The sequence below is a fragment of the Ensifer sp. Root278 genome (assembly GCF_001429285.1).
Taxonomy (GTDB): Bacteria; Pseudomonadota; Alphaproteobacteria; order Rhizobiales; family Rhizobiaceae; genus Ensifer.
On record NZ_LMJJ01000020.1, the window covers coordinates 1 to 51,704 of the forward strand.

At 59.9% G+C, this 51,704-nt stretch carries 48 protein-coding genes and 9 pseudogenes; 22 read left to right on the forward strand and 35 right to left on the reverse strand.

Annotated elements, in window-relative coordinates:
- Positions 1-6: 6 nt before the first annotated feature.
- The 3 genes from ASE60_RS15925 to ASE60_RS34600 are packed head-to-tail and all read right to left on the reverse strand — an operon-like array spanning position 7 to position 1,311.
- On the reverse strand, positions 7-438 hold the full coding sequence (locus ASE60_RS15925) for a DUF2721 domain-containing protein (protein ID WP_057251543.1): 432 nt from the start codon (positions 436-438) through the stop codon (positions 7-9).
- Between the two features lie 55 nt (positions 439-493).
- A complete protein-coding gene (locus ASE60_RS15930; protein WP_057251544.1) occupies positions 494-1,153 on the reverse strand; it encodes a hypothetical protein in 660 nt (219 codons plus the stop codon).
- Entirely contained in the window at positions 1,150-1,311 is a 162-nt protein-coding gene (locus ASE60_RS34600) for a hypothetical protein (RefSeq protein WP_156414656.1), read from the reverse strand. The genes ASE60_RS15930 and ASE60_RS34600 overlap by 4 nt, the downstream gene beginning before the upstream one ends.
- Positions 1,312-1,896: 585 nt before the next feature.
- On the opposite strand from ASE60_RS34600, the gene ASE60_RS15935 reads away from it, so the two are divergent.
- Complete coding sequence (locus ASE60_RS15935; RefSeq protein WP_057251545.1) at positions 1,897-2,139, forward strand: hypothetical protein; 243 nt, start codon at positions 1,897-1,899, stop codon at positions 2,137-2,139.
- Between the two features lie 119 nt (positions 2,140-2,258).
- Here the strand turns inward: ASE60_RS15935 and ASE60_RS15940 are convergent, their stop codons facing one another.
- Positions 2,259-3,149, reverse strand: a complete 891-nt coding sequence (locus tag ASE60_RS15940) for a LysR family transcriptional regulator (protein ID WP_057251546.1) — start codon at positions 3,147-3,149, stop codon at positions 2,259-2,261.
- A 94-nt stretch (positions 3,150-3,243) separates the two neighbouring features.
- On the opposite strand from ASE60_RS15940, the gene ASE60_RS15945 reads away from it, so the two are divergent.
- Together ASE60_RS15945 and ASE60_RS33835 are read left to right on the forward strand one after the other, a co-directional pair.
- On the forward strand, positions 3,244-3,486 hold the full coding sequence (locus ASE60_RS15945; RefSeq protein ID WP_057251547.1) for a helix-turn-helix transcriptional regulator: 243 nt from the start codon (positions 3,244-3,246) through the stop codon (positions 3,484-3,486).
- A gap of 128 nt (positions 3,487-3,614) precedes the next feature.
- A pseudogene (locus ASE60_RS33835) lies at positions 3,615-3,842 on the forward strand (helix-turn-helix domain-containing protein); the annotation flags it as partial.
- A 384-nt stretch (positions 3,843-4,226) separates the two neighbouring features.
- Here ASE60_RS33835 and ASE60_RS15950 read toward each other — a convergent pair.
- The 4 genes from ASE60_RS15950 to ASE60_RS15965 all read right to left on the reverse strand — a co-directional run bounded on the left by ASE60_RS15950 (position 4,227) and on the right by ASE60_RS15965 (position 8,922).
- Positions 4,227-5,198, reverse strand: coding sequence for an ABC transporter permease (locus ASE60_RS15950; RefSeq protein ID WP_112996534.1), 972 nt, complete (start codon positions 5,196-5,198; stop codon positions 4,227-4,229).
- Positions 5,199-5,209: 11 nt separating this feature from the next.
- Entirely contained in the window at positions 5,210-6,190 is a 981-nt protein-coding gene (locus tag ASE60_RS15955; protein WP_057251549.1) for an ABC transporter permease, read from the reverse strand.
- The gene (locus ASE60_RS15960) at positions 6,187-7,728 is read right to left on the reverse strand and encodes a sugar ABC transporter ATP-binding protein (protein WP_057251550.1); all 1,542 of its coding nucleotides are present in this window, start codon (positions 7,726-7,728) and stop codon (positions 6,187-6,189) included. Before ASE60_RS15960 ends, ASE60_RS15955 begins: the two co-directional genes overlap by 4 nt.
- 69 nt (positions 7,729-7,797) lie before the next feature.
- A complete protein-coding gene (locus tag ASE60_RS15965) occupies positions 7,798-8,922 on the reverse strand; it encodes a sugar ABC transporter substrate-binding protein (protein WP_057251580.1) in 1,125 nt (374 codons plus the stop codon).
- Positions 8,923-9,272: 350 nt separating this feature from the next.
- Here ASE60_RS15965 and ASE60_RS15970 point away from each other — a divergent pair, with 350 nt between their 5' ends.
- Genes ASE60_RS15970 through ASE60_RS15980 form a run of 3 tightly spaced genes read left to right on the forward strand, consistent with a single transcriptional unit; the run spans position 9,273 to position 11,476 of the window.
- Positions 9,273-10,184: an SMP-30/gluconolactonase/LRE family protein gene (locus tag ASE60_RS15970; RefSeq protein WP_057251551.1), complete on the forward strand. Its 912-nt coding sequence runs from the start codon at positions 9,273-9,275 to the stop codon at positions 10,182-10,184.
- A 15-nt stretch (positions 10,185-10,199) separates the two neighbouring features.
- Positions 10,200-10,424, forward strand: coding sequence for a tautomerase family protein (locus tag ASE60_RS15975; RefSeq protein ID WP_057251552.1), 225 nt, complete (start codon positions 10,200-10,202; stop codon positions 10,422-10,424).
- Positions 10,421-11,476 (forward strand): LacI family DNA-binding transcriptional regulator, encoded by a 1,056-nt coding sequence (locus ASE60_RS15980; protein ID WP_244495636.1) that lies wholly within the window; start codon positions 10,421-10,423, stop codon positions 11,474-11,476. Before ASE60_RS15975 ends, ASE60_RS15980 begins: the two co-directional genes overlap by 4 nt.
- Before the next feature lie 304 nt (positions 11,477-11,780).
- On the opposite strand, the pseudogene ASE60_RS34605 reads toward ASE60_RS15980, so the two are convergent.
- The 3 genes and pseudogenes from ASE60_RS34605 to ASE60_RS35210 form a co-directional block, all read right to left on the reverse strand.
- A pseudogene (locus ASE60_RS34605) lies at positions 11,781-11,879 on the reverse strand (trypsin-like serine protease); the annotation flags it as partial.
- 90 nt (positions 11,880-11,969) lie between these two features.
- The gene (locus ASE60_RS15985) at positions 11,970-12,272 is read right to left on the reverse strand and encodes a DUF982 domain-containing protein (RefSeq protein ID WP_082615891.1); all 303 of its coding nucleotides are present in this window, start codon (positions 12,270-12,272) and stop codon (positions 11,970-11,972) included.
- 409 nt (positions 12,273-12,681) lie between these two features.
- A pseudogene (locus ASE60_RS35210) lies at positions 12,682-12,873 on the reverse strand (hypothetical protein); the annotation flags it as partial.
- 557 nt (positions 12,874-13,430) lie between these two features.
- Here ASE60_RS35210 and ASE60_RS15995 point away from each other — a divergent pair.
- The 3 genes from ASE60_RS15995 to ligD (ASE60_RS16005) are packed head-to-tail and all read left to right on the forward strand — an operon-like array spanning position 13,431 to position 16,303.
- Positions 13,431-14,324: a Ku protein gene (locus ASE60_RS15995; protein WP_057251554.1), complete on the forward strand. Its 894-nt coding sequence runs from the start codon at positions 13,431-13,433 to the stop codon at positions 14,322-14,324.
- Between the two features lie 15 nt (positions 14,325-14,339).
- The gene (locus ASE60_RS16000; protein WP_057251555.1) at positions 14,340-15,149 is read left to right on the forward strand and encodes a Ku protein; all 810 of its coding nucleotides are present in this window, start codon (positions 14,340-14,342) and stop codon (positions 15,147-15,149) included.
- On the forward strand, positions 15,146-16,303 hold the full coding sequence (gene ligD / locus ASE60_RS16005; RefSeq protein WP_082615893.1) for a non-homologous end-joining DNA ligase: 1,158 nt from the start codon (positions 15,146-15,148) through the stop codon (positions 16,301-16,303). The genes ASE60_RS16000 and ligD (ASE60_RS16005) overlap by 4 nt, the downstream gene beginning before the upstream one ends.
- On the opposite strand, the pseudogene ASE60_RS16010 reads toward ligD (ASE60_RS16005), so the two are convergent.
- The 5 genes and pseudogenes from ASE60_RS16010 to ASE60_RS16025 form a co-directional block, all read right to left on the reverse strand.
- Positions 16,274-16,892 (reverse strand): annotated as a pseudogene (locus ASE60_RS16010) (DUF4334 domain-containing protein). The gene ligD (ASE60_RS16005) and the pseudogene ASE60_RS16010 overlap by 30 nt on opposite strands.
- A pseudogene (locus ASE60_RS33850) lies at positions 16,804-17,322 on the reverse strand (hypothetical protein); the annotation flags it as partial. The pseudogenes ASE60_RS33850 and ASE60_RS16010, both read right to left, overlap by 89 nt.
- A 21-nt stretch (positions 17,323-17,343) precedes the next feature.
- Positions 17,344-19,977: a DNA ligase D gene (gene ligD, locus ASE60_RS16015; protein ID WP_057251556.1), complete on the reverse strand. Its 2,634-nt coding sequence runs from the start codon at positions 19,975-19,977 to the stop codon at positions 17,344-17,346.
- A 2-nt stretch (positions 19,978-19,979) separates the two neighbouring features.
- Positions 19,980-20,285, reverse strand: coding sequence for a hypothetical protein (locus tag ASE60_RS16020; RefSeq protein WP_057251557.1), 306 nt, complete (start codon positions 20,283-20,285; stop codon positions 19,980-19,982).
- Positions 20,286-20,323: 38 nt separating this feature from the next.
- The gene (locus tag ASE60_RS16025; RefSeq protein ID WP_057251558.1) at positions 20,324-20,557 is read right to left on the reverse strand and encodes a hypothetical protein; all 234 of its coding nucleotides are present in this window, start codon (positions 20,555-20,557) and stop codon (positions 20,324-20,326) included.
- Positions 20,558-21,093: 536 nt separating this feature from the next.
- On the opposite strand from ASE60_RS16025, the gene ASE60_RS33855 reads away from it, so the two are divergent.
- From ASE60_RS33855 to ASE60_RS16035, 3 genes are all read left to right on the forward strand, one after another.
- Entirely contained in the window at positions 21,094-21,288 is a 195-nt protein-coding gene (locus ASE60_RS33855; protein WP_082615894.1) for a hypothetical protein, read from the forward strand.
- Positions 21,272-21,496 (forward strand): hypothetical protein, encoded by a 225-nt coding sequence (locus ASE60_RS16030; protein WP_156414657.1) that lies wholly within the window; start codon positions 21,272-21,274, stop codon positions 21,494-21,496. Before ASE60_RS33855 ends, ASE60_RS16030 begins: the two co-directional genes overlap by 17 nt.
- Before the next feature lie 1,254 nt (positions 21,497-22,750).
- Positions 22,751-23,107: a hypothetical protein gene (locus ASE60_RS16035; protein ID WP_057251560.1), complete on the forward strand. Its 357-nt coding sequence runs from the start codon at positions 22,751-22,753 to the stop codon at positions 23,105-23,107.
- A 348-nt stretch (positions 23,108-23,455) separates the two neighbouring features.
- On the opposite strand, the gene ASE60_RS16040 is transcribed toward ASE60_RS16035, so the two are convergent.
- The 4 genes from ASE60_RS16040 to ASE60_RS16065 form a co-directional block, all read right to left on the reverse strand.
- A complete protein-coding gene (locus ASE60_RS16040) occupies positions 23,456-23,761 on the reverse strand; it encodes a DUF1236 domain-containing protein (RefSeq protein ID WP_057251561.1) in 306 nt (101 codons plus the stop codon).
- A 792-nt stretch (positions 23,762-24,553) separates the two neighbouring features.
- Complete coding sequence (locus ASE60_RS16050) at positions 24,554-24,901, reverse strand: hypothetical protein (RefSeq protein WP_057251563.1); 348 nt, start codon at positions 24,899-24,901, stop codon at positions 24,554-24,556.
- A 326-nt stretch (positions 24,902-25,227) separates the two neighbouring features.
- Complete coding sequence (locus ASE60_RS16060) at positions 25,228-25,914, reverse strand: hypothetical protein (protein ID WP_057251565.1); 687 nt, start codon at positions 25,912-25,914, stop codon at positions 25,228-25,230.
- Positions 25,915-26,070: 156 nt separating this feature from the next.
- Entirely contained in the window at positions 26,071-26,337 is a 267-nt protein-coding gene (locus ASE60_RS16065) for a hypothetical protein (RefSeq protein ID WP_057251566.1), read from the reverse strand.
- A gap of 395 nt (positions 26,338-26,732) precedes the next feature.
- Between ASE60_RS16065 and ASE60_RS16070 the strand changes: the two are divergent.
- A pseudogene (locus ASE60_RS16070) lies at positions 26,733-27,452 on the forward strand (transporter); the annotation flags it as partial.
- Between the two features lie 24 nt (positions 27,453-27,476).
- Here the strand turns inward: ASE60_RS16070 and ASE60_RS35695 are convergent.
- The 4 genes and pseudogenes from ASE60_RS35695 to ASE60_RS16090 form a co-directional block, all read right to left on the reverse strand.
- Positions 27,477-27,893: pseudogene (locus ASE60_RS35695) on the reverse strand (DDE-type integrase/transposase/recombinase); the annotation flags it as partial.
- A gap of 14 nt (positions 27,894-27,907) precedes the next feature.
- Complete coding sequence (locus ASE60_RS16080; protein WP_057251567.1) at positions 27,908-28,354, reverse strand: hypothetical protein; 447 nt, start codon at positions 28,352-28,354, stop codon at positions 27,908-27,910.
- A gap of 82 nt (positions 28,355-28,436) precedes the next feature.
- On the reverse strand, positions 28,437-29,696 hold the full coding sequence (locus tag ASE60_RS16085) for an MFS transporter (protein ID WP_057251568.1): 1,260 nt from the start codon (positions 29,694-29,696) through the stop codon (positions 28,437-28,439).
- A 16-nt stretch (positions 29,697-29,712) separates the two neighbouring features.
- Positions 29,713-31,122, reverse strand: a complete 1,410-nt coding sequence (locus tag ASE60_RS16090; RefSeq protein ID WP_057251569.1) for an amidase — start codon at positions 31,120-31,122, stop codon at positions 29,713-29,715.
- 170 nt (positions 31,123-31,292) lie between these two features.
- Here ASE60_RS16090 and gcvA point away from each other — a divergent pair, with 170 nt between their 5' ends.
- From gcvA to ASE60_RS16105, 3 genes are all read left to right on the forward strand, one after another.
- Positions 31,293-32,204, forward strand: a complete 912-nt coding sequence (gene gcvA / locus ASE60_RS16095) for a transcriptional regulator GcvA (RefSeq protein ID WP_057251570.1) — start codon at positions 31,293-31,295, stop codon at positions 32,202-32,204.
- Positions 32,205-32,513: 309 nt separating this feature from the next.
- A complete protein-coding gene (locus ASE60_RS16100; protein WP_057251571.1) occupies positions 32,514-32,813 on the forward strand; it encodes a DUF982 domain-containing protein in 300 nt (99 codons plus the stop codon).
- Between the two features lie 20 nt (positions 32,814-32,833).
- Complete coding sequence (locus ASE60_RS16105; protein ID WP_057251572.1) at positions 32,834-33,103, forward strand: hypothetical protein; 270 nt, start codon at positions 32,834-32,836, stop codon at positions 33,101-33,103.
- 354 nt (positions 33,104-33,457) lie between these two features.
- On the opposite strand, the pseudogene ASE60_RS35700 reads toward ASE60_RS16105, so the two are convergent.
- The 6 genes and pseudogenes from ASE60_RS35700 to ASE60_RS16130 all read right to left on the reverse strand — a co-directional run.
- Positions 33,458-33,793 (reverse strand): annotated as a pseudogene (locus ASE60_RS35700) (oxidoreductase); the annotation flags it as partial.
- Positions 33,794-33,812: 19 nt separating this feature from the next.
- Entirely contained in the window at positions 33,813-34,892 is a 1,080-nt protein-coding gene (locus ASE60_RS16110; RefSeq protein WP_057251573.1) for a glycine betaine/L-proline ABC transporter ATP-binding protein, read from the reverse strand.
- Positions 34,885-35,772 (reverse strand): proline/glycine betaine ABC transporter permease, encoded by an 888-nt coding sequence (locus ASE60_RS16115; protein ID WP_057251574.1) that lies wholly within the window; start codon positions 35,770-35,772, stop codon positions 34,885-34,887. The genes ASE60_RS16110 and ASE60_RS16115 overlap by 8 nt, the downstream gene beginning before the upstream one ends.
- A gap of 88 nt (positions 35,773-35,860) precedes the next feature.
- Positions 35,861-36,862 (reverse strand): annotated as a pseudogene (locus tag ASE60_RS16120) (ABC transporter substrate-binding protein).
- A gap of 117 nt (positions 36,863-36,979) precedes the next feature.
- Entirely contained in the window at positions 36,980-39,493 is a 2,514-nt protein-coding gene (locus ASE60_RS16125; protein WP_057251575.1) for a CoA transferase, read from the reverse strand.
- Positions 39,494-39,516: 23 nt separating this feature from the next.
- On the reverse strand, positions 39,517-41,205 hold the full coding sequence (locus ASE60_RS16130) for a GMC family oxidoreductase N-terminal domain-containing protein (RefSeq protein ID WP_057251582.1): 1,689 nt from the start codon (positions 41,203-41,205) through the stop codon (positions 39,517-39,519).
- 130 nt (positions 41,206-41,335) lie between these two features.
- Between ASE60_RS16130 and ASE60_RS16135 the strand changes: the two genes are divergently transcribed.
- Positions 41,336-42,292, forward strand: coding sequence for a LysR family transcriptional regulator (locus tag ASE60_RS16135; protein ID WP_244495637.1), 957 nt, complete (start codon positions 41,336-41,338; stop codon positions 42,290-42,292).
- Between the two features lie 791 nt (positions 42,293-43,083).
- Here ASE60_RS16135 and ASE60_RS16140 read toward each other — a convergent pair.
- A complete protein-coding gene (locus tag ASE60_RS16140; protein ID WP_244495638.1) occupies positions 43,084-43,335 on the reverse strand; it encodes a helix-turn-helix domain-containing protein in 252 nt (83 codons plus the stop codon).
- A gap of 147 nt (positions 43,336-43,482) precedes the next feature.
- Here ASE60_RS16140 and ASE60_RS16145 point away from each other — a divergent pair, with 147 nt between their 5' ends.
- The 3 genes from ASE60_RS16145 to ASE60_RS16150 all read left to right on the forward strand — a co-directional run bounded on the left by ASE60_RS16145 (position 43,483) and on the right by ASE60_RS16150 (position 45,833).
- Positions 43,483-44,196, forward strand: coding sequence for an NmrA family NAD(P)-binding protein (locus ASE60_RS16145; protein ID WP_244495639.1), 714 nt, complete (start codon positions 43,483-43,485; stop codon positions 44,194-44,196).
- Between the two features lie 61 nt (positions 44,197-44,257).
- The gene (locus ASE60_RS35705) at positions 44,258-44,434 is read left to right on the forward strand and encodes a hypothetical protein (RefSeq protein WP_244495640.1); all 177 of its coding nucleotides are present in this window, start codon (positions 44,258-44,260) and stop codon (positions 44,432-44,434) included.
- Between the two features lie 853 nt (positions 44,435-45,287).
- Complete coding sequence (locus tag ASE60_RS16150) at positions 45,288-45,833, forward strand: hypothetical protein (RefSeq protein WP_057251576.1); 546 nt, start codon at positions 45,288-45,290, stop codon at positions 45,831-45,833.
- A 201-nt stretch (positions 45,834-46,034) separates the two neighbouring features.
- Here the strand turns inward: ASE60_RS16150 and ASE60_RS16155 are convergent, their stop codons facing one another.
- From ASE60_RS16155 to ASE60_RS16165, 3 genes are read right to left on the reverse strand one after another with little or no spacing between them, the layout of a single operon-like run.
- A complete protein-coding gene (locus ASE60_RS16155) occupies positions 46,035-46,817 on the reverse strand; it encodes an SDR family oxidoreductase (RefSeq protein WP_057251577.1) in 783 nt (260 codons plus the stop codon).
- A 15-nt stretch (positions 46,818-46,832) separates the two neighbouring features.
- The gene (locus ASE60_RS16160; protein ID WP_244495641.1) at positions 46,833-48,029 is read right to left on the reverse strand and encodes an aminotransferase class V-fold PLP-dependent enzyme; all 1,197 of its coding nucleotides are present in this window, start codon (positions 48,027-48,029) and stop codon (positions 46,833-46,835) included.
- The gene (locus tag ASE60_RS16165; protein WP_057251578.1) at positions 48,023-48,502 is read right to left on the reverse strand and encodes a RidA family protein; all 480 of its coding nucleotides are present in this window, start codon (positions 48,500-48,502) and stop codon (positions 48,023-48,025) included. The genes ASE60_RS16160 and ASE60_RS16165 overlap by 7 nt, the downstream gene beginning before the upstream one ends.
- An 87-nt stretch (positions 48,503-48,589) precedes the next feature.
- On the opposite strand from ASE60_RS16165, the gene ASE60_RS16170 reads away from it, so the two are divergent.
- Together ASE60_RS16170 and ASE60_RS16175 are read left to right on the forward strand one after the other, a co-directional pair.
- Positions 48,590-49,546, forward strand: coding sequence for a LysR substrate-binding domain-containing protein (locus tag ASE60_RS16170; protein WP_156414658.1), 957 nt, complete (start codon positions 48,590-48,592; stop codon positions 49,544-49,546).
- Positions 49,547-50,107: 561 nt separating this feature from the next.
- Positions 50,108-51,202 carry a GSU2403 family nucleotidyltransferase fold protein gene (locus ASE60_RS16175; protein WP_057251579.1) on the forward strand — a complete coding sequence of 365 codons (1,095 nt, stop codon included), beginning with the start codon at positions 50,108-50,110 and terminating at the stop codon, positions 51,200-51,202.
- Positions 51,203-51,536: 334 nt separating this feature from the next.
- Here the strand turns inward: ASE60_RS16175 and ASE60_RS16180 are convergent.
- A partial coding sequence (locus ASE60_RS16180; RefSeq protein ID WP_156414659.1) for an aldehyde dehydrogenase family protein occupies positions 51,537-51,704 on the reverse strand: 168 nt, incomplete at its 5' end.

A 51,704-nucleotide genomic window follows, 5' to 3' on the forward strand; every position in this document is an offset into this window, starting at 1 on the left:
CGGCGATCATCGCAACTGACGATCGTCGTGTTCACCTTGCGACAGCCGGATGTCCTGTAGGAATCGGAAGAGCGACCCCGCCAGGAAGCAGAGTGCCGCAACGAATAGCACGGCGGCGCCCGGTTCGTGACGGTATCCMAAAAAGGCTACGACGAAGCCGAAGAGGAGCAGAAGCGTCACGCCGATTCCGGCTAGCAACGCCAGGTACAATGCGCTGTTCAAGAGGCGTTCACGCCGCCTCAGTTCCCCGATTCCCTTCTTCAGCGGGGCTCGGGCGACGTCACCCTCGTCGATCTCGCGGAGGTTTCTGATCCGCTCGGTTACGCCGGAAATCCGATTGACCAGGACCGCCACCATCGCCGCGACGCCATTCAGCATGAACGCCGGCGCGACCGCGTGATTGATCATCGTTGAAAGCTGATCSGCTTCGACTGACATACGGGCACCTTCGATCGGTACGGCACGAATGGACGACCGCGGCGCCGTGGAGGCGCTACGGAATGACATTGACTGCACGCGCAGCCACGAGCACGAGTGTCAGCAGTGAAATGGCACTTTCGAGCATCATCAGCCCCTTCGCACGCCGGGTGAGTGGCAGCACGTCGGTAGGACTGAAAGCGGTCGCCGTATTGAACGCCAACGACAGGTAATCGACGTAGAGCGGCCGCCAGTCTGGCGGCGCTAGTTCGGGAGCCGACGCCTGGGGAAATAGCCAGTCGGGTCTTCCCGCCATCCCACGCGCGATGCGCGACGGGCCACCCGCGTCGATCTGCCAGTAGAGTAGCGAGAAGGTGAGAACGTTGGTGACCCAAATGGTAAATGACGACGTCAAGAGCGACACTGAGCGCGTCTCGGGAGGGTGCACGGTGATGATCCCGACCATATCTCCGAGTTCCGCCGCCGTATTCCCCGCGTAGACGCTGGCAAGCAGCATGACGGCGACGTGCTCGATCCGTAGCCACACAGCGTTGCCGGTCGATAGCGTTACTTGGACCATTGGAACGATAGCTGCTACCAGAACCACGTACGATATCCATCGCGGCATGGCATAGACGTGATGCGGCAGCACCTCCAAGAAGGCGAATACCGCAAGGATCGCCACCACCGGAGGCCAGCGTGGTTCGTCACGGCCTGCTTGGATGACATCGCTCATCGCTGCGCCGTCTGCGGACCTTGGGACATGCTGTCGTCACCCATGATGAAGAGGATGTTGGGTTTCCGGGTCTCCTGCGCGTGCATTGTCGCGGTACTCGCCAGCAGGCTGCCGGCGACGGCAGCCGCCTCTGTGAAGATTTTTGCAGTTCGTCTCATTTCTGATGCCTCCCTCAAGGGCCTCCGCGTAGATGGCCACGTTGGTTGAAAGACGTGTCAAGGCAAAAAGAGAGACAATTCGGAGAGCTCCAAGTTGTGACCCAGCAAAATGGACAGAACATGGCGCTTGGTGGCGCGCATATTTGCCTCTCGACTTGCCGAACGAGGGCATCTCCACTCTTCCATATGTATTCTACACTGTACTAGCGGGCGCAGATATTGCCCTTTAGGGAATCAGCATGGAAGCAATTCTCCTAGCGCGGCTCCTCACGACGCATTAACTGCGGTACTGAGATTGGAGTGTGCACTTCAGGATGCTGCCCAGATTNGGGAATCAGCATGGAAGCAATTCTCCTAGCGCGGCTCCTCACGACGCATTAACTGCGGTACTGAGATTGGAGTGTGCACTTCAGGATGCTGCCCAGATTGCGAACAAAAAACCGAAGCCAACCACGAATCTATCGCCTTGAGCGGATACGAACCGGCGCCCCACGTCTGCAGCCGCCATACAGGGCTCCCGAGGTCCTCGCTGGGAACAGGCGCCATGAAAGCTCGTTATCTAGCTGAAGCCTAGAGGAGCCTACCATGTCCGATCCAGCAGACTTGCCTCTTCTTGCAGATGACCTCGAAGCCGGGCTCGCGGCCTACATGACCGATCCGGACCTTTCACCGCCGCCCGCCGGCCGGGCCGCCGCGATTGAGACTATCTTGCGCGACTGGCTTGTCGCTCATCGGTACATGGCCGACGTGCCGGAGCCCACTCCGGTTCGGTTGGATTCCAGGGGAGTGAACCGAGAAGAAGTGCAGTATCCGGGTTTTATCAAGTAGCATCCCTGACACATGTCCGGCTCCTGTCGGCCAAAGGTCGGGGATAGGGCGGAGACGCCGGCAAGCCGCTCCGTTCCTTCGAGGGTCTGGCCACTCGTTATAAGGGTGATTTCTTGCCCTCACCTTCCCGGCCGCGCCAGCGAACGGGCAATGTCGATGATGTCGTCGCGGGATGCGGTCGGGTCTTCTTTGTTCCAGGCAACACCAAGCCCGATCTTCAGATCGACGCCGCGCACGGGCTTAAGCTCGAAGTTGCGGTTCGGCAGATCCTTCGTCCATTCCGGCGCAAAGCCGCTGCCAAGACCGGCTGAGACCAGCGACACCAGCGAGAAGGTGTCGTCGCAGCTGTAGGCAATGTTGCCGGTCAGACCATGGGCCTCGAACATCTCGGAGAAATAGCGCTCCGAGTAGGAGAGATTCTGACGGGAAAAGGCAATGATCTTCTCGGAGCGCAGCTCCTCGATATCGATCTCGCTTCGAAGCGCCAGCGGGCTCGCCTTTTCGACCGCCAGCAGATAGCGCTCATGGGCGATCGAGAAGAAGCGCAAGGAACCGATGTTTTCGACCGGACGGATGAAACCGAGATTGATCTGGCCGGTTTCGATGGACCGGATGATGTCACTGGTCGAGCCGCTTCTCACATGCAAAGCGACATCGGGAAACTTCCGGCCGATTCGGGCGAGAAACGTCGGCAACACGCCTATGGTTGCCGGATAAACGGTTCCGATCTTGATCGTGCGGGCAGCCTTGCCGGCAACCGAGCGCGCCATCTCGGCCGACACACCGACATCGCCAATGATCCGGACCGCCCGATCGTAGAACACCTCCCCTGCCCGCGTCAGTTCGACCCGCCGCGTCGACCGCTCGAGCAGCCGAACACCGAGCTCCTTCTCCAGCGCCTGGATGTGGGAGCTCAAAGCCGGCTGCGCGATGCACATGCGCGCCGCCGCTCGGTTGAAATGCAGCTCTTCGGCGACTGCAACGAAATAGGAGAGTTGGCGTAGTTCCATATGAGCACACTGAAGCTGAGAGCATTATCTGAATTTAAGATAACTGAAAATCAGATATAAATGAAGTCCCCATCTCAAGGCAGGTGGGCAAATCGTGGCCAAAACTCTCGGTACGGCACGGCATAGAGCGCTAATCGCGCTGCTTATTGCGAGGCGTGAGGCCGCAGGACTCACGCAAACAGAACTTGCGGCAAAGTTAGGCGAGTATCAGTCCTTCGTGGCCCGCCTTGAAAGCGGTCAACGTCGCGTGGACGTCGTGGAGTTTCTACAGCTCGCAGGTCTCCTAGGCTTCGACCCCCACGAAGCTATGGATCAGCTCTCGCGTATCCAGGAATAGTCGTATTCACGGCGAGGTGACGGGCCTTCCGTTCGATACATTATGCGATTTTAGAAGCACATAAGGTACATTCTAATTTGAAGTGCAACATGCCAATGATTTCAATGGTTTCCCTCGGAGATTTTGGCATGTCCCGACGCTATTCGCAGCTGAATCTGGCCGATCGACGCCGCCTCTTCCACTTTGTCGAACGCAAGCTGCCGATCAAAGAAATGGCGCACGAACTCGGTCGTCATCGATCGACGATCTATCGTGAGATCCGACGCAACACCTTCCACGATCGCGAGCTGCCCGACTATAGCGGCTACTTCCCAACGGTTGCTGATGATATCCGCAAAGAGCGGCGGCAGCGTCTGACTTTGATCTCGGCGAGTGTTCGCCGTCCAAGCAAAACATATGAAGGGCCCGCTTCGCCCGCTCCGGCAGCGCCTCCATCCTTCTGCGGCCTTCACAGCTGCTCTTCCAACAGGTACCCGTCCTCGCGCGTGTCAATCGTTTGCGGCACGACCCACGAGGACAGGTCGCCGAGGGTAGATCCTTCCGTGACGTTTCTGCCGCGAGCGCCTGGTGGACGGCAGGTCCGTACGATCCGAAATAGAGCGAGGTGAGGACCGGCGAAAGGCTTTGACGGCCCATGTATCATCCAACTCGCGGGTTGGCCTTTCGAGCCCATTGCCGGATCGACTGCCTGGCGAGAAGCCAGATGGATGCGTGTGGCGCTTCCTCTGTTCTCCGCAAGTTTAACGGCTGGCTGGCGCACGACCATAGAGCAGGAGCATGAGTATGATCACCACGCCGTAGATGATCTGGCGACCGGCCTCGGGCATCTGCGTGACGGAAAGGATCGATTGCAGCAGCGTGATGAGGATGACGCCGGCGACCGTGCCGAGATAGGATCCCCGTCCGCCGAGGATCGAGGTGCCGCCGAGCACCACGGCCGCTATGGCAGGAAGAAGGTAGGCGTCGCCCATGGATTGCGCGGCCTTGGAGGCATAACCTGCAAGCAGAACCCCGCCAAAGGCCGAGAGCCCGCCCGAGGCGGCAAAGGCGGTCATGACGATGCGGCGGGTATTGATCCCGGAAAGATAGGCCGCACGCTCGCGATTGCCGATACCGTAGACCGCACGCCCGAAGCCCGTCCGGCGCAGAAGGAAGACCATCGCCGCGCCGATCAGCGCCCAGATGAAGACGACATTCGGGATGCCCGGGATCAAGGCGCCGGTGGCGAGATAGCGCATGGCTGCGGTCGCGGAATCCTGTGGCGAGAAGCCGCCTGTGTAGACCACCATGACCCCTTGCGCGACGGCATTCGTCGCGAGCGTCACGATCATCGAGGGTATGCGCAGGTATGCCACTCCAACGCCGTTGAAGAGCCCGATGCCGATGCCGCAAAGGATGCCGAATGGTATGGCAAGCGTGGTGCCAAGGGGGCCGTATGCTGCAGCGGCGCAGGCCATCATTGCGCCCGTTGCCACGGTCCACGGCACCGAAAGGTCGATCTGCCCGAGCAGGACGACAAGCATCATGCCGGTGGCAATGATGCCGAGGAAGGATGCCACCTTCAATTGCTGCAGCAGATACTCCGGTGACAGGAAGCTGCGCGAATAGAAGCTGCCAAGGACAAGCAGCAGTACGATGCAGCCAAATGCGGTGAGCACCGCCGGATCGAGACTGCGCATGAAACCCTGCTTCCGTTCCGTTGCCCGCGTCATTGCCGTCTCGCTCACAGAAACCACTCCAATCGATTGCGCACACGAAAGAGGGCGAGCGCGCCGAGGCTGATGGCCGCAAGCAGGATCAGCCCCTGAAACAGCGGTTGCCAGAGCGGATCGAGATCGAAAACGAACAGAAGGTCGCCGATCGTCCGGAACGCCAGCGCGCCGAAGACGGCGCCTATGGCGCTGCCCTTGCCGCCGAACAGCGACACGCCACCCAGCACCACGGCGGCGATCGAAAACAGCGTGTAGGCATTGCCGCTCGCAAAGGCCGCGTCGCCGGTATAGGTAAAAAAGGTGAGGAACAGCCCGCCGAGGGCGGCCACCAGGCCCGAAAGCGTATAGGCCAGCAGCTTGCCGCGGCGGATCGGCATGCCGGACATGTAGGCCGAAGTTTCGGAAGAGCCGGCGGCATAGGCCGCGCGGCCGTAGACCGAGCGGCTGAAGGGCACCCATATCAGGAGGACCACTGCCGCGAGCGCCACAAGGCTCGCAGGGACGACAGCGAAAATACGTCCCGTCAGGGCATCCGCGAGGTGCTCGTTGACCGACCCTCCCGGAAAGGGCCGCAGCAACAGCGCGATCCCGAAATAGACCGCCCCCGTTGCGATCGTCGCCACGATCGGCTGCAGACGCCCGTATATCACGATGGCGCCGTTGGTCGCCCCGCACAACGCCCCCACGGCCAGGACGACGAGGACGCCGAAGGCCGTCTCGAGCGGCGAGCCCACGACCAGCCACGAGGCCAGGCAGTTGGTGAGCAGGAAGATCATGCCGACGGAGAGGTCGATGCCTGCGGTGATCACGACCATGGTTTGCGCCATCGCGACGAAGGCGAGCAGCACCCCCTTGTTGGCCGCCGTCTGGATGACATTGGCCGTGAAACCAGCCGGATGGTTCGCGGTGTAGATGATGAACATGACCACGAAGATCGCCAGCGCCGTCAACGTGCCCCGGTGCTCCGCCAGTCGGTATTCCCAGTCCTTCATTGCGCCGGCTCCCGCTGGGTTGGTTCTGCAGACGGAATGTTGAGTGCGCTCGCTATCAGGGCGCGCTCCGTTATCTCTGCTCCTGCCAGTTCCCGTTTCACCGTTCCGTCATAAAGCACGAGCACCCGGTCGCAGCAGCCGATGAGCTCGGCATAGTCGGTCGAATAGAACAGGATGGCTGCGCCCTCGTCCGCAAGGCGCCGCAGCAAGAGGTAGATCTCCTGCTTGGTTCCCACGTCGATGCCGCGCGTGGGATCGTTCAGCAGAATGATGCGCGGCTGCCGCATCAGCCATTTCGCGATGACGACCTTCTGCTGGTTGCCGCCCGAAAGGGCGCCGACGGGCGCGTCAATATTACCTGCCTTGATGGCGAGTAGCGTCATCATCTGATTGATGGCGCTCTCCTCTTTCGCCCTGTCGATGATCCCGCCACGCGTCAGCCGATCGAGCGACGCAAGCGAGAGATTGTCGCGCACCGTCATCGGCTGCATCAGCCCCTCGGTCTTGCGGTCCTCGGGGATGAGCGCCATGCCGATGCCGTGCCGGCGCGCCTGCGCAGGGCTGCCGATGCTGATCGGGCTGCCGTCGACGAGAACCGTGCCGCGCAACCCGCGCAGGACCCCGAATAACGCCAGAAGGAGATCGCGCTGCCCTTGCCCGTCCAGCCCACCGAGACCGACGATCTCACCCGAGCGAAGCGAAAACGAGATGTCGTGAAGGCGATCCGCCCAGGACAGATTTCGTGTTTCAAGCACAGGCGCAATCTGTGCAAGCCGGCCGGGCTTGGGAGGATAGACGCTGTGATACTCGCGGCCGATCATCATCTCGATGACCTCCGCATCGCTCCTTGTGCCCGCCGCGTAGCTCGCAACCTTGCTGCCGTTGCGAAACACTGTGCAGTCGTCCGCAAGTTCCGCAATCTCGTTCATGCGATGCGAGATGTAGACGAGCGCCAGCCCTTCCGCACGCAATCGCTTCAGTACGGCAAAAACCTTCGACACGTCGGCCGCCGTCAGCGCCGATGTCGCCTCGTCGAGGATGAGGATGCGCGGCTTGCGGGCCAGTGCCTTGGCGATCTCGACGATCTGCTTGCGCGACAGCGGCAGGTCCTTGACCAGCGCCAGAGGATGGATGTCGGCGGCACCGGCGCGCGCCAGCGCCTCCTCTGCGATGCGCCGTTGGGCCTTGCGGTCGATCATGCCGAACCGCGTCGGCGGATTGGAAATGACGATATTGTCGGCAACGCTGAGTTCCGGGATCAGCGACAACTCCTGAAAGACGCAGGCGATCCCGGCGGCGTTGGCGGCAGCCGGCGAAGCGAATTTCACCGGCTGTGCATCGAGCGTCATCTGCCCTTCGTCCGCAGCCACGACGCCGGCCATGATCTTGATGAGTGTCGACTTTCCGGCGCCGTTCTCACCGAGAACGGCGTGGATGGCCCCAGCCCTGACCGACAGTCCGGCATTTTCAAGCGCGCGAACCCCACCATAGCGCTTCGATATCCCCTCCATGCGAAAGAGCGGGCCGCCATTTTCCATTGCTCTCTCCGGGAAACCGTTACGGACGACGGGCACTGCACGGCTGTGCAACGCCCGTTCCTGATCGACCTACTGGTTTTCCTTGCTCTGCTTCATGATTTCCTGGGCGGAGAAATTGATCCCGCAGGTAGGGAAGGAATTACCGACGAAGAAATTGTCGGATTCGGACTGGAAGTAGTCCTGGCCCTCCTTGAAATTCGGATCCTCGACAATGGCCAACGGCAACTTGACCGACTGCGGCACCACCTGTCCCTCGAGCGCGGCGATCGCCGTCTTGATGGCAACGGCCACCTGTGCGGGTCCGGTTCCGGCCGACGAGCATTTCAGGCCGTCTGCGGCATGTGCTGCACAGAACTTGCGAAACCCGTTTTCGGTTTCGCCGCCAAACGGCACGAACGGATGTTTGGCGTCGATCATCGCCTGGACAATGCCGGTATCGCCGCCCTGGCCGGTAATGCCGTCGAAGGGACCGCTGGTGGCGATCGCATCCGCCGTCACCTTCTGGGCCACCCCGTCATCCCATTTGCCCACGACCTCGATGACCTCGAAGTTCTTGCCCGACGCCTGGAGTCTCTCATGGATGCCGTTGTGCCGATCGGTGTCGACCGAAGTGCCGGCCACACCGCGCACCTCGAGTACCTTGCCGCCGTTCGGCAGGTGTTTGACGAGCCATTCGCCCCACAATTGGCCGAGCCCCTTCTGGTCGACGTTGACGTTGATCGCGTCCTGGGTGTCGAGGATATTGTCGAAGGCAACCAGCACCACGCCGGCTTCCTTCGCCCGCTTGATGACGGGCGCGAATGCCGTCGGGTTCTGGGCGTTGACGACGATGGCGTCATAGCCGGAATCGATGAAGTTGTTGATCGCCGAGATTTGGGCGGGCACGTCCTCACCCGTCGAAACGACCTTGAACTCCTTTAGCTTCGCCGCGACGTCGGGCTGGGCGGCATAGGCCTTTGCCGTCTGCACCATCTGGATACGCCAGGTATTGGCGATGTAGCCGTTGGCAAGCGCGATGCGGTACGGGCCTTCCTTTTTCGGAAACTTGAAGAATTTTGTGTCCGCCGACCATGGCGCGAAACATTCCGGCTCCGCCGCGGGCCCTGAAACCACTTCCGGCTCCGCGTAGGCGGCCGATCCCAACATAAAAAAGGCAGTGGCAGCAACGATGCCGCCAGCGAGTGACTTCACCATCGACATTTCCTCCCATTGGCGCGCCACTGATTTTGTTCTCCGTTTCGAGAGGGAACTCCTTCCCCCGGAACGGCACGAACTTCTCTGGCACCGGCACGCTGGATGCCTGCTTTCACCATTGACGAGGCGCTCTGGTCTCCTCCCGAAAACACCGCTGTCTCTTAATTAGGTAGCGCTACCACAAAAAATTGTAAAGTAACATTTGCGGATTACCGAGAACCGAACTCCTCAATTTTCAAGTGAAATTCGGCGACGTCGACAGCGATGCAGGAAGGCTATTCCCTTCCGTGATGATAGCGCTATCATGCGATCAGCAGTCAGAGTGCGATCGTTGCCGCATGAGGGTACCCATGGCCGAGGATTTCGAGATCGTAGACCAGCGCTTTGCCAGCCTGGTCAACCACAGCGCCCGAGTGGAACAGCTCTATACGGGGTGTCGCTGGGCCGAAGGGCCGGCCTATTTCGCCGCCGGGCGCTATCTGGTCTGGTCGGATATTCCCAATGACCGGATGCTGCGTTATGACGAAACCGACGGGCATGTGAGCATCTTTCGCCAGCCGTCGAACTTCGCGAACGGCAATACCACCGACCGGCATGGCCGTCTGGTGACCTGTGAGCACGGTGGCCGCCGTGTCAGCCGCACCGAACATGACGGGAGCATCACCACCGTCGCCGATCGCTGGAACGGCAAGCGGCTCAACTCACCGAACGACGTCGTCGTGCGATCAGACGGGTCGATCTGGTTCACCGATCCCGCCTACGGCATCGAGTCCGATTACGAGGGCCACAAGGCCGAAAGCGAAATCGGCGCCTGCCACGTCTATCGTGTCGACCCGGCGACGGGCGCAGTTGCGGCCGTCATTACTGACATGGTGCGGCCGAATGGCCTCGCCTTTTCGCTTGATGAAAAAAAGCTCTACGTCGTCGACACCGGCCGGACGCATGGGCCCGACCTTCCTGCGCATATGCGTGTCTTCGATCTGAACGAGGCGGGCGCGATATCGGGCGGGCGGGTCTTTGCCGATTGCACCGTTGGCCTCTTTGACGGGTTCCGCCTGGACGACGAAGGGCGGATCTGGACAAGCGCCCGCGACGGCATCCATTGCTACCACCCGGACGGCACCTTGCTCGGCAAGGTGAGAGTGCCGGAAAACACCGCCAATTGCGTGTTCGGCGGGCCTAAGCGAAATATCCTCTACATCTGCGCGACCAGCTCGCTTTATGCCGTTCGGCTGATGGTCAACGGCGCAAAACTCGACTGAGACAGGAGGCCAGCCATGCCGTTCGTGCGGATCACCATCGTGCGCGAGACCCTCGCCGACGATCCTGCGGCCAAGAAGGCGGCAATCCGCAGCCAGGTCACTGCGGCGATTGCCGAGGCAACCGGATTGTCCGAGCGCGAAATCTCCGTCGTCTTCGATGAGGTGGACGCAAGGAACTGGTATGTCGGCCGCACCGATGTCGGGACCCTGCGCTCACGCAGCCAGAAGGAGTCGACGTGAAGGACGACATCACTCCCAAAGACCAGAGCCGGAGGGCAAGCCGACGCGGCAGTGGGAGACCGACCATAGCCGACGTCGCAAAACTGGCAGGGGTCGCCGCGATTACCGTGTCGCGCGCGCTACGCGATCCCTCGCTGGTTTCGGCCGAACTGCGCGCGGGGATCGATACGGCGGTGGTCCAGCTCGGCTATGCGCCCGACCCCAATGCGCGCGCGCTCGCCTCCTCCCGAGCCGATGTGATCGGTGTTCTCGTGCCGTCACTGACAAACATCGTCTTCGCCGACACGGTGAGAGGCATCTATGACGAGCTCGGCGACGGTCCGTTGCAGATACAGATGGGCAACACCCACTATTCGCCCCGGGAAGAGGAACGCCTGATCCGGATGTTTTTGAGCCAGCGGCCGTCGGCGCTGATCGTGTCCGGCATCGACCAGACCGAAACGACCCGCAAACTGCTCGAGAGCGCGGATTGCCCTATCGTGCAGATCATGGAGTATGGCGACGATCCGGTCGATATGCTGGTCGGGTTCTCACACTTCGATGGCGGCAAGGCGGCGACCAACCATCTGATCGAGGCTGGATATCGCCGTATAGGCTTCATCGGCGCGCGAATGGATCCTCGCTCGCAGCGTCGCCTCGCCGGTTACCGCTCGGCTCTGGAGACCGCACAGCTCTTTGATCCCAAGCTGGTAACCACCACGCTGACGCATTCACGCGTATCGCTCGGCGGGCCGCTCCTGGCCGATGCGCTTGGCAAGGTCACCGATCTTGACGCGGTCTTCTGCAACAATGATGACCTTGCCATGGGCGTGCTGTTCGAATGCCAGCGGGCGGGCATCGCCGTGCCGCACAGCATGGCAATCTGTGGCTTCAACGACCTCGACATGATGCACGTCGCCTATCCGTCGCTCACCAGCGTACGCACGCCGCGCTATGAAATCGGCCGGCGCTCGGTGCAGATGGTGCTGGATCGACTTGCCGGCCGGCCAATTGAATCGCCGATCGTCAACTTGGGCTTCGAGCTTCAGGTTCGCGAAAGTACGGCGCGATGAGACGGCACATTCTCAAGGATCGGCCGCAGCGCACAATCCAGATGATACATTGTGCGATCCTCGTGGCCCAAAGGGTGAACATCACAGCAACAAGGTCAGCAGGGCTTCGTGGAAACACAATTCTGTCCGGCCCCTAAGGCGACGTCCACGCTTAAGTCCGTGAATGGCAGCATTGCGCCGGCACTTCGGTCGTCCGGCATTCTTTCCCAGTTCTCTGCAAGCCGCCGTCCCGCCGCCATGGCGGCGGATGGGAGGCGAGAAGGTCTAAGCTTTGCCAGCCTTCTGAGGTTTTGTGCCGTAAGTCGATGCCGACATTGCCGTCGGCGGGCGCGATGATTGCGGTGTTGACGCCGACCAGCATGCCGTCTGCTGTCACCAGTGCGCCTCCCGAGTTGCCGGGGTCATTTTTGGCCCGCGGTCGCGAATTGCTATGGTGCGCCGCGGAGCGAATGTTCGAAAGTCGGGCCCTAAGAAGCGCCCGACCCCAGCCATTCTAGATAGGCGAATGTTGACCGCCAGCGCCGGTCTTCGTCGCGAGCAGCCCATCCGCGCTCGTTGACATGCCCGCATCTCGGCAGGCGTCAATGAACGCTTCGCGTGCGATGGCGACTGGCGTCATTCGGTTTAGCGCACGGCGGCACGTTTGAACCGCCCGATTGTATTGTCTGCCGCGATAGATGGCCCAATCGCCTTCCAGGAAATCGAGTGCGTCGTTGACAGAAGCGAAGATATGGGACGCCCCGTCCTTCATGCGGACGGTGACGGGCGTCATCCAAACCAATTCCGGGTGCAGCATGATGTCCTCCTTTCGCATTCACGCCGGATGAAAAAGAAGTGAAAAAAATATTGGCTGCGCCAGAGCGAATTTCAAGACTTTCAAACACCTACCGCATGATCACGTCGACTACCGTCACGCCAGCTTTGGCCGCTTCCAAGGCCCCGGCATTGGAGCAGGGATCGCTCCCACTGCGGAATATGATCACTGATGGGTTCGCTACGCAGCAGTTGCGTTGCAACGGACGGATTTCGGGCGTGCGCATGCCAACATGCGATTGAGGGTGGACACAGACGATGGGTACTTCTGTCTGCTGAGATCGCCCGCGGGCGGCGGCCGATGACTGACGGTCTGTGAGTCCGACCGATCGGCGGCGTTAGAGCGCGCGGGAATGAAGTCAAGAAAACGTTCGTGCCCTTCCTCGCCTTGACTACTTTGAACGGTCCGGCTCGGTTTCATCGAACCCTACGTCCCAGTCTTTTGCGGGTTCCTTATGACCGGGCGCGCTACGGTCGTCGGACATGTCCTCGGACCCAGTCACCACGGTGGGCTTTGCGCTCGATACGCCGGTGCTCTTGCGATCCGCCTGAGATTTGGCGAACTGGCCTTTGGCATCTTGTTTCGTCTTAAGGGCATCAGACGCCCGGCTGCGCTCCGGATCCCGGTTATTTTCGCCCGCGGCGTCTCGATCACTATCCGGGTTATCCTTTGCCGGAAGATACCCACGCGGTCTGCTTTCCTCGGGGCCTTCCCAGCGCGGAGACTGGTCGGTAGTGCCCGGAGCGCCGTCTTTCGGTTTGTTCATTCCCATGTCCACCTCCTGTCAGTCGAGCAAAACTGGTGACGGACGTGGAAGTTCCTCAATCGGCGCCGCGCCTTGAGAGATCTCGTCGCCGCAAGTCACATAACAAAATCGCGCGCGGCCCTCCCACCTACTTCTGGAACACTGCGGCGCAGAACCAACGAGGTGTTTCGACGCTGCCCGCCGTTCTCCTGGAGGTTGGTAAACCCAGAAAATGCGAGTCGCCGCCAAAAGACGAATTGTATCAGGAACCTAGGCGGGGCTCGCAAAACGCGCAGCCGAACAGAGCTAAGTCATTGAAAAATGATTCGTTTCGAGTCGGAACGAATCGCCTCCGAATCACTTGAATCGCTTGATTGTGGTGGAGTGTCGGTGTCATGGCGGGCCCAAGAGCGAATTGGAAGGGTTACATCAAATTCGGAGAGGTTTCCTGTCCGGTGGCGCTCTACACGGCCGCCTCCTCATCCGAGCGCATCGCCTTCAACACGCTCAATCGCAAAACCGGAAACCGGGTTAAACGCGAGTTCATCGACAGCGAGACCGGCGATCCGGTGGAGCGAGAAGATCAGGTCAAGGGCTATGAAGTCGACAATGGCCAATATGTCGTGCTCGAGCCCGACGAGGTCGCCGCGGCAATCCCGGAGAGCGACAAGACTCTCAGGATCGAGGCCTTTATTCCCTGCTCCCAGATCGACACCACCTATTTCGACAAGCCCTACTATCTCGCGCCCGACAAGATGGGCACGGATGCCTTCCTGCTGTTGCGGGACGGCATGAAAAAGCAAGGGGTCGCCGCAATCGCCCAGACCGTGCTCTTCCGCCGGATGCGCACCCTCCTCATCCGCGCGCATGGCAAAGGCCTGATCGCCTCGACGCTGAACTTCGACTACGAGGTCCGCTCGTCGGAAAAGGCATTCGAGGAGATCCCGAATCTCAAAATCGAGGGCGAAATGCTCGAGCTCGCCGAACACATCATCGGAACCAAGAAGGGCACCTTCGATGCCAGCACGTTCGAGGATCGCTACGAGGCCGCGGTCGCCGAACTGGTGAAGGCTAAGATCGAGGGCCGCACGTCGCCGAAGAAGAAGGCGCCGGTGGCCTCCAAGCCGAGCAATCTATTGCAAGCGCTTCGCGAAAGTGCTGGGCTGGGCGCCAAGGAGACGAAGCCGAAGCGCACGGCCGCCAACGCCAACCGCCGCGCCGGTCGCCAGAAGGCAGCAGAAACTGCCGCGAAGTCGAAGCAGGCCGCGCCGCCGCGTCGCGCCGGCTGATCGGAGGGTGTCGTTATGGCCATCCGCCCGCACTGGAAAGGCTATCTCAAACTTTCGCTCGTTACCTGCCCGGTGCAGATGATGCCGGCGACATCCGAAAGCGAGAAGGTCCGTTTTCATACCCTCAATCGCCAGACCCAGAACCGAGTCGTCAGCCATTATGTCGACGCCGTCACCGGCAAAGAGGTGAAAGAAGAAGACGAGGTCAAAGGCTATCAGCGCGGCGAGGACGAATACGTCATTCTCGAAGACGAGGAACTTGAGAACGTGGCGTTGGAGAGCACCAGGACGATCGACATTTCCACCTTCACGCCACGCGACAGCATCGAGTGGATCTGGCTCGACACGCCCTATTATCTTTCCCCCGACGACCCGGTCGGCGAGGAAGCATTTTCGGTCATCCGCGACGCGATGGACGCCCAGAACATGGTCGGCATTTCCCGGCTGGTGATCTCGCGGCGCGAGCGCGCCGTCATGCTGGAGCCACGCGGAAAGGGTATCGTGCTCTGGACCCTGCGCTATGGGGACGAGGTTCGCGAGGAGGATAGCTATTTCGAGGCGATCGGCGATGGGAAAGCCGATTCCGAGATGATGCCGCTGGTCCAGCAACTGATAAAAAAACAGACGAAGGACTGGAGTGCGAAAATGGTAGCCGACCCTGTCCAGGAGCGGCTGCTTGATATCATCGCCGCCAAGAAGAAGACGCTGAAGAAGCCGGTCAAAGGCAAGGCCAAACCGCAGCCGTCGTCACCAGCCAGCAACGTCGTCAATATCATGGACGCCCTGAAGAAATCGGTCGCGGCCGAAAAGCGGGGCGGCAGATGAGACGCCGCACCAAGCCGTTGCTTCAGAACGAACAGCTTTTGAAGTTGAAACCGGCCCGGCCGCGCGATGCAGCGCAACCCCATCTTCCGTTCGATCCGATGCCCGAGCGCATCGAGCCATGCCTGGCCCTCCTGAAGACCGTGCCGCCCAAAGGTCAGGATTGGGCCTTCGAGGTAAAATGGGACGGCTATCGGCTGGCGATCCACATCAAGCCGAAGGGCGTGCGGATCATCACCCGCGGCGGTCACGACTGGACGCACCGTTTTCCGGCGATCGCCGCGGCAGCACGAAAGCTGGGCGCAGGAACGGCCATCCTCGATGGCGAGGCTGTGGTTTTGGACAAAGACGGGCGCTCCGATTTCGGGGCGCTGCAGCGTTCGCTTGGCGGACGCGGCGGCAAGCGCTCGTCGACGGAGTCGGTGTTCTTCGCTTTCGATCTTTTGTATTTCGACGGCCACGATCTCACACGAACCGAGCTTTCCGTCCGCCGGCATCTGCTCGATGGTTTCCTCGACGGCGCCACCGGGGCGATCCAGGTGTCGGAGGAAATCCATGGCGATGGCGCAGCACTTCTGGCAAATGCCTGCTCGCTTGGGCTCGAGGGCATCGTTGCCAAACATCGGGATCAGCCCTATCGCTCCGGCCGTACCGGCGACTGGCTGAAGATCAAATGCGTCCAGAGCGAAAGCTTCATGGTCGTCGGCTACGAGCAGTCCGCCGTTGCACGCGGCGGCATCGGCAGCCTGCTTCTCGCCGGTCGCAAGGGGCATGACTGGGTCTATGTCGGCTCAGTTGGCACCGGGTTCAACACCAAGGATGCCGAGGAACTGCGCGCCAAGCTCGACAAGCTGAAGACCAAGCGGCCGACCGTACCGCTCAAAGGTAAGGACCTGGTGTTCGCCCAGCCAACATTGATTGCCGAGATTGAGTTTCGCGGGTGGACCCACGACGGCAATTTGCGGCACGCATCCTACAAGGGCCTGCGCGAGATCCAGGATAATGCCGCTGTCTTCAACATGAACGAGAAGCCACCCCGGCTGACCGGGCGCTCGGCTCCCCTTGCGGGGAGCGCCCTGTCGGAGCCGGACGACCGTGCGCTTCAGTCAAGCTGCTGGGCAAAACAGTTATTGAAACGGGTGATGCCCGACAGATGATATCCCACCGTCCAGTTTGCAGGGTTCGTCGACGCGGTCGAGTTCGAAGAAATAGATCCGCTCGTCGCCGGTGATCGTCATCGCCCCCATTATCGTGTGCTCGTCGATACGACGGAAATGATCGACGATCGGCTGGTGGTCATAGACCATCGCCGAACTCTCGATGCCGCCAAACACCCTCATCTTCAGCGAAGCGACCGGCCCCCTCGCTCGAAGCCGGCGCTGAAGATAGGAAAACAGGTTTTTCGCCACACGCGTCCGGCCGAGCACGTGCAAACGCAGCGCCAAGGGAAGCGGTATCCATTTGGGATCGATGGCGACCAGACGCGCTCCCCAAGCGGAACAGCAAGGCGTCCACCCGCATGTCCGGCGTGAACCGCTTGCCGAACCAGCCGAGATTTTCCAGCACACCGTCGAATGGATGTCCGGCCGGAATGCCGCGTCCCTTCCATAGGCCGACGAGATCGCGCGGCTCGATCGGGGCCAAGCTTCGGAATGCCTCAAGGGTGATCTGCTGTTCTCTCACCGGAGACTTTGTCCTTCTGTTCGGCTCGCCGCCTTGATCCAAGTCGCGCCACGCGCAACTCATCGAGCGTTGGCATCCACCAGCCGCGCTCCAGTTCGCGTTGCTCCGGTAGCGTCCACGCCGGCCAGGTTGTCACCAGTTCTTCCAACGTGCCTGTTCGCCAGGACGTCCAGCCATATTCCTCGCCATTCGCCGCGCGAAAGTATAAGCCATCGAGCAGGGCCCTGTCCGCCAACGCGCCGTCCGTAGCAGAAAATCGCCCCGACCAGCGGGCCGATAGCGCCGCTGGAGTGGGCCTCATTGGCAGGGACCGGATAGCGTTTCCGCCGGCACTCCCTCGTCCTTGCTTGGACGCCGCCTCTTCCGCCGTGCCCTTGATCGCCTCGCGCCGCACCCGCCGTGCCTCCGGCTCGCTACGCTCCACGGCAGCCTCGATTTCCTTCAAGCGCTTCCGCAACTCCTGGAACGAACGGTAGGGCACGGTCCAGAGGCGACCGTACACACGGTTCATAGATCACGCTGCCCGCCTTGATTTCCCGAGCCGCGTGATCGCCTGCTCAAGCGGACGCTCGCCGTCGCAATAGTCCTGCCAGGCCGAGGTTTTCGCAAGCAGCGCCGGCACGGTGCGCACGGTAAATCGCTTCGGGTTGAGATCGGATTTCACCTGAGTCCAGGTCAGCGGCATCGAAACCGTGGCGCCGGGCCGCGCGCGCGGCGACAGTGGCGCCACGGCCGTCGCCATACGATCGTTGCGGAGATAATCGAGGAAGATCCTGCCGCCCCTCAGGCTCTTGGTCATTTTGATGAGATAGAGGTCGGGATTATCGCGCGCCATCTGCTGACACACGTCGTGCGCGAAGCCTTTGGCCTCAGTCCATGACAGCGGTTTGCGCTTGTTGACGGCAAGAGGCGTGACGACATGCAGTCCCTTACCGCCGGTCGTCTTGCAGAAACTGACGAGGCCGAGTTGGTCGAGCCGGTCGCGCATTTCACGGGCGGCCGCGACCACGGTCGAGAACGGCACGTCGGGCCCGGGATCGAGGTCGAACACCAGCCGGCCGGGTACTTCCGGCTTGCCGGGCTCGCAATTCCACGGATGCAGCTCGACGCCGCCGATCTGGGCGATCGCCGCCAGCCCCTCGATCCGATCAATCCGCAGGTAAGGCTTCTTGTCGCCGAAGACTTGCACCAGCTCGAGGAGGTTGGAGGTGCCGGGCATCGCATGCCGCTGGAAGAACTGTTCTGCGCCGATCCCGTCGGGCGCCCGAATGATCGAACAGGGCCGGCCCTTGATGTGCTCGATCAGCCAGACGCCAACCGCCTCATGATAGCGCGCCAGATCTTCCTTAGTGACGGGCTCGCCATCACCCGCGTCCGGCCACAATGGCTTGTCCGGGTTGGAAATGAGGACGCCCATGACCTCTGCCTTGGCGCCTTTGCGCCGGACGGAGCTGTCCCTCGCAGTCGCCGCAGGCTCCGGCGTGTCGGTTTTGCCGGGCGATGCCGGCTTCTCGGCCTCGACCTCCTTCGCCGGCTTGTCCTCGCGCAGCCCCTTGAACGCTGCCTGACGGACGAGGCCGTCTGCCGTCCACCCTTCGAATTCGATTTCGGCGACCAGCTCGGGCTTCAACCAGACAACTTCGGCCTGCTTCTTCGGAGCGCCGATACCTGTGAACGGCGATCTCGCCGTCTCGATCGCCTTCAGTTTCGGTAGCAGCAACTCGACTTTCCTGGCGCCGTAGCCGGTTCCGACACGACCGACATAGACGAAGTGTTCACCACGATGCACGCCGACCAGAAGAGACCGGAACTTGCCGTTGGTTTTGGCGTAACCGCCGATAACCACTTCATGGCCGGCGCGGCATTTCGACTTCGCCCAGGTTTCGGTGCGGCCCGATTGATAGGGCGCATCCATCTGCTTGGAGATGACGCCCTCGAGATGCAGCTTGCAGGCGGACCGCAGCACCGCGTCGCCGCCGGATTCGAAATGTTCGACATAGCGGATGCGGCGATCGTCAGTCGTCTCATGGAGCAGGCTCTGAAGCCGCTCCTTTCGCTCGACCAATCGCATCGACCGCAAGTCCTTCTCGCCGTCGAACAGAAGGTCGAAGGCGAAGTAGACCAAATTGCCGGTCGTTCCCTCCGCCAGGGCCGCTTGCAGGGCCGCAAAATCGGGGGCGCCGTTCTCATCGAGCGCGCAGATCTCGCCATCAATGATGCAATCGGGCAATACGGAAGCAGCCTCCGCGATCTCGAGGTATTTCGCTGTCCAGTCCAGGCCTTTGCGGGTCTTCAGCGTCGCCTTGCCATCAGCAACCCGCACCTGGATCCGGTAGCCATCGAACTTAATCTCGTGCAGCCAGTCATCGCCGGCCGGTGGCCGGTGAAGCTTATCGCAAAGCTGCGGGTCAATGAACTCCGGCAGGTCGGCGGTGACGGAAGTCGCAGCATCCTTGCGCAACCGCTTCTTACGCTGGCCGGCCGCCAGGCCGTGCTTGCTGTCCCAGACGGCGTCGGCCTCGGCACGTGCATTCGCCATCATGAACGGGCGCGGTTTTCGACCCTTGCCTTCGGCGATCTGCTCCATGCTGCGGCCGGAGGCCACCGAGGTGGCATTTTCCTCAAGGATCGCGGCGCCGTTCTCCTCGACGGAATGATCGTCGTGATGCTTAATCAGCAGCCAGCTGGTCCTTTTTTCGCCGTCGCGGTTGCGCATCCGGACCAGAACGAAGCTGCCGTGCAGACGCTTGCCCTCGAGCGTGAACTTGAAGTCTCCCTTCCTCAAGGCATCTTCCGGTGACTTCCTGCCTTCCGGCTCCCAATAGCCACGGTCCCACAACATCACCGTGCCGCCGCCGTACTGGCCCTTGGGGATCGTGCCTTCGAAGTCACCATAGTCGAGCGGGTGATCTTCGACCTCAACCGCCAGCCGCTTGTCGTGCGGGTCCAGCGACGGTCCCTTGGTCACGGCCCAGGACTTGAACACCCCGTCGAGTTCCAGCCGCAGGTCATAATGAAGACGGGTGGCATCGTGCTTCTGGATCACGAACCGCCGGCGACTGGAAGGCTTGACGTGTGCTTCACCGCTCGGTTCGCGGGTCTTCTGGAAATCGCGCTTGGCACGATATTTCGAGAGATTGTCGGTCATGCTCAGCGGCTCGATATACGGAGTGCGCCGGCGTCACCGAGACTGCGCCGAACGGTCGCTACATCACTGGATGCGATATCCGCCAAGGCCTCGATCTCGCCTGCGACCGGCATGTCGCAACGAGCGCGTCCCCCAGGAGAAGCGTCCCCACCCGGTAGCACGGAGCCCGCTGTTTTGCGGTCACTTGCCGACGCGATGAAGATGTCAGGCCTCGAGATGCAGTTTTGAACGAGGTGTTCGACGGCAAGATCGGCCGCTTCTAGGGTTTGGACCGTCGCCCTGATCTTAGTGTTGCTGACGTCGGCCATTGGGTGTCTCCTGATATGGTTTTATTCAGGGGCTCATTTCAGCGGTTGCGTTTTTTCCAGTCCTGATACGGCGCCAGCAATTGACCCGGAAAGCGCTTTCCGATTTCTTCCTCGATTAATCCAATCCGCGACAGCACCTCATCGCGTTCCGTGCCTTCAACGGATTCGCTTGCAGCTTCCAGATCGCTCATGACAGAAAAAACCTCGTCCTCTGTCATCGCTGTAAGCCGGGCGGCAAATTCTGCGACGGGGATGCTGTTGAAGTTCGTCATGAATAATCTCCAACCTTCCAAGCCATAAATCTTGATGTCGGCCCGAAGTTCCAACGAGACGGGAATCATAAGACTTGCGGCAGGTTTGCGCCTAGGCTCAAAGGCGATCGTAAACGGAGCACACTTGCGCGAAATCGGTGTGTGGGCCGGGATCCTCGCTCGAGGCTGCGGCTGATCTGTCCACCTGCATAGCGCCGGCGCGGGAGCGTTCGGTTCCGACAATCCCGGGAACGCCCGCCGCGACCGGTTCGTGAAAAGGACAGCAAAGCAAGGCGATGGTCCAACCCGATCATAGCCCGGCGTCGCGAAGTATTCCCGCTTCCTCTCATAGAAGCCTCTTGGCAATGCATCCTCACCTCGGCCCCGTGGTCACCCGGAACCAACTGCTAATGCATCTTTTATCCGTATCGACCCCGTGCATCTCGGCTCAAGAAATGACGACCTCAATATTTACGGTGCTGTCGGAACCTTATCGATCGGCCGGGCTTGGGTTCGTCTCGGTCAAATCGACTGGGCACAAACCAAGGAGAACGATAATGGCAAATCAAAGCGGCAGCAGCGAACAGCAGCGAAAAGCTGGTGAGCAAAGCCACAAGAATGATAATAAACGGCAATCCACGAGCCGGAACAGCGGAAGCAGCAAAAGCTCCGGCTCCGGCGGCAAGAGTGGCTCGGGCGGCTCGGGCGGCTCTGGTGGTTCCGGCGGTCGCAGCAGTGATCGAAAAAGCTGAGGGTATGACCGTGGTAAGTGGCCAAGGACGCGAGCGGCCCGATGAACTTCCAGAAGATGGACTGCTTGGCAAAGAGGATTTTCTTGAACCTCGGAACCCGGTTCCGGATGCGGAAGACCAGGACGAGGAGGACGACACCGAGGAGGTCGATGTGCCGCCCCTGGACCCAGACATGGACGACACCGATGATTTACCCCCTCGGGAGTAGACGTATTGCGTGAACCAATACGATCGCCCGTCCCTGGCGATTTCGTTTTACGGACGACTGCAGTTTGAAACTGTCGTGATCACGAGGCGGGGAGGAGCCGCCTCGTTTCACGAGCGCGGTAGTGCCCGGACGTCGACGCTATTCCTGAGTTACCTGCGGCATGTAGACGGCCACATTCCGGCTTCCGTCGCCGGAAAATGCGCCGCCAATGAATAGGTATGCAGCAATCGCCAGCATCGAAAACAGCATTACGCCTATCGGCAATCCGATCGATGCTCTCCGCTCAGGCGCGCCATAACGTTCTCTGTGGTACTTCGCGAGAGTCTTCCTGGTGTTAAAATCGAGTGGTGCCAGAACTGCCCGGAAGGGTCGATGCGGACAGCTCTGGAACCATTATGCGCCCTTGGCCGCAAAGGTGGATGCTTCGCCATGGGCCTGAGTGAAATATGTGTCGCCGGGACAACGCGACAACTGATCTCAGACCTTTGCCGGTGGCGTGTGAGACTGAAGTCCTATGGCGGAACTATAGGGGGGGGTCGCGGGTTCTGCTCCGCTACTTCGATCTTCCCCGATCGAAAACGCCTCTAGGCCCCACCCATCATCAAGTGTCCCCGCGCGGATGGGGCCTACTGCGCCCGTCCGAATTTCGTGGAAACTTGGGAGCCCCGGCAGCGGGGCAGTTCTCTTGGATCTCTGTGCGGAGGCGATTTATGGCTGACGATCTGAGAAGAAGGCTCGGAGCAGAAGGGTTGCCCCAGCCAAGAGCCTGAGGTCGTCTTCATGCAGAGGATCGTTAATGACGCGATCGCCTACAACGCGCAGCTGGCCCGCATCTGGCAGCTCACTTTCGAGGACTTTGCGACGGACATCAAAGACCCCGATAGCCTCGGGAATCTCAGAATCCAGTCACAAGCTGTGTGGGGTTAACAAGGTATCGGTGTAGCTTCGCGAACTGAGCGTGGACGCAGGACGGAAAGCTCCGGCATCCCTCGTTCAAGGGCGTGCGCGAGATGGAAGGGCTGACCGAAGTCTTCGAAATCGATCGCGACGCATAACGTCGTGTAAACGAGATAGGCTGCCCGGCTCACGTGCCGTTGAACTGGCGCGCCGCAACCCGGTTGAACTGGTGGGTCGCGCAGGCCTCATCCTTTCGAATAAGGGGCTACGCTCAAAGATTTAGGAATCAAATCTAAGGTCTGGATGGTTCCTACACGGACAGGATGTATACTGTGTGTTTGCAAAGGAGCCAGGGCCATGGAGAAGAGAAACGACTCAGAAAAGGTGCCTGAGGGACTGGAAACTGAAGCGCAGGCGCGGAGAGATTTTCTCAAGAAGGCCGGGCGTTTTGCCGTTGTAACACCTCCGGCGATTACCCTCCTCCTTGGTACGAGCCTGAGTTCGCGCGCCATTGCCAAGTCCAGAAGAGATTTTCTCAAGAAGGCCGGGCGTTTTGCCGTTGTAACACCTCCGGCGATTACCCTCCTCCTTGGTACGAGCCTGAGTTCGCGCGCCATTGCCAAGTCCAGTGGCACACGTCCCGGCTGGGGTTTTGGGGACAAGAACCATACCCACAACGGACCTCCGGGTCTCTGGAAGCGGTTCGGCGGCTGATCGGTGGTCCTTCGCCTCACACTCAGTTTTTGATCATCTTCTTCCACGACTTGGTGTCCACTTATTTTGGTGGACACCTTATGCGTCAGCTTACTCAAGAGAAGACGGCGCGGGGAATTTCGCGCTTGGCGTTGATTTTCCTTGGACGCCGCTCTTTCAGATCGGAAGCTCTTCCGATCNATCTTCTTCCACGACTTGGTGTCCACTTATTTTGGTGGACACCTTATGCGTCAGCTTACTCAAGAGAAGACGGCGCGGGGAATTTCGCGCTTGGCGTTTCCTAGAGCAGAGGTGGCCCTGAACCTGAGCCCCTGACCAGTCAGCAGGGGCTCAGCGAGCCTGCGACGGTTAGTCGATAATCCGGACGATCTTGCGTGTTCCTGGGTCTACCAGCACCGTTCGGTTGTCAACGACGACATAACGATACTTGATGTCCGGCGCATCAATCGTTTGCAGTTCCACGGTTTCCGGAACCGTCGAGCCGACATTGAGCTCCACTCCAGGAAGTTTGATGGAAGCAAGCGGCTTTTTCTTCACGTATTCGCGAACGACCGTTTCCTGCTCTGGCGTGATAACGACCGTCTGAGCCAGGGCAACGCTAGAAGCACTGACCAGAAACAGCCCTGCGAGGGCGGAGCTGACAAGCTTTTTCATGTTCTCCTCCAAGTCTGGTTGTTGTAGTTCCCACTCTCAATGCGGGAACCGCTTACTAAACCTCGTGGCGGAGTTTCCGTTCCGGTGGTCAGACTTTGGACGCATGGGGGTTCGACCTTAGTCTGAGACCTCGAAAATTACGCAAGGCGGGGTGGAGGTTCCTCCCGCAATTGCGCGAACTGGTGATCGAGCGCGGACGCGCCTTCCTCAAGCCGGATGGTGACAGGACCGACGAGATCTCGGCACGGGAGATTGGCTTGGTCGCTGGCGGCTCCACCACGGGCGTCTCGATCTTGGCCTTCACCTCGTCTGGCCATTGGCGATGCCCCTCACGCCCCGACTTCCTAGCCGTGAGAACCTCCAACGTACCCTCAATGGAGAAACTCCTTGTCGCTTTGTTGCGCTGGGCATCGGCTATGAGTTCAACGATCGAATATCGGCAATCGCCGGCTATCGTGCACTGGGCGTTGACTACGACGACGATGGTTTCCTGTTTGATACGGTCCAGCAGGGTCCAATCCTCGGGCTCGCCGTAAAATTCTAAGGCTTGTCGAGTTTAATTCGCCTCATATCCGGCCGCCTCTGCACCGACACGAGATCATGTTGCCATTGGCAACCCGCAGAGCATGTAGCGGCTCGGCCCTGCATGTTGTGCAACCATCAGGCCGATAGACCTGGAGCGCCGCCTCGTGATGTATGTTCCGAAGGAAATTGCGCGGAGATTGCTTTATGGAGTGAGAGAAGAAGCGGGACGCGGTATGTCCCGCATCCCGCTTCAGCGGCTAGGGACGCTCAGCGAACGTAGATCGTCAGTCCGCCGTCAGTGGCCTGTTCGGCGCCGCCGATATTTTCTATCTCGACATTTTGCGCCTTCAACTGTTCCGCAAGCGGCTTGTTGGCTTCGATCGCCGTGACCAGGGCTTTACGCTGCTCCGGCGTCGCGTTTTCCACCCACAAGCGGGTCTGATTCTGTTCCGCCAGCGTGCTGATCTGAACGACGTTGACTTTATCGCCCTTGAATTCACTCACCGATTTTTCGATATTGGCCGGCCAGTTCATTTCAGCCTGAGCATAAGCTATTCCGCCAAAGCTAATGGCGGACAGGGCGGCAATTACGGAAAACACTGCAATGCGTTTCATGGTCATGCTCCTCTCTTGGGTTGCGCTCGTGGCCCAAGAGGCAACGAAACGCGTGGTTACCGGCCTATCCCGTCGCGACCGCACGGGCCGGAACGGCGCCGGATGGCTATTTTTTGTTGAGGCGGTGCAAATACAGCCTTGCTGGTGGCGATTGAATGATGATCGCCCTTACATGTCGGAAGCTGCGTGATCGAGCTTCGCACCCTTTCTTCGTCGCAAGTTCCAATACCGGCGCGTTGTGAACGTATATAGCTTCACACAAGAATGGCCCTGCCAGGTTTGCAAGGGGACGGCTCTCGCGCGCTGGCACATGCCCAAACGCGCTCCTAGTAGCAGGGCGGATAGGGATAGTAGCCACAGGCCCCAGGAGCGTAGTAGCGACGCTCGGCAGCTGCCGCGCCGATCGCAGCCCCGGCGACTACGCCTGCACCGTAATAGGCTCCCGGGTGCGCATACCATCCCCCGCGCCAGACCGGGGCACGTCCACCCACCGCTACCCCGCCGTATGGGCCTCGAGCAGCAAACCAGTCGATAAACAGCGATGCCGGGCCGTCCGCCCCAACCAGATCACCTTCCAGGACGGCAACTTCGAAAGTCAGATTACCACCCTCGAGCTTGGGCGCCTTCAAGACGACCACTGCATCGGCGACCGAGTCACCTCTGCTGCTCAGGACTGATATTGTTGCATTAGGAGGGTCCTTGGCGAAGCTGTCCGTTCCCTCACCCCATTGCTTGATGAACTCGGAGGTGAGGACGTGACCTGCAGATCGCACCGGCCGATCGGCGAAGACGATCGAACTGGCGGTGATGCCGGACATCGTGAGCTTGCCGTTTTCGAGTTTTGCTCCCGCAGAATTAAGAACGGCAAGAGACGGTACCATTTGCGATTTTGTCGCCCCGATCGTCTTTTGCGCCGGCGCTGACATGGCGTCCTGTGCGAACATTGGCGCGGTGGATAGCAGGCCCGCCGCCAGAGCGACCAGGCATATGCATATGCAGGATAATTTGTTCATCTGTATCACTCCCTCTTGTCCCGGTTGGCCCTATTGCGGGAGCCCCAGATTGATTAGCAGTGCGCACCTGTTGTCGGCTGACACGGAATGGCCGGGGGTGTCAGTCGGCCACTCTGCGCGTTCATGATCCGTGATCTGAAAGATAGTTTCCTCGGATTAGTATGGTTTTGCGAAAGGGCCCTTGCCGAACCTTTCCAGTTCCCGCTCGATGTCGATAAGGATGCTGTCTATGAGCTCCTGATACTCGGCGATCCGCTGTTGCCGTCCGGAAGATGTGGAGCGCCGCCATCGGTCCTTCTCCTCATTGGCTATGGCGAAATCCTCACAGAGTTCGCGAAAGGCCTCGCATTGGGCGGCGAGTTCCTCGATCGCCTGACCGCTCGTTTTGAAGTAGCTCGTTACGAATTCGACACCCTTTCCCATTTGATCTATCCGTTTGTGTGAGGCCTGAGTTCAAAGGAAGGACAATGCCAAATACCGGCGCTGCTTTTCGGCCATCGTGAGCGCTGGCAGGAGAGACGCAAGGTACGTAACTGTAACCTACAGTGAGCACGACACGTTTTACTCGCGTAAGATGTGGCTTTCTGGTTGCCGATGAGGCATTGAACCTTTGGCGTTGGAGACTTAGGCTCGATTTCAACAAATTACGAATTTGAAGCCAGATTGAGAGACAGTGGCAGCATCCCCCAAGGGGAGGACGCGACGCCGCATCCAGAGCCCAGCGCCGAAGATATCCCGTGCCAGCTGCAAAATGCTGTCTCCAGCCCCGAATCTCGCACGGGGACCTTGGCGCTGCCTTCCTGATGACGCAGGACGCCGATCTAGCGAAGAAACTGTCAAATCCGATTGCCTCGTTGGTGAGTGTACCCTTCCAGTTCAACTACGACAGCGGATATGGTCCAAGCGACGGGCACAAGGCGGTTCTGAACATTCAGCCGGTCATTCCATTTGAGCTGAACGACGATTGGAACGTCATCTCGAGGACTATTGTCCCGGTAACATCACAGGACGACATCGCAGGGGGCAGCGGAAGCCAGTTTGGACTTGGAAATACGCTCCAGAGCTTTTTCTTCTCGCCCAAGGAATCCGCGGCCGGCGGGCTGATCTGGGGCGCTGGTCCCGCCATCCTTATTTCAACTGCGACGGAGCCTCTGCTTGGCGGGGGGAAGCTGGGGCTCGGTCCCACAGGTGTTTCTTGAAGCAGGAGGGACCATGGACCTACGGCACGCTTGCCAATCATATCTGGTCAGTCGCGGGAGACGGCGGGCGTGCGGACATCAGTTCGACGTTCCTGCAGCCGTTCGCTTCCTACACGACGCATGATGCCTGGACCTTCACGTTGGACACCGAAAGCACGTACGACTGGAAAAGCGACCAATGGAGCGTGCCCATCAACTTCTCGGTGTCGAAGCTCGTCACCTTTGACAAGCAACCCGTCAGCTTCCAGGTCGGAGCACGTTACTGGGCGGAATCCCCGGAGGGCGGCCCGCAGGGCTGGGGCGTTCGCGCCCGCCGTTACATTCCTGTTCCCCACGTGAGCGCCACATAAGTGCGTCGAGTGCCTAAGGGTCAGAAAGGCTACGCAAAAGCGCTCCACCACCGGAGAACGGAACTTCCAGTCGATAGATGGCTTTTATCAACCAAAGACAGCGGTAGCCTTGATACACAAGGGCTACCATGCGATTCTTCGGGCATGATCCGAAGGAGATGAGAATGTCGGAGATGCTTGCAGCGCTTACCAACATTCGGACTTGGCGGCGCGGTTTGATCAGTTGCTTCAGCTTGCCCTGATCGGCCTCAACGACGTTGTTCAGATATTTGACCTGCCGGTGCACAAGGCCTCCGGGACATTTGCCTTCGGCCTTCAATTGGGCAATAGCAATGCCATAAGTCGGAGCCTTGTCGGTGTTGATGACGGTTGGCTGTTCCCAGTCCTTCAGGCCATTCAACGCCTTGCCGAGAAACCGTTTGGCCGCTTTGGCATACGACGCTGCTAATCCCCACACGCTTTGAGCACCGTGACTTTCCCTCCAGGCGCAAGCACAAAATGGCAAACAACTGTCGTGCCTGGCGCAAAAGTCGCGGTACCCCCAAGCTCAACGCGTGCTCCACCTTTGGAAAATTCGATCTCGGGGGCACCAACGCTGTAGAAGCCGCCCTTGACGAGTTCCACGGAATGAATAATCCGGGCCCGGCCCTTTTCGTTCGCCGCTAGCTTCCATTCCGCCACGACACGCGACGAAACGTGTTCGAAACCCTGTCTTACAACGATGATGCGATAGCTGCCTTCTCCAACGCCGTCTTCTCTCCAGTACCCACCTTCCACGACCGCCATAACGTCGGGATCCACCAGCACCTCGGCGAGGGACTCGTGGGCAGCGAACAGAACAAGGCACCCGAACAATTTGCCAAGAATGCGGCCCCTGCTTGCGATGCTCATTGATCGTTCCCCCTTGAATGTTGATTGGCCGGTCTCGCGGTTCCTGCCCCCTATGTTTACTCCCGGTTGAGAAGGACCGCCATCAGCTGCAATTCATCTGGTCGTCATGTAGAATGTGCCGTGGGAGGCCGCTCGTCACGAACGCCACAAGCGCGGCCACCGCGTTGGCACCTCCACTGATCACAATGGCCGAGAAGTAACTGTTGCTGGCGTCATAGATAAAGCCAGCGAGGCTCGGACCGATCAGCGTGCCGATTGCGACGCTCGTGTAAAGGAGGCCGATTATCCCACCGACATTGCGGCGACCGAAATGATCGGCAACCACGGCCGGCAGTACCGCGACCCAGCCACCGTAGAACAATCCGAACAGCAAGGCGAAGGCAGCAAGTGCCCAAGATCCGGCAGACGAAGCCCAAATTGCAAGCGAAACGGCGATGCCTGCGTACATTATCACCAGGAAGGTGTCCCGACCCAAACGATCCGCAAGGCCCCCAAGGCAAAAGCGCCCCGCTGTGCTTCCAACGCCGATCACACTCAAGAGTAGGACAGCGACCGCTGGAGCGATCTGGTGATCGACTGCAAACGGCACAAGATGAATAAACGGAACGAATACGCCGACTGCGCTCAACAGACATGCCACGTACATGCCAAGAAAACGCGGCGTGCGTATTGCATCCTTGACTGAGACGCCCTCCTTTGCCGCCGAACTTTCGATGCCGGGTTCGTCCGTGGCCCCGTCCGGCCGCAGTCCACGTTGCCCCGGATCGTCTTCGAGCAGCAGCGAGGCGCCGACGCCGACCGCCGCGGCCGCTCCACCAAGCACCAAATAGGCCCCTCTCCAGCCCAGGGTCGAAATCAACCACGTCGCCAACGGCGGCATGATAAGGGTACCAAAACCGATACCGCTAACCGCGAGCCCCGATGCCAGGCCACGTCGCGCGACAAACCAGCGCTGCACTGCCCCAAGGGCTGGCACATAGGCGCATCCCACGCCAAGACCTATGCCGAGACCGTAAGCTGCATAGGCCTCAGCAATGGTGCGCGCCTGCCCCGCCAATGCAAGGCCGAGACCGACAAGCGCCATGCCGACAACACAGAGCGATCTTGCTCCGAACCGATCGGCAAGCGGACCAGAGATAACGCCCAGGCTAAAGTACAAGAAACCCGCCGTCGAAAAAACAAGCGAAATGGAGCCACGCGATGCCCCGAGATCCCGCTGTAACGCTTCGATGAATGCACTGAAGGTATAGGCAATGCCAAAGCCCACGAATGTCACTGCAAATGTCGCGGCAACGACAACCCATCCGTAAAAGAAGTCCCGGCGTTGATGGAAAGCGATCATGATGTTTCCCTTTCTATCAGCCTTTTGCCGGGTGTCTCTGGTGCCAGGTCGTATGCTCCTGGAATGCAGCTACCGCGCGCACCAGGGTCAGTTCCTGGAACTGCCCCGCCAGCAATTGAACGCCGATCGGCATACCGTCCCTTGCGAAGCCTGCAGGAAACGTCAGTGCCGGATGGCCGCTCATATCGAGGGGGCAGGTGTAGCGCTGCAGCCTGGCGATCAGATCCGGCTGCTCGCCAAGTGTTGCGAGGGCAGCGAGCGTCAGCGGGGCGAACGGCTGTACGGGGGTCAGGATCAGATCGACCGCCGCAAACAAGGCTTCGACCTCACGGCGGAAAATCGCCCGTCGCAGGAGGATCTGCTGATACTCCGCCTCTGAGACGGTTCTCCCCATTTCGATGACGCCGGCAAGGATAGGTCCGTACAAGTTCCTGTTTTCTGCAAAGTCTCGCGCGTGAACCGCTGCCGCCTCCACGGCGCAGTTAGGCACCCAATCGGAGACGGCCTGCCCCACGTCTGGGAACTTGATCTCGACCATGAGCGCGCCGAGATCCGAAAAGACGACGGCGGCGTCGTCGAGAGCAGCTTGTGTCTGGGGCTCCACATCCTCGCTGTTCCAACGTGGATCGAGACCTATCCGTAAACCGCCGATCCCACCGCGCGAAGCGGAAGCGAAATCCGGTACCGGTTGGGCGGCCGCCGTAGGGTCTTTCGGATCAGCCCCCGCGATGGCGGCAAGAATGATCCCCGCATCGACGGCACTTCGCGCAATCGTGCCTATGTGGTCGAGCGAAGGTGCGAGATCGAAGACGCCGTGGCGGCTGACCCGTCCCCATGTCGGCTTGAGGCCGGTGACGCCATTTGCAGCCGATGGCCAGCGGATCGATCCGCCCGTGTCCGACGCAATCGCGCCGAAACAAAGGCCCGCTGCCGCAGCGACTGCTGAACCGCTCGAGGAAATCCCGGTCCAGTAGTCCGCGTTCCACGGATTGACAGATGGGGTTATTGCCGGATGGTAGTCCGAATAGGCCCCCTCAGTCATTTGCGTCTTGCCGATAATGATCGCGCCTGCTTGCCTGAGGCGTCTGACGACGGTGGCGTTTTCGTCGGGTATGAAATCGTGATGGACGAGTGTCCCGGCCCTGCTTGGCACACCTTCGACCCAGCACAGGTCTTTGACGGCAACAGGAACGCCGTGCAGCGGACCGCGATGGCGTCCGGCGGCGATTTCTTCGTCTGCCACTTTCGCCTGTTCCAGCGCGCTTGTGTCCATCACCTGCGCATAGGCATGAAGCTCCGGCTCCCAACGCGCAATGCGCGAAAGTTGCGCTTCGGTCACCGCACGCGAGGAAACGCACCCTCTCCTGATTCTGTCTCCGATGTCCCTGAGGCTAAGAAAAGTGAAATCATCCGAACCTATCGCCATTCAATTTCTTCCCGACTGCGGTGAGCGCACATACCTTAGAAAATCTGCCTCAATCCAACCGTCCCCTCACCAAGAGCAGCAAGACAATCGGCACTACAACGTGTTAAAGCACCTCACCAGCTTCCGACAAACCAGATCTAATCAACCATATGGGTTAGAAAAGCTAAACTATGAGCCACCATCTCCCCCCACTCAATGCGCTGAAGGCATTCGAGGCAGCCGCGCGCCATCTCTCGGTCAAGATGGCGGCCGACGAGCTTTGCGTCACTCCCGGCGCCGTCAGCCAGATGCTGAAGTCACTGGAGACACATCTCGGGGTGAAACTGTTCGAACGGGTGACACGTGGCATCTATTTGACGGATGCGGGCCGGGATTACCTGCCAGCGGTTCGAAATGCATTTCGCCAAATTGCCGAAGCGTCGCGACGGGTCATGGCAGCCAATGACAATGGCATGTTGACCGTCAGCGTCACGCCATTCTTCGCATCGGCCTGGCTTGTGCCACGCCTGAAATCCTTTCAGGAGATCAACCCAGAAATCGATCTCCAAATCGTCGCAAGCAGCGCCCTTGCCGACTTTTCCCGCGGCAGCGTCAATGTCGCCGTGCGTCATGGTATCGGCCGTTATCCGGGCCTACGCAGCGACCACGTCGTGACGGTTGAAATGGTTGTCGTGGCAGCACCCGCTCTCGTCGATCGTCTCGGCACCCCTCGATGCGCAGCGGATCTCGTCCGTTGGCCACATGTCCATGATGCCGACCGCAAGGGATGGAGCCTTTGGTTCCAGGCAAATGGCGTGGAGGAGTTCCGCTCTCCCCGCGGCCCGTCATTTGACGACAGCAGTTTAATTTTGACCGCTATCTTATCGGGTCAGGGCGCGGGACTGCTGCCCGCTGCCATGATTGCAGCGGAGCTCGCCGGCGGAGATTTGGTGCAACTCTTGGACGCGACTGTAATAGACGAATTTGCCTATTACCTGGTGTGCCCCGAGCACGCCCAGAACAATCCGAAGATCGCAGCCTTCCGGGATTGGATACTCAATGTGGAGAAGACACAGTTGGCCGGGACTTCCAGTAAGGCTTAGAGCGACCGACCTCTTGGCTGACGCGCAAAATATGCCGAGCGCGGCTGGGGTAAGTATTCCGTTTGGTGGCTACTCGTCGGCGGCGACACGCACCCTCCAAAGATCGCATAGGCAAGATGTAGAAGTTCGTCAAGTTTGTTAAGTTCGTAAATATACGGCGGCATTCGGGCAGTGCAGGTTCGAGTCCTGCCGCGCCCACCACCATCCTGATCGCCAAACGGCTGGTGTCGGAGGTCTTGAAAACCAATCTCAGCATTCCCAGATGATTTTCCGTCTTCTTTCATCCGGTTAGATAGGAAGGAGGGAAACATGTATCTTCCGGAGATGCCATGGTCTGTACCGTTGCAGGTAACGTTCCAGAACGGCAACAATCGCACCTTTTCATCGGTCTTCGACGCGCTCGTTTTTCTGGAGAACGAGTGGCCGCGACGTCGCGGACGGCGCTACGAGCAAGCCGTCGAAGTCTGTCGGCGCGCCCTTAACCGAAAGATGCCGGTTGCGATCGCGCGTGAAGCTTTCGTCGCTGCGTGTCTGGAGGCGGGCCTCCCAGCGAATGGGCTAGCCCACCGCACCAGCTCGAGAAGCGATGACAGGCGCTCTGCCGCATAGGTCAGGATGGGAATGCTCCGATGTTTGACCCCGTGGAAAGTGCCTGGATAAGCCCGACCGAGTTGAACTTCCTGCAAAGGATCTTCGACCGGGTTTGCATGTGGCGCCAGATTGATCGGCCCAGCGAGCGTGCCGACCACCTCGCGACTTACCTGTTGCATGAATATCGGGCTGGTATTCGCGACGAGACAGCTCTTTTCGAAGCAGCAATGTGGCGCGAGGCGGGCCGTTCAAAGTCCGGCCCCATGCATGAGCATGACAAAGGGCTCGACGACACGATAATCAACTAGACATGTGGCGCGCCATCCTCATGGCGCGCCAATCGTCTGAACCATTCGCCGTCGATGATGCTCCAGTTGAAGATGCGGCGCGATCGCCGACGCTAGACTGCCGCGACAATCATTTCCGATCCCCGCGCTAGGGTGCGGCCGACATTTACGCGGATCGGTTTACTTCAAGATTTTCCAAGCTCGCCCCGCACGGTGAGGTGCTCAAGCTTGACGGAGATGGGAGAGCTGTCAACGATACGGCTGAAAGCGATAACCGACGCCCAGCGCGCCAAGCCTCGTAGCGTCAATTCCGGACGATACATTATGCGATCGTAGACGCACGAAACCGGAACAAGCAGTGTACAGGCGGCGCCGTCGAGACAGTTTCATCACTGGCATTGCCGTGTAGCCGCCGGTCCTTATCGCCATGGCGTCCCGGAGGCTGACGCTTTCCGGTAAAGGCACCAGCCAGTCTCCACTCACACGCGCCCTGGCCGCCAGTCCACCCCACAATGCCGTTCCCCAACGCCCCAGCCGTTCAGACAACCCGATCACCCGGCTCAAAGGCGGAATTGGAACTTTCGGCAACGACGCCCTCAAAATCGATCCCAGGCACCATCGGGAAACTGCGACCACCGGCGAGGCGCCGGTGATCGCAAGAGCTTCCTCCTGCCCGCTGTCGGAGTTCTCGATCAGGACGGCGTCAAACATCTGAGCTTCCCATTCTTGCCTACGCGACTTTCTTTGCGTTGGGCGTAGAGCAGGCCACTTGCGAATTGACCATGGCGTCAACCGCTTGGGGCAGCGTCAGCACACCTATGGCCTGACCGGCGGCATCGACAACGGCGATCTCGTTTTCCCCGGCCAGCGTCATCGCTCTTGCGGCTTCCTCCAACTTCGCGCCGGCCGGCACCGAGATCTTTAACTCACGGGCCGAAGCATTCAGCGCGGTGGCAACCGTCTCAACATTGATGACGCGGGAACGGTTCACCTCCCGAACAAAGTTGGCGATGTAATCGTCGGCAGGGTTCATCACGATGTCCTGCCCGGTGCCCTGCTGTACGACTTCTCCATCCCGCAAAATCGCAATGCGATCTCCAAGCCTGAGCGCCTCGTCAAGATCATGGGTGATGAATACGATCGTCTTCTTGATCTCCTTCTGTAGAGCGAGGAGTACGGTCTGCATGTCGACGCGAATGAGCGGATCCAGCGCAGAAAACGCCTCGTCCATCAGCAGGATCGGCGCATCGTTCGCCAGCGCACGGGCAAGACCGACACGCTGTTGCATACCGCCCGACAACTGATTGGGATATTTGCTCTCGAAACCCTTGAGTCCGACACGTTCGATCCACCGCATGGCGCGGTCGACCTGCCGGTTACGAGGTGCCCCTTGTATCTCCAGGCCATAGAGGGTGTTTTCGAGAACGGTGCGATGCGGGAGAAGCGCAAACTTCTGGAACACCATGGCGGTCTGATGCCGACGGAACTCACGCAACTGCACGGCATCCATCTTGACCACATCCTCGTCGCCGATGACGACCTCGCCTGACGTCGGATCGATAAGGCGATTGATGTGGCGGATGAGCGTGGACTTTCCTGATCCCGAAAGTCCCATGATCACCTGAATGCCACCAGCAGGCATCGAGATGTTGATGTCTCTCAGACCGAGGACATGGCCATGTTTTGCGTTCAATTCCGTCTTCGTAACGCCTTGCTCGACAAGCTTTACACAATCCGCACCGTTGGGGCCGAAGATTTTGTAGAGCTTTTTGATTTCGATGCCGAAGCCACCAATTTTTTTATTACCCATGAACCACCTCCCGGTGCTTTTGAAGGCGCGCACCAAAGGCTTGGCTGACGCGGTCGAAGATAATGGCGATGCCGACGATCGCGAGACCGTTGAAGATGCCCAGCGTGAAATACTGGTTCGAGATCGCCTTCAGCACCGGCTGTCCAAGGCCCTGAACGCCGATCATCGAGGCGATGACGACCATAGCGAGCGCCATCATGATCGTCTGGTTGGTGCCGGCCATGATGGTGGGGAGCGCAAGCGGCATCTGCACGTTCTTCAGCTTCTGCCAGTTCGAGGAACCAAAGGCATCGGCGGCTTCGAGTACATCCTTGTCAACGAGGCGGATGCCGAGATTGGTGAGGCGGATCATCGGCGGGATGGCATAGATGACCACCGCGATGAGGCCCGGAACCTTGCCGATGCCGAGCAGCATGACAACCGGAATGAGGTAGACGAAGCTCGGCATGGTCTGCATGACGTCCAGAACCGGATTGACGATATTCTGCACCCTGTCCGACCGGGACATGGCAATACCGATGGGGATACCGACGACGATCGACAGAACCGTGCAGACGAAGATCATCGAAACCGTCTTCATCGTATCGTCCCACATGTCGAAGTAGCCGATGAGCAGAAGCGTCACGACCGTTCCCGCGACGATCTTCCAGTTGCGGCTGGCGAACCAGGCGACGGCGGCGATGAGCAAGAGGATGATCGGCCAGGGCGTCTGGGTCATGAAGCGCTCGGACCAGATCAGAAAGTGCTGTAGCGGCTCGAATATTGCTTCAAGACCGTCCCCATAAGCCCGCGTGAAACCGCGGAACCCTTCGTCGATCGCCTTCTTGAGATCGCGTAAAGACGCATCATCCATGTGCGGAAAGCTGAACAGCCAATCCAAAATCTATCCTCCTCGATAACGGCGAGCGCATCCTCGGACGCGCTGTTCGTTGCCTGCGCGTTAGGCGCCAGCAACGTCTTGAATGAGATCAAAGCGCCGCCTTGATCTTCTCAGCTGCCTCAGGCGATACCCATTCCTTCCACATGGCCTCGTTCTCCTCGAGGAAGTGCTTTGCGCCATCATCGCCGCTTGCCTGATTGTCGGTCATCCAGGCCATAAGCTAGTTGACCGTTTCGTTCGACCAGGCGCGCTTGTTGAGGTAGCCCATGACATCCTCGCCGGCGCGCTCGGAGAACGCTTTGGTCACGAGCGTCTGGACGGTGTCCTTCGGCCATTCATTCTTTTTCGGGTCCGGGCAATCCGCGACGGTATTGCAGCGCTTCCACTCGGCCGCGTCGTACGGCACGCCATAGTCGAGCTTGACCATGTCGTACTTGCCGAGAAGCGCAGTCGGAGCCCAGTAGTAGCCGACCCAGCCTTCCTTGCGCTCGTAGGCCTTGGCGATCGAGCCGTCGAGGCCAGCGGCGGAACCCGTATCGACCAGCGTGAAGTTCGCCGCTTCGCCGCCATAGGCCTTGTAAAGCTGCGAGGTCACGACCGTACCACCCCAGCCCTGCGGGCCATTGTGGATCGCACCTTTCGATTTGTCTTCGGGATCCGGGAACAGCTCCGGATGCTTGAGGACATCATCGATCGTCTTGACGTCCGGATGAGCGTCAGCAAGGTATTTCGGCATCCACCAGCCCTGCACCGCGCCATCGGTCAGGACGGTCGATGCAACAACGAGCTTTCCGTTTGCAACGCCGGCGTTGACGACATCGGGCAGAAGATCGACCCATCCTTCGGGCGCGATGTCGGGTTGGCCCTTCTCGGTCATCGATGTGATCGTCGGGACAGTATCGCCCTGTATGATTTCGGCGTTGCAACCGTAACCTTCGTTCAGGATAAACTTGTCCAGGCTGGCGAGCACTTCGGCGCTCTGCCAGTTCATGCTGGCGATGGTGACGTCACCGCAATCCGCAGCCTGCGCAGCATTGCCGAAGGTCAGCATGGCTGCTGCAAGGCATGTCGAGGCGAAGAGTTCTTTCATGGCACTTCCTCCCTATGTGCGATGTTGAAATTCCAAGCCCGTCAACGCCATCGCATATCTCGGCGGGCCGCCGGCGGCTTCGGTATCCTCCTCAGAACCCGAAGCCGCCGTTTCCTGCTAGCTCGGCAGATACTCCTCACTCCAGGTCTCGCTGATCGCACCGGAGGCAATCAGCCGATCGATCTCGGCTTCGGTGTAGTTCAGGGTCCGGAGAACGGCGCGTGTGGACGCTCCGTACTTCTCCGCCGGCGCGACAGCGGTGACCTTGCCGACAGCCGGACGGATGGCGAAGGGGTCGAGCTGCGTGACCTTATGGCCGCTCGGATGGTTCGGGAAGATCGAGAAGGAATAGCTGCCGCGGTCGATCCCCGGCGTGCCGTCGGCAATGCGGGCACTGCGGCTGCGGATCGTTTCGATGTTCTCGCAGAGCGATACGCCGATATCGGCTTCTCGCAGGCGCTGCTGCCAGGTTCCCGCAGGTGCCGTCATGAAGGCTTTCGCCAGATAGGCCTCGCGGTCGGATGCCGACATTTCGACAATCCCCCTGAGACCCTCGACCTTGCCGAAGCGCAGGAGGTCGGCTTCCGAGGCGCACAGAAGAAGGTGATCCCCCGAGGCCGTCTCGTAGAGCCGCGACAGCGCGTTATAACCTTTCGTTTCGCGACCGGACGGCTCATCGAAGGGGCCGCGGTCGACATAGTCATAGCAGAACGGTATCTGCGCGAGGCCGGTCAGCGCTGACAGCGACGTGCGCGGGCGGCCGACGATCCCGGTTCTGGATTTCTGGTAGAGGGCGGCGGCAATGCCCAGCGCCGCGCCGAAGCCGCACATGACATCGATGGTGCCGACATGGGCATGTTCTTCCGGCGTCTCCATCGAGCCGCCGAAGCGCAGCATGATGCCGGTTGCCGATTGCACGAGATCGTCATAGCCGAGATAGTCGGTGCGCGGGCCGGTGCGCACGCCGCCGAAACAATCGAGCTGGCAGAAAATCGCTTGGCGGTTGAGCGCCTTCAGGCTTTCGGCATCGAGCCCCATCGCCTTGACCTGGCGGTCGGTCGCATTCCAGACCACGACATCGACAGAGCGCACCAGTTCCTCGAAGACAACGCGGCCATCGGGCGAACCGATGTTCAGCAGCACGGACTGCTTTCCGCGCATGTGCGACATGCCGAAGATCACGGTATTCCAACAATCATAGAGCGGCTTGGCCGGATCGATCTTAATAACCTCCGCGCCGAAGCGGGCGAGATAGGCGACCGAATGCGGGCCGGCAATTACATTGCAGAGATCAAGGACCCTGATGCCATCCAACCACCCACCGGGCGTGTCGTTTGCGGGCGCCGGCAAGGACGAGCGCTCTATGTCCGCAAGCATCGCCAGCGCATCCTCGACCGTTCCCCAACGCCGAGGGTGCGGCGTCAGCATGGCTTCGGCGCTCTCTTGCAGCCAGGCCATCGGCCCCGGCTGGGTCATGCGGCCAAGGATCGGATCGTCGACCTCGATCATCAGGCCGGCGGCCTTGGCGTGATCGTCGGCGATCCATTCCTTCAACCAGCGTTGCGGCGCGCCCGGAAACAGCCCTTCCCCGAAGATGCGCTCCCATTCGGCCGCCGTCTTCGTCAGGAAGACCTGCTTCATGCGGGCCGCGATCTTGTCGGCCCAGAATTTCGGGAGCGGATAGACGCCAAGCGAAACGTCCGACGACCATTGCGAGACCGGAAGATAGGTGTCTTCCTCCTCGCGCAGTCCCTCGGCCACCAGTTCATCGTAGAGACCGAGGGCTTGCAGGCAGCGCTTCGCATGGTTCTTGTGGCTGGGGCAGACGACGTAGAACATCCGCCCGTCGGCGCACATATAGCTGCGATAGAAGGGATCGAGGAACTCCTGGAGGTCGTCATAGGACATATCCATCGGCATGCCCTCGCCGCGCCGGCGCTCGATCTCCCGCTCGCGCTGGGTCTGGTAACGCAGCGGATAATCATCGATCAGGATCGAATTGTAGGAGAGGCCCTCCATGACGGCACTTGCCAGCGGCACTTCGATGTGGTCGCCGTGCCCGGTGCGCTCGCGCGCCTGAAGCGCCAGCACCGTTGCGGACGCTGCAAGCATTGTGCCGTAAGCGGAAGAGAGCGGCAGCGGCGAGAACGAGGGGTTGATGCCCATCAGGACGCGATTGAGTCCCATATCCGTGAAGACGCCGGAGGACGCCGCAATTACCGCCTCGAAGGCCCGCCAGTCATGGCGAAGCTGATCGTCGGAGGCGAAACCGGGGATCGACAGGGTGATCAGTTCCGGCCGCGCCTTGCGGAGCGCCGCAAAATCGATTCCAAGCCGGGCGAGCACGCCGGGGCGGAAATTCTCAACGACAATATCGGCCTCGGCGACCAGCGCTTTTGCCTCATCCACCCCCTCTTCCGACTTGAGATCGAGGGTGACGATCAGCTTGTTGCGATTGACGATGGCGTTGGCGGGATTGTCCCAGAGCGGACCGCCGGGCGGATCGACATGCACGACGGTCGCTCCAAGATCACCAAGAATCATGGCCACGGCCGGGCCGGCAATATATTGCCCGAAATCAACCACCCGAACGCCGGAAAGCGGAAGCGCGGAACGCGCGATCGATGTCATTGCTCTTTCTCCCCAAGAGTTTTCTATGCGCGCCGATCGGCGACGATCCAGCCGGCCGCCTTTTCGGCGATCATCAGCGTCGGCGCGTTGGTGTTACCACTGGTGATCTTCGGCATGATTCCCGCATCGACGACGCGCAGGCCCTCAATGCCCCGCACCCTGAGACGGCTATCCACCACTGCCATCGGATCGTCATCGTGGCCCATCTTCGTCGTCCCGACCGGATGAAAAATGGTGTTGGCGATATCGCCCGCCAACCTGGCCAGTTCCTCGTCGCTCTGGAACTGCAAGCCGGGCTTCCATTCCTCAGGCTGGTATTTGGCCAATGCCGGCTGCGACACGATCCTGCGCACTTGCCGCAAGCTCTCGGCAGCGATGCGGCGGTCCTCTTCCGTGCTCAGGTAGTTCGGCGCAATCGCCGGGGCGTCGACGGCCTTATCGGAGCGAATGCGCACGCTTCCGACGCTGGTCGGGTTGAGGTTGCAGACGCTCGCGGTGAAGGCAGGAATGCTGTGCAATGGCTCGCCGAAGGCGTCGAGGCTGAGCGGCTGGACGTGATATTCGAGGTTGGCGTGCGCCTGGCTGTCGTCCGACCGGGTGAAAGCGCCGAGCTGCGAGGGCGACATGCTCATGGGTCCGCTGCGTTTCAGCACATATTCGAGCCCGATCATCGCCTTGCCGAACAGGCTGTTGGCGAGCGTGTTCAGCGTCTTGGCATTGCCGACCTTGAAGACCGCGCGAATCTGCAGATGGTCCTGAAGATTTTCCCCGACGCCCGGCAGGTCGTGGGCGACCTCGACACCATGGCGCTTCAGGAGAGAGCCCGGCCCGATCCCCGACAATTGCAGGATCTGCGGCGAGCCGATGGCGCCGGCCGACAGGATGACCTCCCTGCGCGCTCTGACCTCTGCCCTTTGCCCCTGCCGCTGGACAACGATGCCGGCACAACGCTTGCGGCCGGACGCCTCGGCTTCCAGGATCAGCCGTTCGACATGGGCCTGAGTCCAGACCGTCAGGTTCAGGCGGTTTTTCGCCGGGCGCAGGAAAGCCTTCGACGTGTTCCAGCGCCAGCCGGATCGCTGGTTGACTTCGAAATAGCCGACGCCCTCGTTGTCGCCGCTGTTGAAATCGTCGGAGCGCGGAATACCGGCCTCGACGGCGGCCTCGGCGAAGGATTCGAGGATGTCCCATTTGAGCCGCTGCTTCTCTATCCGCCATTCGCCACCGTGGCCGTGCATGTCGGAGAAGCGGCTGTTGCCGCCGGTCTTTGGGTCCGCGCCGTTGTCCAGCCGATAATGATCCTCATGCGCCTTGAAATCGGGCAGGCAATTCTGCCAGGACCAGGCGTTATCGCCGGTCGCCGCCGCCCAGCCGTCGAAATCGCGCGCCTGGCCGCGCATATAGATCATGCCATTGATCGAGGAGCAGCCGCCGAGCGTCTTGCCGCGCGGATAGCGCAGCGACCGGCCGTTCAAACCGGCATCCGGTTCGGTCTTGTACAGCCAGTCGGTGCGCGGATTACCGATGCAATAGAGATAGCCGACGGGGATGTGAATCCAGTGATAGTCGTCCTTTCGGCCAGCTTCTAGCAGCAGCACGCGCATCGCGGGATCGCGGCTGAGGCGATTGGCGAGCAGACAGCCTGCGGAGCCTCCACCGACGATGATATAGTCAAAACTATCGGCGGCGCGGTAAGAAGCTCGGCTGGTCATCGGCTTGCCCGCCTGCTGCGATGCAACACCGCACAATCATAAGCTTCGACGATTTGCCGTAGCATTTTAGCCTCCTCCTCATCTCTATTTTCAGGAATAGCGGAGGAGCGGCCCGGAAATCCAATGACAAATGACGCAAGGCATTATAAGTAAAATTAATATGCTTCAGTCAATCGACCTGAGAAAATTGAAGGCATTCGTCACCGTCGCGCGCGAGGGCAACGTCACGCGCGCCGCGGAGCAACTGCACGTCACCCAACCGGCGGTCACTCTGCAACTGAAGCGCCTTGCCGCCGATACCGGGCTCACCTTGTTCCGGCGGACGTCCACGGGGCTGGAACTGACGCAGGAAGGAGCCCTGCTGGCAGCCAAGGCGGAGCAGGTGCTGACGGCATTGACGGATTTTGGGCAGACGGCCGGACATTTGGCGACACGTGTGCGGGGGAAACTGCGGATCGGCACGATCATCGACCCGGAGTTCACCCGGTTGGGGGCGTTTCTAAAGGCGCTGATCGAAAGCGGGCCGGGCATAGAAACCACACTGCGCCATGGCATGAGCGGCGACGTTCCGGAGGGGCTGAGGCGAAATGAACTCGATGCCGGTTTCTATCTCGGCGACCCAAGAGATTATGATCCTTCCGCCGAGATTACCGGAGAAAGTGCCGCACCGCTTTTTCATGCCCGCGAGCTGGCGCAATTAACCTATCGCGTCGTCGCTCCACCATCGCTCGCCGGTCTCGTGCGCGGCGCGGATTGGTCACAGCTCGCATCGCTTCCTTGGATCGGCACACCGCAGGCCTCGGTCCACAATCGATTGCTGTCGCGCCTATTTACCGATTTAGGCGTCCGGCAAAATATAGTCGCCCAAGTGGATCAGGAGACGTCCATGGTTGCCATGGTACGGACAGGGGTGGGATTGAGCCTTTGCCGAGAGTCGATTGCCCTTCATGAACAACAGGCACACGGCCTTGTCATCGCTGAGAATGTTAAAATCTCCACGACGCTGAGTTTCCTCTGCTTGGAGGCTCGTATCGGCGATCCCTCTATAATGGCTGCTTTCGATGCAATAAGGCGGGTTTGGATATAGTCGGGGCGGTCTGTGTGAAGGCAGTGGTTCGCCGAGACATGGTTTTGAGGGAGGCCTGCGTTACGACAACGCGTTGCCCGATAGCGCTTGTCCACCGTGAAAGACGTAAATTGCCCGTGCGACGCCAGCAAAAAGAGAAGCCACTGCGAGGTTTATCGCTTCAGTCGGCGTGGTCCGTCGGGGGCTTAGCCCAATTAAGAAAGCCGAGCGCAATTGTTGGAAAGGCCCGTTCGCAGGATCGCGGCAGCTATTCAGCTAGCCGCGTGTTGCAACAAGCCGTCCAACGCGCTCGTGAAGAACAGGCCCCTTCTATCACTCTGCACTTTGGCCACGGACACGATTTGGTAATCCGAAGCGGACAATCAATTCGGTACGCAGGGACGGCAGGTTTGCGCCCCATGTCGGACACTCAGGCCGCTGTTGAATTTCTGAAAGCTGCCGTTCGCTTAATCAGATAGGGCGGGGAAGCGGACATTCTGGTCCAACGGTTCGTCCGTATGCTTTGCGGAACCGCCTCGGTCTTGTAGCGCGCCACCAGCGCTTCAGTTTGTTTGATAAGGTCCCGGGCAACAGACGCGCCGTCGTCTGGGCCGTTTCCATCGCGACCGCTCGGAGCGCCTCAAACGCAGTCCTCACAGTGATGCCATGAAGGCCCGACCTCGGTTCGATGTACGACGGAGGCCTGGGCCGCAATTGGCGGCGCAATCAGTCGCCATCTCTCCTGGCGTCGAAGGCCTCCCTAGACTTTCGGAAGCGATCCGCGTTCTCAACGATCCACGTCCACAACGGGATCATGCGCAGGAGCAGATCCATGCCGTTTCGGACAGCTCGTATTCGACCCTCGGTGGGTTTTCTCCGAAGTCGTTTCGGATAACCAGACCGTCACGCTCCAACTGGCGCAACGTCCGTGTCAGCATTCGCTGCGTAACGCCGTGCATACGCCTCCCGATCTCCGCATGGCGCAGCCTACCGTAGACGCCGAGCGTGTGGATGACGCCGAGCGACCAGCGGTTGCCGGCATGCGCCAGCAGTTCGCGGCGCACTCCGTCATCATCATCCCTCAACCCGTCGCAGACGGTCTGGGATCTCTGCTCAAAATCTGGTTCACAGTATCACGCATGTACCTTTTTTCATTTGCATAAGCGCATCGCTAGATCGAAGCCGAAACGCATTCTCAATGAGGCAAAACGATGAGCGATACAGCCTACGATACAACGCCGCGGTCCATTCTCGTGCTGGGTGCCGGGGAACTCGGGCAACCCGTCCTTCGCAATCTGGCACGCCGTGCACGCGAGACAAAGGAGACGACGATCAGCGTCCTCCTGCGCGCCAGCGCCGTCTCGTCAGATGACCCGGATAAGCAGCGCGCCATTGCGGAGATCCGGGAGCTCGGCATCGAGATCGTTGTTGGCGACCTGGTCAAGAGTTCGATCGATGAGCTCGCTTCACTGTTCGCACGATACCATACGGTGATTGGTTGTGCCGGCTACGCCGCCGGGATCGATACGCCGATGAAGCTGGCCAAAGCTGCATTGCAGGCCCGCATCCCGCGCTACTTTCCCTGGCAGTTCGGCGTCGACTTCGACGTGATCGGGCGTGGCAGTCCACAGGATATCTTCGACGCGCAGCTGGACGTCCGCGAGCTGTTGCAGGCCCAGACCCAGACTGAATGGGTCATCATCTCGACCGGGATGTTCATGAGCTACCTGTTCGAGCCGGAGTTCGGCGTCGTCGACTTGAAAAATTTCGAGGTCAATGCGCTGGGAAGTCTCGAGACGGCCGCGACGCTGACAACGCCTGAAGACATCGGGAAGCTGACCACGGAAATCGTGTTCGCCGACCGCGGATCCGCAACGAGATCGTGTTCCTGGCGGGCACACCGTGACTTAGGGCGAGGTTGCTGACAAGCTGGAGGCGGGTCTCGGGCGGCCCTTCCGCCGCTCTGAATGGAGCGTGCCCTTCCTGATGGAAGAACTGGCGAAAGATCCGCAGAACATGATGCGCAAGTACCGCGCTGCATTTGCCTTGGGTCGGGGCGTCGCGTGGGACAAGGCCGGGACGTTCAACACGCGGCAGTCCATTCCGGTCACGGACATCGATGCATGGATCCATGCAAACCTGGATGCCTCCGGTCGGGGGTAGTCCTCGAACCGCCTGGGGTTCGCGATTTCGAGCGGGTGGGTGGGACGACAAATGGATGTCGTACCCATCCGCTGTCCGACCCCACGCGGCGATGCTCGCCACGTACTGATAAGCGACCTCCGCACTTGGATAACCTGAAATCGCGGTTGCCTCTCAGGCACCGAAATGTCCGTTGCCGAAAGTTGTCTCAGTCAGCCGCTATGACCAAAACTGGTTCGGTAGCCGAACAGCAGCTGATCGCAAATCCTAGCCGAAACCCACCAGGCTGGTAACGGCCCCAGAGCGGACTTTCAATCCCTCGCCTTGAGAGGAATCGAACGTGCGGCCCTGTCATTTCTAAGCCGGTCAGACTGCAACTCGCGCGTTACGCAATCCGTCCGGCCACAGAGCGGCGTCTTCGTCCAAGCTACATACGGTCAGCCATAAGACGAGCATAGAGAGCAGCTGCGAAGTCGGCAGGCAGTGCGCAGGCAGCCAGCTTGGCCTCGCTGCTCCTGCCCAGCAGCGCAAGGCATGCCGCCTCGTTCGGTAGCGCGTCCTTGATCGCACCCGCCAACAAGCATTTCCTTACACACGCGCTGGATACAGACAAGCAACGATCTTTCTCGACCGGTGAAAGCCCGATGCTCCTAAAACATTCCCAACGGGCTGCACGGAATCTGCAAATCCGGGCGGCATGCTGTTGTCATGACCCAGACCGAGATTTTCTTCCCCTTCCCCCGAGTTCCATATCGCCTCCGCAAAGACGGATGGTGGCTGCTTTCGCAAGCCAATTGCACGCCCCGCCTTTCCGGTCGCGAGGGCGCGCGAGAATTCGCCACGGCCGGCGACAGCATCAAGGAGATAACAGTTGATGACATCAATCGATAACGCCGTCATTCAGGATCGGAGCGGAAACGCCAGCGCAGTCGTCGGACTTGTACTTGTGGCGCTGGCCGACGCCCTGCTCTTCCAGCGGCCGCTCGGCATCAATGCATTTCTGTTCACCATGGCCGTGGCGGTCGGGATCCTGGTATCCGGCGCCCGCCGCCTGACAGCAGCAGCAGCCGTCGCCCTGGCGGGGGCGTCATTCGCCGCATGCGCGCCGCTGCTGGAGGCGCCATCCGTCCTGGGTGCCCTGTCTTCTTTCGCTAATGAAAATTGTAGAACTCGCCCTGCTCGCAGCTCGAGTTCAAGTGAAAGCAACCCCATTTGGGCAATAGATTTCGCCGAGTTACGCAACCGACTGAATCTTAGCCCGTGTGACGACTTCCCCAAAGTGCCTACGATTGCAATTTATGATATATTAGAAATATGTTGTCAACTAGAGTTTGCGACTGCACGACTATCCTGGATTGATCCAACGCGGCAGGCGCGGACGCCAAAGACCTTGTTTTTTTTGCCCGCAGGGCCTGCGTGAGGCGGTCGCTCAAAAAGAATAGTCGGGTCAGGTGCGGATCACCGGACAGGTGATGCTACAAAGGAAAGTCCATCTGGACGCCGCACGGGAACGACCTCTGAGTGAGTGTCGTTCCCGTTCGGGTTCCATCCATTATGTCGTCTGTCTGCGAGCATGAATTGCAGTTAGCGAAATGGGCCGCATGCCGCGAGACGTTGGAATTCAAGCAAGCGTCGACCTGAAAGCGCCACCGTCGAGCAGGATATTCTGGCCGACAATATAGCCTGCGTACTGGCTGCAAAGAAATGCCGCGGTAGCGCCAAACTCCTCAATCGTGCCGAAGCGCCCGGTCGGATTCTCCGCATGCGCCTCCTGCCGCGCCTGGTCGATTGAGATGCCCTTCATTTCTGCCCTTCGCTGGAGAAGCACGGCTACACGATCCGTCTCATGCGACCCTGGTAGGAGGTTGTTGATCGTTACGCCATGTTTCGCGACTTGCCTCGCCGTCCCTGCCACGAAACCGGTCAGTCCGCTGCGCGATGCGTTGGACAGGCCCAACTCCGGGATCGGTGACTTTACTGATGCGGAGGTGATGTTGACGACGCGCCCCCAGCTCCTACCGATCATGCCGGGCAGAACCGCTTTCATCAGCAAGATTGGGGTCAGCATGTTGGCGTTCAGTGCGTTCAACCATTCATTCGTCTCCCAATCAGACCATAGCCCAGGCGGCGGTCCCCCTGCATTGGTGACGAGGATGTCGGCTTTCGGTTCCGCTTCGAGAAGCTCTTGCCGTCCTTCCACGGTCGTTACGTCGGCGACCACGGCATAGACTTCGGCGTTTGCCAATTCGCGAAGCTCCCTCGCGGTGGCCTCCAGCGTGTCCCGGCTACGACCGTTCAGGGTAACGATCGCGCCCGCCTCCGCAAGCTTCTGCGCCACGCCTCTGCCCAGCCCTTTTGAACTCGCGCAGACGATCGCACGCTTGCCCCTTATTCCCAGATCCATCGCAGTTCCGTCCTTCTATTGGTTTGCATCTTTTGCGATTTGTTCAACCGCATAGACGAGGCCATCGACCTCCCCCGCGGTATTGAAGTAACTGACCGAGGCTCGGGCTATTTCCTGTAGTCCGCGCGCGGTCATGTCGAAGGGCGTGTAGGGTATGCCGTTTGCCCCGATTGAGATACTCTTCTCGGCTAGCTTGCTTCTCACAACCGATGCCGAAATTCCCTCCACGGTGAAAGAAACAAGGCCCGACTGTTTCTCCCCGAGATCGCGCACCTCAACCGCCGGAATGCGCTGCAACCCTTCCCGAAGCTGGGTTGCTAGGAGGGCGATGCGGACTTGGATCGCCTTGACACCCAACTCTGAAGCCAGCGCGATCGCTTCGCCGAGCCCCAGGAGCAGTGATATAGGCGCTTCGGATGTTTCGAATAGACGGGCGTCTTTCCTCAACTCGACCTTTCCATTCACCAGAGGGCCGGAGCTCACATCGACGAAACGGGGATTGAGCTTCTCAAGGAACTTAGAGCGAACGTACAAAAGAGCCGTTCCGCGCGGCCCTCTAACGTATTTCCTGCCGGCCGCCTTGAGAACATCGCAACCTATCCTCGACACATCGATAGGGAGCTGACCAAGTGCCTGCCCGGCATCGACGAAGTATGGGATGCCAGCCGCGTTGGCCACCCGCCCGATGGCTTCGGCGTCGTTTATCAGTCCCCCGTTGGCAGGAAGCCATGTAAGCGAGATCATGCGCACCTTGTCGTCGATCATTGCGGAAAGAGCGTTCGGATCGACACTGCCGTCTTCCCTGCAGGGAATGGTCTCGATACTTGCCCCGGCATGGCTTGCCGCACGCTGCATCGATGCGACATTACCGCCCCATTCCTGTCGGCCAATTAGAATGCGCTCGCCCGACCTCAGCTGTGGCAACGCGGCAAACACGCTCCCCCAAAGGGCAGACCCCGATCCACCGAACGCAACCTCGCCTTCGTCGGCGCCGATGAACTTGGCAGCGTTGGTACGAAGCATCGCGAGCTCGTCCGCAACCAGTGCGGCAGCTTCCATCGGACCTCGCGTCGATTCCAGCATCAAGTGTCCGACAATTGCTTCGGTGACCCGCCTCGGTGGGAGCGAAGCTCCGGCGTGATTGAAGTGCCTCCGCTCGGCGCAGCCGGGTGTGTCGTTGCGCAGGCTGTCGATTTTTGCGTCGGTCAGCACCTGGTCTCCTCCAGTTCCACAACCGCATCGATCTCGACGGCTGCCCCCGAGGGAAGCGAACTGACACCAATGGCGGCCCTCGTGTGCTGCCCGGCTTCGCCGAACACCGCAACCATCAGGTCGGAGGCACCGTTTGCAACCTTCGACTGATCCTTGAACTCGCTCGTTGCCGCGACGAATACGCCAAGCTTCACGATGCGACGGACAGACGAAAGCGAGCCGTCTGTATTGGCAGCGATCTGTCCGAGAAGGTTGAGGGCTGCGATACGCGCCGCTTGCACCCCCTGCTCGTGAGATATGACCGCACCCAGGGTGCCTGCAATGATCTCACCATCCGGGGCCTTGCTGATCTGACCGGAAATGAACAAGAGGTTGCCCGTGTGGACCACCGAAATGTAGTTCGCAGCCGGAGTAGTCGGTGCGGGCAGTTCTAGGCCAAGAGTAGCCAGTTTTTCACGGATGGAAATCGTCATCACTTTCTCCTTTTCTTTCTTGCTTCATGAAAGAAATCCGAGGAGCCCGCCAATTCAAAGCTTTGCGCCCTGCGATCGAATTCGTTAATGTCAGCCGTCATTCATCCGCGAGGCATCGGCACGTTGCGCAGTTCCCCATTCCTCCCACCCCTTTCCGCGGCCAGGGTCTTCCAGGTGGTAGCAAATCGAGGGAGCTTTCGATTGGCGGGCGAGGAACTGCTAATTACGCAAAGCGCGGTGAGCCACCACATCAAGCAGCTCGAGAGTGCTCTGGGTACTCCACTCTTTCGTCGCAAGAGTAAGAGCATAGAGCTGACCGAGGCAGGCACGATGTTTCTTGCCACCGTCGACGAGGCCTTCACTGTGCTGTCGGAGGGCACCGCGAGGGTGCGCTCGCGATCCGGGCAGACCAGGTTGCGTGTGAGCCTGCTCCCCTCTTTCGCCGCGAACTGGCTGGTCAACAGACTTGGCGGTTTCCTCAAGAGCCATCCAGCGATCGAACTCGAATTGGATCCGACCCTGCGAATTGTCGATGTAGGGCGCGGAGAAGCGGACATCGCGATTCGATTTGGCGATTTTGGCGCGAGCAAGCAGTCCTGTGTGCACCTCGCAAACGAAGATTTGTCTCCGGTGTTGAGCCCGGCGCTGTACGCAGACGGCTCCCAGTTTCAATCCCCCCTGGGCCTTCTCAACCATGAGATACTGCAGGCCAAGAGCGGCCTCGAATGGCAGCTGTGGTCGGAGGCAGCCGGATTTCCACTTGAGAAGGCCAAACAGACCCGCCTGACCGACTACAACATTGTATTGCAAGCTGCTCTTGATGGTCAGGGTGTCGCCATGGGGCGAGGCCTTCTTGTTCGGGAGCATATTCGGACGGGGCGGCTGGTCAGGCCCTTGTCAGCTTCCTTGAGCTCACAGAAAGCAGCGTACTGGGCAGCCTTCGACCCGCTCTCGAGGAAACTTCCAGCGATAGACGCTCTTGTCGGCTGGTTGAAAAACGAAATGACCCCATCGGCGCAGAGAACGTCCGGCACCATTTTTTGATCGATGCAATCGCCGTCCCAGCGGTAAGATCTGCCGGCGGATACCTCTTGGCGCGCCCCACCAAGTATTTCTGCACAATGCCCGAATTTTGGATGAACATGCAGGCCGGCTTTAACCTCAAGACAGAGGAAATTCGTCAAGTTTGTTAAGTTCGTAAACATACGGCGGCATTCGGGTAGTGCAGGTTCGCGTCCTGCCGGGCCCACCATTATCACCTCGAGCGTCACTACCCTGCCCGGCACACCCAGAAGCGATGATCAGTACGGCCCGTATTCGGTGCCATTCATTCCGTGGAATAGAGCTCCTCCTCGCGCGTGTTTAGCATTCCCGCCAATGTGCGCAAGCCGCTGTCGAGCTGATCCATCGTCGGGGTCCCGACGGCGCGCGGTTATAATGCTTTGGCAGAAACTTATAACATTGACAGTTTGCTCACAGCGTTATAAGTTCTTGGCAGAAAATTATAACGGCGACCAAGATGAGCGACCACGACTTTGGTCAAAGGGAAGCGCGCGTCAGGCAGATCGCTGCGCTTGTCGGCGCTTTCAAAAGGACGAAATGCCAATGATGAGAGAGATCGACATCAGCTATCGGACGATGTTCGCGGAGCTGACGCAACGGACGCTCGACGGTCAGTTTTTGGCAGACTTCCCCATGGAAGGATGGTTCGTGACCGTGACCGTCAAAGACCGCAATTACTGGTATTTCGACCTCCCAGATGGCGAGGGCAAATACAAGCGAAGCTATGTCGGTCCAGAAAGCGACGAAGAGATCACGGCACGGGTGAAGGCGCACAAGCAGATCAAGGACGATCTCCGGGAGCGGAGGCGCATGGTGAGCACGCTACGTCGTGCCGGTCTCCCCGGTCCCGACACCTTCGCGGGCGATATCACGAAGGCGCTTGCCGACGCCGGCTTGTTCCGGCTACGTGCGGTGCTGATTGGGTCGGTGGCATTCAGCACCTATGCGGGGATGCTTGGCGTCCGACTGCCCTCGTCTGCCATGCAGACAGGCGACGCGGATTTCGCGCAAGACTTCGCGATCTCGGCCGGGGTGCAGGACAGCCTTCCGCCCATTCTAGATATCCTCCAGTCGGTCGATCCTGATTTCCGGACCGTGCCGCACCAAGCGGACAAAGCCAAGGTTGTCGCCTTCCAGAACGGTAGGGGCTACCGAGTGGAGTTCCTGACTGGAAACCGAGGATCGGACGAATACACGGGCAAGCCGTCTCCCATGCCCGCCCTCGGCGGCGCTTCGGCAGAAAACCTCCGGTTCCTGGACTTCCTGATCTACGAACCTGTCCGCACGGTGCTTCTCTTCCGCGAAGGCGTGAACGTCCTGGTCCCCGCTCCCGAGCGGTATGCCGTCCATAAGCTTATCGTTGCCTCGAGAAGGCTCACTGACACGCTAGGACGCGTGAAATCGGACAAAGACCTGGTGCAGGCCTCCCTACTATTCGAAGCCCTAGTAGAGACGCGCCACGAATACGAGTTAGTCGATGCTTGGGAAGAGGCGTGGGATCGGGGAGATTCTTGGAAGGAAGGCCTTTGCAACGGCCTCTTGAGGCTATCAGCCAAAGGTGTGAAGGCGCTTGGTAAGGCGCTCGGATCGAAGATGCCTGACTTGGAAAAGTTGAGAGCTGATGATCGTTCCAAATGACTTCCCCGGCCACGCAAGCCGCTCCTTCGCGCCGCAACGGCCGTCGGCGTCGCGGATCGCCAGCAAGGGCCTCTGGTCTCACGTCGACACGAACAGCGTCCCCGGCGTGCGTTTGTCAGCCTTCCCTAAAGCAGCCACCGTGGGCATCAACGCCGGTGGCCGTGCGGGTGACTAAAAAACCGGCCACGAAAAACAGCATTCCAGTCGATACATTATGCGATTTTGGAAGCGCATAACGAGAACGCGCCCACGTCCAGCGTTCACGCAAGACGCCGAATTTGGTTCATGACAGCATTTCTTCAATCAACGAACCCGGACAGCAACAACCAGTCACTTAAGCCAGCGTGTAGGCGGTCTTGACGGTGGTGTAGAATTCGGCGGCGTAGCGTCCCTGCTCGCGCGAGCCATGGGACGAGCCCTTGCGGCCGCCGAAGGGCACGTGGAAATCGACGCCGGCCGTCGGCAGGTTGACCATGACCATGCCGGCCTCGGCATTGCGCTT

What these genes read in the sequence shown, in the direction of transcription:
- ASE60_RS33855 (WP_082615894.1), top strand. Translation starts at nt 21,094, where the DNA reads ATGGCAAATCAAAGCGGCAGCAGCGAACAGCAGCGAAAAGCTGGTGAG.
- ligD (WP_082615893.1), top strand. Translation starts at nt 15,146, where the DNA reads ATGAGACGCCGCACCAAGCCGTTGCTTCAGAACGAACAGCTTTTGAAG.
- ASE60_RS16170 (WP_156414658.1), top strand. Translation starts at nt 48,590, where the DNA reads ATGTCAGCCGTCATTCATCCGCGAGGCATCGGCACGTTGCGCAGTTCC.
- ASE60_RS16040 (WP_057251561.1), bottom strand. Translation starts at nt 23,761, where the DNA reads ATGAAAAAGCTTGTCAGCTCCGCCCTCGCAGGGCTGTTTCTGGTCAGT.
- ASE60_RS16110 (WP_057251573.1), bottom strand. Translation starts at nt 34,892, where the DNA reads ATGGGTAATAAAAAAATTGGTGGCTTCGGCATCGAAATCAAAAAGCTC.
- ASE60_RS16085 (WP_057251568.1), bottom strand. Translation starts at nt 29,696, where the DNA reads ATGATCGCTTTCCATCAACGCCGGGACTTCTTTTACGGATGGGTTGTC.
- ASE60_RS16165 (WP_057251578.1), bottom strand. Translation starts at nt 48,502, where the DNA reads ATGACGATTTCCATCCGTGAAAAACTGGCTACTCTTGGCCTAGAACTG.
- gcvA (WP_057251570.1), top strand. Translation starts at nt 31,293, where the DNA reads ATGAGCCACCATCTCCCCCCACTCAATGCGCTGAAGGCATTCGAGGCA.
- ASE60_RS15970 (WP_057251551.1), top strand. Translation starts at nt 9,273, where the DNA reads ATGGCCGAGGATTTCGAGATCGTAGACCAGCGCTTTGCCAGCCTGGTC.
- ASE60_RS15940 (WP_057251546.1), bottom strand. Translation starts at nt 3,149, where the DNA reads ATGGAACTACGCCAACTCTCCTATTTCGTTGCAGTCGCCGAAGAGCTG.
- ASE60_RS16000 (WP_057251555.1), top strand. Translation starts at nt 14,340, where the DNA reads ATGGCCATCCGCCCGCACTGGAAAGGCTATCTCAAACTTTCGCTCGTT.
- ASE60_RS15935 (WP_057251545.1), top strand. Translation starts at nt 1,897, where the DNA reads ATGTCCGATCCAGCAGACTTGCCTCTTCTTGCAGATGACCTCGAAGCC.
- ASE60_RS16130 (WP_057251582.1), bottom strand. Translation starts at nt 41,205, where the DNA reads ATGACCAGCCGAGCTTCTTACCGCGCCGCCGATAGTTTTGACTATATC.
- ASE60_RS16175 (WP_057251579.1), top strand. Translation starts at nt 50,108, where the DNA reads ATGATGAGAGAGATCGACATCAGCTATCGGACGATGTTCGCGGAGCTG.
- ASE60_RS16125 (WP_057251575.1), bottom strand. Translation starts at nt 39,493, where the DNA reads ATGACATCGATCGCGCGTTCCGCGCTTCCGCTTTCCGGCGTTCGGGTG.
- ASE60_RS16020 (WP_057251557.1), bottom strand. Translation starts at nt 20,285, where the DNA reads ATGGCCGACGTCAGCAACACTAAGATCAGGGCGACGGTCCAAACCCTA.
- ASE60_RS16105 (WP_057251572.1), top strand. Translation starts at nt 32,834, where the DNA reads ATGTTTGACCCCGTGGAAAGTGCCTGGATAAGCCCGACCGAGTTGAAC.
- ASE60_RS16025 (WP_057251558.1), bottom strand. Translation starts at nt 20,557, where the DNA reads ATGACGAACTTCAACAGCATCCCCGTCGCAGAATTTGCCGCCCGGCTT.
- ASE60_RS16150 (WP_057251576.1), top strand. Translation starts at nt 45,288, where the DNA reads ATGACATCAATCGATAACGCCGTCATTCAGGATCGGAGCGGAAACGCC.
- ASE60_RS34600 (WP_156414656.1), bottom strand. Translation starts at nt 1,311, where the DNA reads ATGAGACGAACTGCAAAAATCTTCACAGAGGCGGCTGCCGTCGCCGGC.
- ASE60_RS35705 (WP_244495640.1), top strand. Translation starts at nt 44,258, where the DNA reads ATGGAAGAACTGGCGAAAGATCCGCAGAACATGATGCGCAAGTACCGC.
- ASE60_RS15960 (WP_057251550.1), bottom strand. Translation starts at nt 7,728, where the DNA reads ATGGAAAATGGCGGCCCGCTCTTTCGCATGGAGGGGATATCGAAGCGC.
- ASE60_RS16060 (WP_057251565.1), bottom strand. Translation starts at nt 25,914, where the DNA reads ATGAACAAATTATCCTGCATATGCATATGCCTGGTCGCTCTGGCGGCG.
- ASE60_RS16035 (WP_057251560.1), top strand. Translation starts at nt 22,751, where the DNA reads ATGGAGAAGAGAAACGACTCAGAAAAGGTGCCTGAGGGACTGGAAACT.
- ASE60_RS15965 (WP_057251580.1), bottom strand. Translation starts at nt 8,922, where the DNA reads ATGGTGAAGTCACTCGCTGGCGGCATCGTTGCTGCCACTGCCTTTTTT.
- ASE60_RS16155 (WP_057251577.1), bottom strand. Translation starts at nt 46,817, where the DNA reads ATGGATCTGGGAATAAGGGGCAAGCGTGCGATCGTCTGCGCGAGTTCA.
- ASE60_RS16145 (WP_244495639.1), top strand. Translation starts at nt 43,483, where the DNA reads ATGAGCGATACAGCCTACGATACAACGCCGCGGTCCATTCTCGTGCTG.
- ASE60_RS16100 (WP_057251571.1), top strand. Translation starts at nt 32,514, where the DNA reads ATGTATCTTCCGGAGATGCCATGGTCTGTACCGTTGCAGGTAACGTTC.
- ASE60_RS15975 (WP_057251552.1), top strand. Translation starts at nt 10,200, where the DNA reads ATGCCGTTCGTGCGGATCACCATCGTGCGCGAGACCCTCGCCGACGAT.
- ASE60_RS16135 (WP_244495637.1), top strand. Translation starts at nt 41,336, where the DNA reads ATGACGCAAGGCATTATAAGTAAAATTAATATGCTTCAGTCAATCGAC.
- ASE60_RS15930 (WP_057251544.1), bottom strand. Translation starts at nt 1,153, where the DNA reads ATGAGCGATGTCATCCAAGCAGGCCGTGACGAACCACGCTGGCCTCCG.
- ASE60_RS15995 (WP_057251554.1), top strand. Translation starts at nt 13,431, where the DNA reads ATGGCGGGCCCAAGAGCGAATTGGAAGGGTTACATCAAATTCGGAGAG.
- ASE60_RS15955 (WP_057251549.1), bottom strand. Translation starts at nt 6,190, where the DNA reads ATGAAGGACTGGGAATACCGACTGGCGGAGCACCGGGGCACGTTGACG.
- ASE60_RS16050 (WP_057251563.1), bottom strand. Translation starts at nt 24,901, where the DNA reads ATGAAACGCATTGCAGTGTTTTCCGTAATTGCCGCCCTGTCCGCCATT.
- ASE60_RS16090 (WP_057251569.1), bottom strand. Translation starts at nt 31,122, where the DNA reads ATGGCGATAGGTTCGGATGATTTCACTTTTCTTAGCCTCAGGGACATC.
- ASE60_RS16080 (WP_057251567.1), bottom strand. Translation starts at nt 28,354, where the DNA reads ATGAGCATCGCAAGCAGGGGCCGCATTCTTGGCAAATTGTTCGGGTGC.
- ASE60_RS15985 (WP_082615891.1), bottom strand. Translation starts at nt 12,272, where the DNA reads ATGCTGCACCCGGAATTGGTTTGGATGACGCCCGTCACCGTCCGCATG.
- ASE60_RS16065 (WP_057251566.1), bottom strand. Translation starts at nt 26,337, where the DNA reads ATGGGAAAGGGTGTCGAATTCGTAACGAGCTACTTCAAAACGAGCGGT.
- ligD (WP_057251556.1), bottom strand. Translation starts at nt 19,977, where the DNA reads ATGACCGACAATCTCTCGAAATATCGTGCCAAGCGCGATTTCCAGAAG.
- ASE60_RS15950 (WP_112996534.1), bottom strand. Translation starts at nt 5,198, where the DNA reads ATGACGCGGGCAACGGAACGGAAGCAGGGTTTCATGCGCAGTCTCGAT.